Annotated in this window: 57 protein-coding genes and 2 tRNA genes (2 of these 59 running past the window's edge); 23 read left to right on the plus strand and 36 right to left on the minus strand. The window is 72.4% G+C overall.

Going from position 1 to position 56,010, the window contains the following annotated elements; all coding sequences use genetic code 11:
• Positions 1 to 866, minus strand: the 5' portion of a protein-coding gene (locus PKE99_RS00815; protein WP_231498089.1) for an alpha/beta hydrolase family protein. Its footprint begins 250 nt before the window's first position; only the first 866 of its 1,116 coding nucleotides appear in the window; it begins with the start codon at positions 864 to 866; its stop codon lies off the left edge, out of view.
• Positions 867 to 1,128: 262 nt separating this feature from the next.
• Between PKE99_RS00815 and PKE99_RS00820 the strand changes: the two genes are divergently transcribed.
• A complete protein-coding gene (locus PKE99_RS00820) occupies positions 1,129 to 1,701 on the plus strand; it encodes a hypothetical protein (protein ID WP_037042154.1) in 573 nt (190 codons plus the stop codon).
• A 116-nt stretch (positions 1,702 to 1,817) separates the two neighbouring features.
• On the opposite strand, the gene PKE99_RS00825 is transcribed toward PKE99_RS00820, so the two are convergent.
• The gene (locus PKE99_RS00825) at positions 1,818 to 2,465 is read right to left on the minus strand and encodes a metal-dependent transcriptional regulator (RefSeq protein WP_037042152.1); all 648 of its coding nucleotides are present in this window, start codon (positions 2,463 to 2,465) and stop codon (positions 1,818 to 1,820) included.
• An 87-nt stretch (positions 2,466 to 2,552) separates the two neighbouring features.
• Positions 2,553 to 3,038, minus strand: coding sequence for a DUF4188 domain-containing protein (locus PKE99_RS00830; RefSeq protein ID WP_037042151.1), 486 nt, complete (start codon positions 3,036 to 3,038; stop codon positions 2,553 to 2,555).
• Positions 3,039 to 3,204: 166 nt separating this feature from the next.
• Here PKE99_RS00830 and PKE99_RS00835 point away from each other — a divergent pair, with 166 nt between their 5' ends.
• The 4 genes from PKE99_RS00835 (at position 3,205) to PKE99_RS00850 (ending at position 7,720) form a co-directional block, all read left to right on the plus strand.
• Complete coding sequence (locus PKE99_RS00835) at positions 3,205 to 6,393, plus strand: ATP-binding protein (RefSeq protein ID WP_051736973.1); 3,189 nt, start codon at positions 3,205 to 3,207, stop codon at positions 6,391 to 6,393.
• 128 nt (positions 6,394 to 6,521) lie between these two features.
• Entirely contained in the window at positions 6,522 to 6,722 is a 201-nt protein-coding gene (locus PKE99_RS00840) for a heavy-metal-associated domain-containing protein (RefSeq protein ID WP_037042150.1), read from the plus strand.
• A gap of 40 nt (positions 6,723 to 6,762) precedes the next feature.
• Positions 6,763 to 7,185 (plus strand): hypothetical protein, encoded by a 423-nt coding sequence (locus tag PKE99_RS00845; protein ID WP_051736972.1) that lies wholly within the window; start codon positions 6,763 to 6,765, stop codon positions 7,183 to 7,185.
• Positions 7,186 to 7,249: 64 nt separating this feature from the next.
• Positions 7,250 to 7,720: a DUF6010 family protein gene (locus PKE99_RS00850; RefSeq protein WP_051736971.1), complete on the plus strand. Its 471-nt coding sequence runs from the start codon at positions 7,250 to 7,252 to the stop codon at positions 7,718 to 7,720.
• Positions 7,721 to 7,791: 71 nt separating this feature from the next.
• On the opposite strand, the gene PKE99_RS00855 is transcribed toward PKE99_RS00850, so the two are convergent.
• Together PKE99_RS00855 and PKE99_RS00860 are read right to left on the minus strand one after the other, a co-directional pair.
• Positions 7,792 to 8,382, minus strand: a complete 591-nt coding sequence (locus PKE99_RS00855) for a L,D-transpeptidase (protein ID WP_051736970.1) — start codon at positions 8,380 to 8,382, stop codon at positions 7,792 to 7,794.
• A 186-nt stretch (positions 8,383 to 8,568) separates the two neighbouring features.
• Entirely contained in the window at positions 8,569 to 9,327 is a 759-nt protein-coding gene (locus PKE99_RS00860) for a maleylpyruvate isomerase family mycothiol-dependent enzyme (RefSeq protein WP_037042149.1), read from the minus strand.
• Positions 9,328 to 9,433: 106 nt separating this feature from the next.
• On the opposite strand from PKE99_RS00860, the gene PKE99_RS00865 reads away from it, so the two are divergent.
• Positions 9,434 to 10,096 (plus strand): maleylpyruvate isomerase family mycothiol-dependent enzyme, encoded by a 663-nt coding sequence (locus tag PKE99_RS00865; RefSeq protein WP_081923873.1) that lies wholly within the window; start codon positions 9,434 to 9,436, stop codon positions 10,094 to 10,096.
• A 1-nt stretch (position 10,097) separates the two neighbouring features.
• Here the strand turns inward: PKE99_RS00865 and PKE99_RS00870 are convergent, their stop codons facing one another.
• The gene (locus PKE99_RS00870) at positions 10,098 to 10,331 is read right to left on the minus strand and encodes a hypothetical protein (RefSeq protein WP_037042147.1); all 234 of its coding nucleotides are present in this window, start codon (positions 10,329 to 10,331) and stop codon (positions 10,098 to 10,100) included.
• A 256-nt stretch (positions 10,332 to 10,587) separates the two neighbouring features.
• Between PKE99_RS00870 and PKE99_RS00875 the strand changes: the two genes are divergently transcribed.
• The 5 genes from PKE99_RS00875 to PKE99_RS00895 all read left to right on the plus strand — a co-directional run bounded on the left by PKE99_RS00875 (position 10,588) and on the right by PKE99_RS00895 (position 15,073).
• On the plus strand, positions 10,588 to 10,713 hold the full coding sequence (locus PKE99_RS00875; protein ID WP_269322938.1) for a hypothetical protein: 126 nt from the start codon (positions 10,588 to 10,590) through the stop codon (positions 10,711 to 10,713).
• A gap of 55 nt (positions 10,714 to 10,768) precedes the next feature.
• Positions 10,769 to 11,203, plus strand: coding sequence for a Fur family transcriptional regulator (locus PKE99_RS00880; RefSeq protein WP_037042146.1), 435 nt, complete (start codon positions 10,769 to 10,771; stop codon positions 11,201 to 11,203).
• Positions 11,204 to 11,284: 81 nt separating this feature from the next.
• A complete protein-coding gene (gene katG, locus PKE99_RS00885; protein ID WP_037042144.1) occupies positions 11,285 to 13,519 on the plus strand; it encodes a catalase/peroxidase HPI in 2,235 nt (744 codons plus the stop codon).
• A 216-nt stretch (positions 13,520 to 13,735) separates the two neighbouring features.
• Positions 13,736 to 14,611 carry an MEDS domain-containing protein gene (locus PKE99_RS00890; protein ID WP_051736969.1) on the plus strand — a complete coding sequence of 292 codons (876 nt, stop codon included), beginning with the start codon at positions 13,736 to 13,738 and terminating at the stop codon, positions 14,609 to 14,611.
• A gap of 81 nt (positions 14,612 to 14,692) precedes the next feature.
• A complete protein-coding gene (locus PKE99_RS00895; protein WP_197040505.1) occupies positions 14,693 to 15,073 on the plus strand; it encodes an ATP-binding protein in 381 nt (126 codons plus the stop codon).
• Between the two features lie 12 nt (positions 15,074 to 15,085).
• Here PKE99_RS00895 and PKE99_RS00900 read toward each other — a convergent pair whose 3' ends face one another.
• The 3 genes from PKE99_RS00900 to PKE99_RS00910 form a co-directional block, all read right to left on the minus strand.
• A complete protein-coding gene (locus tag PKE99_RS00900; protein ID WP_037042141.1) occupies positions 15,086 to 16,066 on the minus strand; it encodes a helix-turn-helix domain-containing protein in 981 nt (326 codons plus the stop codon).
• 136 nt (positions 16,067 to 16,202) lie between these two features.
• Positions 16,203 to 16,541: a nuclear transport factor 2 family protein gene (locus PKE99_RS00905; protein WP_037042139.1), complete on the minus strand. Its 339-nt coding sequence runs from the start codon at positions 16,539 to 16,541 to the stop codon at positions 16,203 to 16,205.
• Between the two features lie 50 nt (positions 16,542 to 16,591).
• Positions 16,592 to 17,368, minus strand: a complete 777-nt coding sequence (locus PKE99_RS00910) for an SDR family oxidoreductase (protein WP_037042137.1) — start codon at positions 17,366 to 17,368, stop codon at positions 16,592 to 16,594.
• A 69-nt stretch (positions 17,369 to 17,437) separates the two neighbouring features.
• Here PKE99_RS00910 and PKE99_RS00915 point away from each other — a divergent pair, with 69 nt between their 5' ends.
• Positions 17,438 to 17,959: a winged helix-turn-helix transcriptional regulator gene (locus PKE99_RS00915; protein WP_037042135.1), complete on the plus strand. Its 522-nt coding sequence runs from the start codon at positions 17,438 to 17,440 to the stop codon at positions 17,957 to 17,959.
• A gap of 239 nt (positions 17,960 to 18,198) precedes the next feature.
• On the opposite strand, the gene PKE99_RS00920 is transcribed toward PKE99_RS00915, so the two are convergent.
• The 6 genes from PKE99_RS00920 to PKE99_RS00945 all read right to left on the minus strand — a co-directional run bounded on the left by PKE99_RS00920 (position 18,199) and on the right by PKE99_RS00945 (position 23,878).
• A complete protein-coding gene (locus PKE99_RS00920; RefSeq protein WP_037042133.1) occupies positions 18,199 to 18,678 on the minus strand; it encodes a hypothetical protein in 480 nt (159 codons plus the stop codon).
• Between the two features lie 789 nt (positions 18,679 to 19,467).
• The gene (locus PKE99_RS00925) at positions 19,468 to 20,961 is read right to left on the minus strand and encodes a glutamine synthetase family protein (protein ID WP_037042131.1); all 1,494 of its coding nucleotides are present in this window, start codon (positions 20,959 to 20,961) and stop codon (positions 19,468 to 19,470) included.
• 16 nt (positions 20,962 to 20,977) lie between these two features.
• Positions 20,978 to 21,664 carry a type 1 glutamine amidotransferase gene (locus tag PKE99_RS00930; protein ID WP_037042129.1) on the minus strand — a complete coding sequence of 229 codons (687 nt, stop codon included), beginning with the start codon at positions 21,662 to 21,664 and terminating at the stop codon, positions 20,978 to 20,980.
• Entirely contained in the window at positions 21,661 to 21,954 is a 294-nt protein-coding gene (locus PKE99_RS00935; protein WP_037042128.1) for a hypothetical protein, read from the minus strand. The genes PKE99_RS00930 and PKE99_RS00935 overlap by 4 nt, the downstream gene beginning before the upstream one ends.
• A complete protein-coding gene (locus tag PKE99_RS00940; protein ID WP_037042126.1) occupies positions 21,954 to 22,553 on the minus strand; it encodes an aromatic-ring-hydroxylating dioxygenase subunit beta in 600 nt (199 codons plus the stop codon). Before PKE99_RS00940 ends, PKE99_RS00935 begins: the two co-directional genes overlap by 1 nt.
• Complete coding sequence (locus PKE99_RS00945) at positions 22,550 to 23,878, minus strand: aromatic ring-hydroxylating oxygenase subunit alpha (RefSeq protein WP_037042124.1); 1,329 nt, start codon at positions 23,876 to 23,878, stop codon at positions 22,550 to 22,552. The genes PKE99_RS00940 and PKE99_RS00945 overlap by 4 nt, the downstream gene beginning before the upstream one ends.
• Before the next feature lie 279 nt (positions 23,879 to 24,157).
• Between PKE99_RS00945 and PKE99_RS00950 the strand changes: the two genes are divergently transcribed.
• Positions 24,158 to 24,814, plus strand: coding sequence for a GntR family transcriptional regulator (locus tag PKE99_RS00950; RefSeq protein ID WP_156067308.1), 657 nt, complete (start codon positions 24,158 to 24,160; stop codon positions 24,812 to 24,814).
• Between the two features lie 625 nt (positions 24,815 to 25,439).
• Here the strand turns inward: PKE99_RS00950 and PKE99_RS00955 are convergent.
• On the minus strand, positions 25,440 to 26,021 hold the full coding sequence (locus PKE99_RS00955; protein ID WP_037042120.1) for a CGNR zinc finger domain-containing protein: 582 nt from the start codon (positions 26,019 to 26,021) through the stop codon (positions 25,440 to 25,442).
• 84 nt (positions 26,022 to 26,105) lie between these two features.
• Here PKE99_RS00955 and PKE99_RS00960 point away from each other — a divergent pair, with 84 nt between their 5' ends.
• Positions 26,106 to 27,278, plus strand: a complete 1,173-nt coding sequence (locus PKE99_RS00960; protein WP_037042118.1) for an epoxide hydrolase family protein — start codon at positions 26,106 to 26,108, stop codon at positions 27,276 to 27,278.
• 65 nt (positions 27,279 to 27,343) lie between these two features.
• Here the strand turns inward: PKE99_RS00960 and PKE99_RS38780 are convergent, their stop codons facing one another.
• From PKE99_RS38780 to dnaA, 15 genes are all read right to left on the minus strand, one after another.
• Positions 27,344 to 27,649, minus strand: a complete 306-nt coding sequence (locus PKE99_RS38780) for an NUDIX hydrolase (protein ID WP_051736966.1) — start codon at positions 27,647 to 27,649, stop codon at positions 27,344 to 27,346.
• A 517-nt stretch (positions 27,650 to 28,166) separates the two neighbouring features.
• Positions 28,167 to 29,099 (minus strand): cold-shock protein, encoded by a 933-nt coding sequence (locus PKE99_RS39565; protein ID WP_037042116.1) that lies wholly within the window; start codon positions 29,097 to 29,099, stop codon positions 28,167 to 28,169.
• A 217-nt stretch (positions 29,100 to 29,316) separates the two neighbouring features.
• A complete protein-coding gene (locus PKE99_RS00975) occupies positions 29,317 to 29,481 on the minus strand; it encodes a hypothetical protein (protein WP_231498088.1) in 165 nt (54 codons plus the stop codon).
• Positions 29,482 to 29,680: 199 nt separating this feature from the next.
• Positions 29,681 to 29,914, minus strand: coding sequence for a DUF433 domain-containing protein (locus tag PKE99_RS00980; RefSeq protein WP_037042522.1), 234 nt, complete (start codon positions 29,912 to 29,914; stop codon positions 29,681 to 29,683).
• Between the two features lie 225 nt (positions 29,915 to 30,139).
• Positions 30,140 to 30,215, minus strand: a tRNA-Ala gene (locus PKE99_RS00985).
• 42 nt (positions 30,216 to 30,257) lie between these two features.
• A complete protein-coding gene (locus tag PKE99_RS00990) occupies positions 30,258 to 30,365 on the minus strand; it encodes a DLW-39 family protein (protein WP_231498087.1) in 108 nt (35 codons plus the stop codon).
• A gap of 32 nt (positions 30,366 to 30,397) precedes the next feature.
• Positions 30,398 to 30,471, minus strand: a tRNA-Ile gene (locus PKE99_RS00995).
• Between the two features lie 118 nt (positions 30,472 to 30,589).
• Positions 30,590 to 31,603: a DUF3566 domain-containing protein gene (locus PKE99_RS01000; protein ID WP_438865904.1), complete on the minus strand. Its 1,014-nt coding sequence runs from the start codon at positions 31,601 to 31,603 to the stop codon at positions 30,590 to 30,592.
• Positions 31,604 to 31,676: 73 nt separating this feature from the next.
• Positions 31,677 to 34,193 carry a DNA gyrase subunit A gene (gene gyrA / locus PKE99_RS01005; RefSeq protein ID WP_081923872.1) on the minus strand — a complete coding sequence of 839 codons (2,517 nt, stop codon included), beginning with the start codon at positions 34,191 to 34,193 and terminating at the stop codon, positions 31,677 to 31,679.
• A gap of 51 nt (positions 34,194 to 34,244) precedes the next feature.
• Complete coding sequence (gene gyrB, locus PKE99_RS01010) at positions 34,245 to 36,224, minus strand: DNA topoisomerase (ATP-hydrolyzing) subunit B (RefSeq protein WP_037042115.1); 1,980 nt, start codon at positions 36,222 to 36,224, stop codon at positions 34,245 to 34,247.
• 435 nt (positions 36,225 to 36,659) lie between these two features.
• Positions 36,660 to 37,139, minus strand: coding sequence for a DciA family protein (locus PKE99_RS01015; protein ID WP_037042518.1), 480 nt, complete (start codon positions 37,137 to 37,139; stop codon positions 36,660 to 36,662).
• 264 nt (positions 37,140 to 37,403) lie between these two features.
• Positions 37,404 to 38,540 carry a DNA replication/repair protein RecF gene (gene recF, locus PKE99_RS01020; protein ID WP_037042113.1) on the minus strand — a complete coding sequence of 379 codons (1,137 nt, stop codon included), beginning with the start codon at positions 38,538 to 38,540 and terminating at the stop codon, positions 37,404 to 37,406.
• Positions 38,541 to 38,554: 14 nt separating this feature from the next.
• Positions 38,555 to 39,502 (minus strand): phosphogluconate dehydrogenase (NAD(+)-dependent, decarboxylating), encoded by a 948-nt coding sequence (gene gnd / locus PKE99_RS01025; RefSeq protein ID WP_037042112.1) that lies wholly within the window; start codon positions 39,500 to 39,502, stop codon positions 38,555 to 38,557.
• Positions 39,503 to 39,664: 162 nt separating this feature from the next.
• Complete coding sequence (gene dnaN / locus PKE99_RS01030; protein ID WP_037042110.1) at positions 39,665 to 40,819, minus strand: DNA polymerase III subunit beta; 1,155 nt, start codon at positions 40,817 to 40,819, stop codon at positions 39,665 to 39,667.
• Between the two features lie 1,265 nt (positions 40,820 to 42,084).
• The gene (gene dnaA / locus PKE99_RS01035; protein WP_037042108.1) at positions 42,085 to 43,746 is read right to left on the minus strand and encodes a chromosomal replication initiator protein DnaA; all 1,662 of its coding nucleotides are present in this window, start codon (positions 43,744 to 43,746) and stop codon (positions 42,085 to 42,087) included.
• A 537-nt stretch (positions 43,747 to 44,283) separates the two neighbouring features.
• Between dnaA and rpmH the strand changes: the two genes are divergently transcribed.
• The 8 genes from rpmH to PKE99_RS01075 all read left to right on the plus strand — a co-directional run bounded on the left by rpmH (position 44,284) and on the right by PKE99_RS01075 (position 49,573).
• Positions 44,284 to 44,421 (plus strand): 50S ribosomal protein L34, encoded by a 138-nt coding sequence (gene rpmH / locus PKE99_RS01040; RefSeq protein ID WP_037042106.1) that lies wholly within the window; start codon positions 44,284 to 44,286, stop codon positions 44,419 to 44,421.
• A 16-nt stretch (positions 44,422 to 44,437) separates the two neighbouring features.
• On the plus strand, positions 44,438 to 44,815 hold the full coding sequence (gene rnpA / locus PKE99_RS01045) for a ribonuclease P protein component (protein ID WP_037042104.1): 378 nt from the start codon (positions 44,438 to 44,440) through the stop codon (positions 44,813 to 44,815).
• Entirely contained in the window at positions 44,812 to 45,147 is a 336-nt protein-coding gene (gene yidD, locus PKE99_RS01050; protein WP_081923869.1) for a membrane protein insertion efficiency factor YidD, read from the plus strand. Before rnpA ends, yidD begins: the two co-directional genes overlap by 4 nt.
• A complete protein-coding gene (gene yidC, locus PKE99_RS01055) occupies positions 45,141 to 46,256 on the plus strand; it encodes a membrane protein insertase YidC (RefSeq protein WP_037042102.1) in 1,116 nt (371 codons plus the stop codon). The genes yidD and yidC overlap by 7 nt, the downstream gene beginning before the upstream one ends.
• A 136-nt stretch (positions 46,257 to 46,392) precedes the next feature.
• A complete protein-coding gene (locus PKE99_RS01060; protein ID WP_037042101.1) occupies positions 46,393 to 46,884 on the plus strand; it encodes a Jag family protein in 492 nt (163 codons plus the stop codon).
• 111 nt (positions 46,885 to 46,995) lie between these two features.
• The gene (gene rsmG, locus PKE99_RS01065; protein ID WP_037042100.1) at positions 46,996 to 47,658 is read left to right on the plus strand and encodes a 16S rRNA (guanine(527)-N(7))-methyltransferase RsmG; all 663 of its coding nucleotides are present in this window, start codon (positions 46,996 to 46,998) and stop codon (positions 47,656 to 47,658) included.
• Between the two features lie 43 nt (positions 47,659 to 47,701).
• Positions 47,702 to 48,598, plus strand: a complete 897-nt coding sequence (locus PKE99_RS01070; protein ID WP_037042099.1) for a ParA family protein — start codon at positions 47,702 to 47,704, stop codon at positions 48,596 to 48,598.
• The gene (locus PKE99_RS01075; protein ID WP_037042098.1) at positions 48,599 to 49,573 is read left to right on the plus strand and encodes a ParB/RepB/Spo0J family partition protein; all 975 of its coding nucleotides are present in this window, start codon (positions 48,599 to 48,601) and stop codon (positions 49,571 to 49,573) included. It abuts the gene before it with no gap.
• 45 nt (positions 49,574 to 49,618) lie between these two features.
• Here the strand turns inward: PKE99_RS01075 and PKE99_RS01080 are convergent, their stop codons facing one another.
• Together PKE99_RS01080 and PKE99_RS01085 are read right to left on the minus strand one after the other, a co-directional pair.
• A complete protein-coding gene (locus PKE99_RS01080) occupies positions 49,619 to 50,566 on the minus strand; it encodes a D-alanine--D-alanine ligase family protein (protein ID WP_037042514.1) in 948 nt (315 codons plus the stop codon).
• Between the two features lie 296 nt (positions 50,567 to 50,862).
• Complete coding sequence (locus tag PKE99_RS01085) at positions 50,863 to 52,254, minus strand: aminotransferase-like domain-containing protein (protein WP_081923897.1); 1,392 nt, start codon at positions 52,252 to 52,254, stop codon at positions 50,863 to 50,865.
• A gap of 234 nt (positions 52,255 to 52,488) precedes the next feature.
• On the opposite strand from PKE99_RS01085, the gene PKE99_RS01090 reads away from it, so the two are divergent.
• Complete coding sequence (locus PKE99_RS01090) at positions 52,489 to 53,166, plus strand: GNAT family N-acetyltransferase (RefSeq protein ID WP_037042097.1); 678 nt, start codon at positions 52,489 to 52,491, stop codon at positions 53,164 to 53,166.
• Between the two features lie 106 nt (positions 53,167 to 53,272).
• On the opposite strand, the gene PKE99_RS01095 is transcribed toward PKE99_RS01090, so the two are convergent.
• The 3 genes from PKE99_RS01095 to trxB all read right to left on the minus strand — a co-directional run.
• The gene (locus PKE99_RS01095) at positions 53,273 to 54,430 is read right to left on the minus strand and encodes an N-acetylmuramoyl-L-alanine amidase (RefSeq protein WP_037042096.1); all 1,158 of its coding nucleotides are present in this window, start codon (positions 54,428 to 54,430) and stop codon (positions 53,273 to 53,275) included.
• A gap of 280 nt (positions 54,431 to 54,710) precedes the next feature.
• Positions 54,711 to 55,037: a thioredoxin gene (gene trxA / locus PKE99_RS01100; RefSeq protein WP_037042095.1), complete on the minus strand. Its 327-nt coding sequence runs from the start codon at positions 55,035 to 55,037 to the stop codon at positions 54,711 to 54,713.
• Positions 55,038 to 55,099: 62 nt separating this feature from the next.
• Positions 55,100 to 56,010, minus strand: partial view of a thioredoxin-disulfide reductase gene (gene trxB / locus PKE99_RS01105; RefSeq protein WP_037042094.1) — the 3' portion only. It continues 91 nt past the right edge of the window; the window shows 911 of its 1,002 coding nt (coding positions 92-1,002); its start codon lies off the right edge, out of view; it ends in the stop codon at positions 55,100 to 55,102.

Below are 56,010 nucleotides of genomic sequence, written 5' to 3' on the forward strand. Positions count from 1 at the left end.
AAGTCGATGCCGATCCGGCGGCGGGTGACCGCCGTGGCGACCGGGATCAGCTGCGGCGGGAGCAGCCGGTTGCGGGCCTGCCGGCGCAACGTCGCGCGCCAGTCGACCAGCGGCGCGTCCCACACCACCGCGTCGACGAGCTCGGCGGCCGGCGAGCGGTCGAGGAAGGCCCCGCCGATCGCGGCCCCCATCGACCAGCCGACGAGCACGATCCGCCGGGCCCCGCGGCCCTGCGCGTACCGGACCGCCGCCTCCAGGTCCTCCCACTCGGTGTCGCCGAGGTGAAAACGCCCGTCCGGGCTGGGTGGGGCGTCGTCGTCGTTGCGGTAGCTGATCACCAGGGTCGGCAGGCCGAGCCGGTGCAGCACCGGGAGGATCCGCAGCGCCTCGCGCCGCCGGCCGCCCCGGCCGTGCACGGCGACCGCCCAGACGTCCCGCGCGGCGGGCACCTCCCACGCCGGGGCCGGGCCGAGCGGGGTCGCGACCTGCACCTCGGTGAACGCCAGGCCGCGCGCCCCCGGGTCCGGGTCGAACGGCCCGGCGTCGACGACGGCGGGTCCCTCCGGCGGGACCGGACCGGACAGCAGCCGCCTGCGCACGCCGTGCCGGTCGTCGGAGAGCACCCGGCCGACCACGGCGAGGCCCTCCGTCCAGCGCAGGCCCCACACCCCGGGCTGCCGGACGAGCCGGCTGCCGGCGAGCGTCACGGCGTCCGTGTCGGCGCGCAGCACCCGCTCGGGATAGGCGACGACCCGCGAGGGGTCGAGCAGCACGTCGGCGTAGTACCGGCCGACGCCGACCGCGCCGGCACCCACCAGTCCCAGGCCCGTGCCGACGCCGGCGGCGAGCAGTCCGCGAACACCCACGCGTCCGATCATCCCGAGTGGCCCGCGCCCGCGTCGAGGCGCCTCCGCGCGGGCCGGGGGCGAGATGCTCGCAGCGTCAAGCACCGCCGCGCCCCCGACGCGGTGAAACGCGTGTGACCTGCGTCTTTGTCTCCACCGCATCGGGTGAAGCGGGGCCGGAGGGCACAACCAGGTAACGACGGCGTCGTTGGCCCCGCAGATCCACACGCGAGTTGACCGATGTTCGACATCCGGTTTCCCCCGATCGGAAGGACCCCCAGTCATGAGCAGTCTCGCCAGGCGCACGCTCGCCACGACGGCCACCGTCGCCGGTGTCGCCGCCCTCGGCGCCGCCTTCGCGGGCCAGGCGTTCGCCGCCGACCTCCCGTCGCTGCCCGCGGCGCCCGAGCTGCCGACGGGGGCCCCGGCCGCCCCGGCCGAGGCCCCGGCCCTGGAGGCCCCGGCCGCCCCCGAGCTGCCGACGGACTTCGAGTCCTTCTCGGTCCCCGGCGTCGCGAACCTCGAGACCCCGAACGTGTCCTTCGAGAGCGCCGGCAACAGCTCCACCGCGGACATCCCGGCGGCCTCGCACGAGGCGGCACACGAGGCCCCGGCCCTGCCGGCGCTCCCGGACGCCGTCGCGAGCCACCTGCCGACCACGGGCGGCGAGCTCGCCACCCCGCAGGCGACCCTGCCGCTGGCCGGCCCGGAGCTGCCGGCCGCGCCGGCCGCGCCGGAGCTGCCGGCCCTGCCGTCGACCGCGGACCAGGACCTGGACACCCAGGACGTCGCGCTGCCCACCAGTGACCTGGCGGCCCCGAACGTCGCCCAGCAGATCGCTTCCCTCGCGGGCTGAGCGTCCGCTCCCCACGGTGCCCGGAACCCCCGAACCGGGCGCACCCATTCCGACGCGCCGGCCGGCCCCTCCCCAGGGCCGCCGGCGCGTCGGCTTTCGTCGCGAGGACCGGGCCCCTAACGGACGACGCGGCCGTGGATCAGCCCGGTGAGCAGCGGCGCCAGGGCGACCCGCTCCCCGGACACCCGCACCCACCGGGGTCCGCCATAGGGGTCCTGCTCCTCGACCTCGACGACCACGCCCGGCCGCAGCCCGCGCTCGCCGAGGTAGCGCAGGGCGTCGCTGCGCCGGTCCGACACCCGCTCGATCTCGAAGCGGCACCCCTGCGGTGCGACGGCGAGGGGCTGGCCCCAGCTCTCGTCGTGCCGGCCGGCCGCGCCCGGGATGGGATCACCGTGCGGGTCGTGCGTGGGGTGGCCCAGTGCCGCGTCGATCCGGGCCTCCAGCCGGTCGCTCAGCGCGTGCTCGAGCTGCTCGGCCTCCTCGTGCACCTCGTCCCAGGGCATCTCCAGCGCCTTGACCAGGAAGGTCTCGAGCAGCCGGTGCCGCCGGACGACCCGCAGCGCGGCCCGCTCGCCGGCCGCGGTGAGGGTGAGGGTGCGGCCCCGCCGGACCAGCTCGCCGTCGGCCAGCCGTTTGACCATGGCCGACACCGACGGCGAGGACACCTGCAGCTCCTTCGCGAGCGCGCCGGTGGTGACGGCCTCCCCGCGCGTGGACAGCAGGAAGATCGTCTTGAGGTAGTCCTCGACGGCGGGTGTCATGGTCCCCACGCGACGATGTTAGCCGCGCCTGACCTCACCCGGAGCGCACGTTCGGGCCCATCCGGCGGCGCGTGGAGGTCGGACCGGTCAGGCCACGGTCCGGTCGGCCTCGATCCGCTGCCGCGCCGCGTCGGTTCGGGCCGTCACCGGGACGCGGCCGGTCGCCTTCGCCAGCCCCAGCTCGGGCGTGCCGACGTAGACGCTCTCCGCCTGCGCCACCCGGTACGTCTCGTGCCACACCCCGACCACGCCCGGCGCCTTCCGGGCCCGGCGGTTGAACGCGGCCCACGCCGGCCGGTGCGTCGCCGTGCGGTCGCTCGCGTAGGCGTAGAGCTTGTCGACCGAGCTCCAGTACTGCACCACGGTCGGTCCGCCGGCGCCGAGCAGCCCCCGGAACCCCAGCAGTCCCGAGTCCGGGTCCTGCGAGAGCTCCCGCAGCATCGGGCCCATGGCCAGCAGCGTCGGGAGCCACTGGTCGACCCGCCACCAGCGGTTGATCGTCATGCCGATGAGGAAGACCACCAACTCGCCCTCGTGGTCGTGGGTCGTCCGCCGGCCGTCCGTCCGCGCCATCCCGCACCTCCTCAGATAGCAGATAGCGTCGCTCTCCAATAATGGAGAGCGACAGTATCTGTGTCAAGGTGTGAGGCGCCCGGGGCTCGCGTCGGGAAGCAGTCACGTGATTGGTTGACGCCGTGCGCTCCGAGCTGACGGGCCCGCGCCGGGGGCGGCGGACCGGGTGATCGAGGTACGACTCCTCGGCCCGGTCTCGGTCGTGGTCGACGGGAACGGGCGCGACGTGGGCCGGAGCAGCGAGCGGGCCCTGCTGGCCCTGCTGGCACTGCGGACCGGCACCGTCGTGTCGAGCGCCCGGCTGATCGACGACCTGTGGGGCGAGCAGCTCCCGGACGACCCGGCCAACGCGCTGCAGACCAGGGTCTCGAAGCTGCGCCGGGCGCTCGCGGCGGCGGGCGCCGCCGGCGTCGTCGCGACCCGTTCCCCCGGCTACGTGCTCGATCTCGGGTCCGCCCGGGTCGACGCACTCCGGGCGGCCGAGCTGGTGGAGCTGGCCCGCCGCGCCGACCCGGACCGGGCGGAGGCGCTCCACACCGAGGCGCTCGGGCTGTGGCGCGGCGAACCCCTCGCGGAGTTCACCGGTGAGGGCTGGGCGGGTCCCGAGCAGGCCCGGCTGGCGGAGCTGCGGCTCACGGCGGTCGAGGAGCGTGCCCGCCTACGGCTGGCGGCGGGCCGGGACGCCGAGGTCCTCGCCGAGGTGGAGCCGCTGGTGGCCGCCCACCCACTGAGGGAGCGGCTGCGCGCGCACCAGATGACCGCCCTCTACCGCGCGGGACGGCAGGCCGAGGCGCTGGAGGCGTACGCCGACCTCCGCCGTGCCCTGGCCGACGAGCTCGGGCTCGATCCGTCACCCGAGCTGGAGGCGGTGCACGAGGCGGTGCTGCGCCGGCACCCGGACCTCGACCCGCCGGCCGTCGCCCGGCCCCGTCCCCACGCGCCACTGCCCGCGCGGCTGACCGCCGTACTGGGGCGCGGCGAGGAGCTGGAACGGGTGGCGCAGCTGTGCCGGGACCGCCGGCTCGTCACGCTGACCGGCCCGGGCGGGGCGGGGAAGACGACGCTGGCCACCGAGGCCGCGCGCACCGTGACCCACCGCTTCCCCGACGGTGTCGTGCTGGTGGAGCTGGCCGGGGTGGAGGACCCGGCGCGGGTCCCGGCCGCGGTCGTCGACGCGCTGGGGCTGGCCGGCGACGCCGCCGTCGATCCGGCGGAGCGGCTGGTCGGGGCGCTGCGCGGCAGCCGCCTGCTGCTCGTGGTCGACAACTGCGAGCACGTCGTCGACGCCTGCGCGGTGCTGGTCGAACGCCTGCTGGCGGGATGCCCGTCGGTGCACGTGCTGGCCAGCAGTCGGGAGGCGCTGGCGGTGCCCGGCGAGGTGCAGCTCCCGGTGCGTCCGCTGCCGGTGCCGCCGGCCGGCGCGGCCCCGGACGAGCTGGCCGCGAACGACGCGGTCCGGCTGTTCGCCGAGCGGGCGTGGGCGGCCCGTCCCGACTTCGTCCTGGACGACTCGACGCTCGGGCCGGTCGCCGAGATCTGCCGCCGGCTCGACGGGCTGCCCCTGGCGCTCGAGCTCGCTGCGGCCCGGGTCGCCGTGCTGCCCGTGGACCGGATCGCCCAGCGCCTGTCGGACCGCTTCGCGCTGCTCACCGCCGGTCCGCGCACGGCGGCCGCGCGGCACCGGACCCTGCAGGCCACGCTCGACTGGAGCCACACCCTGCTCGACGACGAGGAGCGGGTCCTGTTCCGGCGCCTCGCCGTCTTCCGCGGCAGCTGGACGCTGGAGGAGGCGGAGGCCGCCTGCGCGGGCGACCCGCTGCCCGCAGGGGCGGTGCTCGACGTGCTCGACCGGCTCGTCGCCCGGTCGCTGGTCGTCGACGCCCACGGCGGCGACGGCCGCTTCCGGATGCTGGAGACCGTGCGCGCCTACGCGGGGCGCCGGCTCGACGAGGCCGGCGAGCGGCCCGTGTTCGCCCGCCGGCACGCCGAGGCGGTGCTCGCGGTGGCCGAGGCCGCCGCACCGCTGCTGAGGGGCCGCGACCAGCACACCGCGCTCGCGCGGCTGCGGGCCGAGCGCGACAACGTCGACGCGGCGCTGACCTGGGCGCTCGACCACGTCGCCGACGCCCCGGACGTCGCCCTGCGGCTGGTGGGGGCGCTCGGCTGGTGGTGGTACTTCGGCCGCCACGACGAAGGCCGGCGGGTCGTCGACGCAGTGCTCGGTGCAGCCGAAGGGGTGGTGGGCGGCTCGCCCGCGGCGCGCGCGGTGGCCCACCAGGCGGCATCGCTCGTGTGGCGGCCGGGCGCGTGCGTGGTGCACCCGAGTGCGCGGTGCGCGCAGGAGGCGGCGGTGAGCCTGGCCGCCGCCGAGGAGGCGGGCGCGGTCGGGCCCGCGACCTACGCGCGGATCCTGCTGGCCGTCGAGGGCGTGACCGGAGCCGACCCGGCCGGCGCCGAGGAGCTGTTGACCGCGGCCGAGCAGGCCCTGCACCGGGCCGGGGACGAGTGGGGGCTCGCCCTGACCACCTTCGTCCGCGCCGAGATCGGGTTCCGGACCGGATCCGTCCCGCTCGCCGAGGCCGAGCGGCTCGCCGTCCGGGCGGCGGACGGTTTCGCGGGCCTCGGTGACCGCTGGGGCCACTCCGCGGTGCTGGGTCACCACGGCACCGCGGTGCGCCTGTCCGGGCGTCCCGCCGAGGCCGTGCCGCTGATCGAGCGGTCCGCCCGACTCGCCACCGAGCTCGGGCTGCTGCTGACCCTGCAGTGGATGCAGGCCGAGCTGGCCTACTGCGCCCTGCTCCTCGGCGACCGCGACCGTGCCCTGGAGCGGTGCGCGGAGGCCGAGGACACCGCGCGGCGGCTCGGCGCGGGCCCGGGCGCGGAGTTCGCGGCGCTGGTCCGCGGCATCGACGCCCGCCGCCGCGGCGATCTGGCCGGCGCCCGGTCCGTGCTCACCGCGGCCGTCGACCACCTCGCGGCCGCCGGCATCGGCGGGCTCGCGGCCGCGCTGGCCGTTCAGCTGGGGCACGTGCTCGAGCTGTCCGGCGAGCTCGCCGCCGCGGAGCGCACCCACCACCGGGCGCTCGAGCTCGGCGGCGCCGCCGCACGACCCGCCGCCCTCGAGGGGCTGGCCTGCGTCGCGGTCGCCCGGGGCGACGCCGCCCGGGCCGCCCGGCTGCTGGGAGCGGCCGCGGCCGACCGGGACCGGACCGGGCATCCGGCCGACGCCGTCGAGCAGGAGGCCGCGGACCGCGCCCGGTCCGGCGCGCGCACGGCACTCGGTGAGCAGGCCTTCGCCGAGGCGCTCGCCGACGCGCGCCGCACGGGCCCCGGCCCGCTGACCTGCGGGGACTGACCCGACCGCGGCACCTGTCCCGACCTGGCCGGCCCGGACAGCGCGGGGACAGTGGCCGGACAGCGGCCCCGCCGACCCTTCTCCCAGGCGTCCGAACCGCGGACGCGACCGGAGGAGGGATCGTCGCCGTGGGAGTACTCGAGCTGCGGGTGCCGGACATGACCTGCGAGCACTGCGTCCGCGCCGTCTCCGCCGGGATCGGCGACGTCGTCGGTGTCACCTCCGTCGAGGTCGACCTGCCCGCCCGGACCGTGCGCGTGTCCGGTGCCGCCGCCCCGGAGCGGGTGCGCGCCGCCGTCGCCCGCGCCGGGCACCGCTGCGCGCCCTGACCGCGCCCGTCCCCACCGCCTATCGACATCGGAGACCCTCGTGAAGACGCTGCTCCGCCCCACCACCCCGACCGGCCACCTCGTCCGCCACTACCTGGAGATGGTCGTGGCGATGATCGTCGGCATGGTCGCGCTCGGCCCGCTGTGGTCCCTCGCCGGCGACGCCCTCGGCTGGACCCCGGTGCTCCACGCCACCGAGCCCGCGGTCCTGATCATGGCCACGAACATGTCCGTCGCGATGTGCGCGTGGATGCGGTTCCGCGGCCACGGGTGGCGGGCGACCCTCGAGATGGCCGCCTCGATGTACCTGCCGTTCCTCGTGCTGTTCCCGCCGCTGTGGGCCGGCCTGATCTCCGCAGGCACCGTCATGGTCGGCGGCCACGTGCTGATGCTGCCCGCGATGGCCGCGGCGATGCTGCTCCGTCGCAGGGAGTACACCGGCCACTGCCCGGCGCGGTCCTGACCCCTCCCCTTCCCTCGCCGCCGGGCGCGTCACGCCCGGCCGCCACTCCCGAAAGGAACCGATCATGGTGGTCGAACTGCTCGTCGAGGGTGCCGTCGGCGGCGCCTTCTGGTCGCTCGTCGGCATCGCCCTGTCCCGCTACGTCCGCGACATCGCCGGGCGCATCCTGCTCGCCGCCGTGCTGATCGCCGCAGCCGTGTTCTACGTCGTGTTCGCCGCGCAGGGCGACGCCGGCGGCGCCTGGCTGGCCGCCGAGGTCGTCGGGATCCTGGTCTACGGCGGGATGGCCGTGCTCGGGATCCGGCGCTCGCCGTACTGGCTCGCGGCGGCCTGGGCGCTGCACCCGGTGTGGGACGTCGTGCTGCACAACATCGGTCCTGGCCGCGCCTTCGCGCCCGAGCCGTACACGATCGCCTGTCTGAGCTGGGACCTCGTGGTGGCCGCGGCCATCGCGGTGGCCTACGGAACGGGCTTCGTCGGCGACCGTCGCACGCGCCCCGCACCCGCCGACGCGGTGGCGGTCGACGCCGGCTGATCCCACGGAGCAGCGGACCGGCCCGGAGGGGCCGGGCCGCTGTCGTGTCCGGGCCGCTTCCGTGCCGGGCGCTACTGGTGGGCCGGGGCCGGCTGCGGGTTGCGGGCCGCCATCTCCTCCGACGCCTTGACGACCTGCACCATGTCGCCGATCTGCAGGTAGGTGAACCAGGCCTCGGCGTCGGCGGGCTCCAGGTGGATGCACCCGGCCGACGACCGGTCCGGGCTGCCGGAGTGGAAGGCGATGCCGCCGTCGTTGAAGAACACCGACCACGGCATCGGGGCCGGGTCGCCGTTGGGCAGCCGCGACTCCTGGCTCAGGTGGTCCTTCTCCTTGCGGTAGACGCGCAGGGAGTGGCCGATCGGGGTCTCCTGGCCGTTGCCGCCGGACGAGATGCGGACCGGGCCGCGCGTGACCTTCCCGTCCTGGATCAGCCAGGCCTGCTGGGACTCCAGGTCCACGCAGGCCTTGGCCGAGACCGAGCAGGGTGTGCCCTCCACCAGCGGCTCCGCGTGCGCCCGCTGCGCGGCGGGCGACTCGGCGAATGCGGGGCCGGCGACCAGGGCGCCGCCGAGCCCGATCGCGGCCACGACGGTCGCGAGGACCGCCCTGCGTGTGCCGGTGCGTGTACCGGTGGCTGATGCGAAGCGCCGCGTACCCAAGCCCTGCCGCTCCTCGTGTCGGTGTGGTGGCTTCCGAGAGGAAGACGCCCACACACCCTCCGGGGTTGCTCGGTCACCGTGAGTAGATATCCGTCGAGAACCGAGCATCGGGTCCAACGCCCGCGCACCCACACGGGAAACGCCCGCGCCGCGGCCGGTCACCCGGAGGCGCCGAACGGCGGGTTCTCACCCGAACGCCACGTGGTGCAGCCAGAGGTCGAGCAGCGCGGCGTCGCCCGCGACCTGCAGGCCCGCCCCGTCGTGCCGCCGGTAGATCAGCAGGAGCAGGTCCGTGAGCGGTGCCCGGACCGTCACGGCGGCCTCCCCCGCCCCCCGCCGCCAGGTGATGACCGGGCCGGTGAGGTCGACGAACCACGCGGCGTCGCGGTCGGTGGCCTCCAGCGCGAGCGTGCGGCCGGGGGCGAGCAGGTCCCGCTTCTCCGGACGGAGATCGAAGTGCTGCGGGAGGACGTCGAGCTCCATCCACTCGTCCACGGCGTCGAGCGCCACCTCCGGCTCGACCGCGAACGGGGTGCCCGCGGCGAGGGCGGTGTCGGCCCGGTGCATCAGCGTCTCGTGGGCGAAGCGCCGGGCCCAGAAGGTGGTGCTGCGGAAGTGGAAGGGGCCCCAGACCTCGGCGCCCGGCCCGGCGGCGCGCAGGGTGGCGGCCAGTCCCTGGGCGCCCTCGCGCAGGTCGTCGGCCGGTAGGGGTCCGCTGTCGTCGCCCAGGACGTCCCGCACGATCGTGTCGTCGGGGAACGCCGTCGCGCGGGTCCGGACGATCTGCTCGGCCCACCGGTGCCCGCCGTCGACGTGCCGCGCGAGCGCGCCCAGGGTCCAGCCCGGGCACGACGGCACGGGTGCGCGCAGGTCGGCGCCGCCGGCGTCGCGGACGAGCAGGTCCGTCTGCGTGACGATCTCGGTGCAGTGGCGGTCGAAGTCCATCGGGTCCTCCCCTACGGATGTGGTGTCGGGGAGTGGTCGGAGCCGGTCCGCCGTCCTCGACATCTCCCCCCTCGCGCGTCCTTCGTCCGGGTGGTTGGCTCCCGGCGTGGACCCCATCGACGAGTGGACGCAGGCACAGCAGCGGGTCGTGGCGCTGGTCTCCGCGGCGCCCGACCCCGAGGTGCGGGTGCCGGCCTGCCCGGACTGGACGGTGCGCGACCTCTTCTCGCACATGGTCGGCCTGGGCGCGGACGTCGTCGCCGGCGACGAGCCCGACGACCACAACGAGACGTGGACGGCCGCGCAGGTGGAGAAGCGGCGCGGGCACACCGTCGCCGAGCTCGTCGCCGAGTGGCAGGAGGTCGCCGAGCCGCTTCGCGGGTGGATGCGCGACCACGGCGCCCGGCCGCTCGGCGACGTGATCATCCACGAGCAGGACCTGCGCGGCGCGCTGCACGAGCCCGGAGCCCGCGACACCCCGGGCCTGCAGGCGATCCGGGACCGCTTCGCCGGGCGGCTGGCCGACCGGCTGCCGGACGGGCCGTCGGTCGCCCTCGTCGGCGAGACGTGGCAGTGGACCGCGACCGGCACCGTCGACGAGGCCCCGGTGCTGATCCGTGCCTCGGACTTCGACCTGGCCCGCCTGCTGATGACCCGCCGCTCCGCCGCCCAGCTCGCGCGCTGGACCGAGCGGGGCGACGTCGGCCCCCACCGCTCGGCCTTCGAGTCCCTCGGCGCGCTCCCGGCGCACGACCTGACCGACGGGTAGCTCAGTCGCCGGCGCCGTCGCGCAGGGTCAGGACCACCCGCAGGACGTGCTCGACGGCGGACTCGAACAGGGCGCCGCGCAGCTCGCCGCGGGTCGCGAGGTTCTGCGAGGCGAACTGGAGCATGCGCTCGGGCCCGACCCGGCGCACGACCAGCGCCGCGATCTCCTCGAGGTCCAGCCCGGGGTTGTCCAGGCGGGCGAGCGCGAACTCGACCACCAGCTCCTCCTCGGTCACGCTCCCCTCCTCTCCCCACGCCCATCATCCCCCGGCCCGCTCCCGGGCCGTCCACCACGCGCAGTTCGTGGGGCCGCACCCATCGTGGCTCGTCCGTCCGGCGGCTGTGGCGGTGCCGCGGGTGCCACAGCATGAGGGATCGACGCGTCCCGGTCCCCGGCACTGCCGGTCGGGCGTTCGTGCACCACCACCCGCGAGCCCCTCCAAGCGTCGGAGAAGACCATGCGCCCCGGTGTCGGGCGGTGTCGATCCCTGCGTGGCCGTGCCTCGCTGGCGGCACGGTGAGCAGACGGTGAACGCCCTGATCAGCACGGTGGCCAACCAGATCTACACCCTGCCGCAGCAGGCCGAGCCGCCGGCGCCGCCGACCACGACACGGTGACGGCGCCACTCTTCTGGACTTGATCCAGTCAGCTTTCCGTGGTGGGATCGACGCCGTGCCGAGCCGCGCGCAGATCGAGCGTTCCCTCCGCGAGGCGGCGCTGCGTGTCACCGCGCCACGCAGGGCCGTGTTGTCGGCCGTGCACGAGCACCCGCACGCCGACACCGAGACCCTGCTCGCGGCGGCCCGGGCTCGGCTCGGGTCGGTGTCCCACCAGGCCGTGTACGACGTCCTGCGTGCCCTGACCGACGCCGGACTGGTCCGCCGCATCCAGCCGGCCGGATCGGTGGCCCGTTACGAGGCGCGGGTGGGCGACAACCACCACCACCTCGTGTGCCGCGCCTGCGGCACGGTGCGGGACGTCGACTGCGCCGTCGGGGAGCCGCCCTGCCTGACCGCCGTCGACGACGGAGGCTTCGCGATCGACGAGGCCGAGGTCGTGTACTGGGGCCTCTGCCCCGCCTGCCAGTCCCCGCCCGCGGGCCGCTGAGCGCGCCCACCACCGACCAGACCGCACCCACCACCAGGCCGGCCCTCCGGGACCGGCGTTCCCCGTGAGGAAGGACCTGACGTGACCGACCCGAAGCCACGCGACGACTCCGCGAGCCCGCAGGGCACCGACACCACCGCGAGCCGCAGCGAGAGCGAGAACCCGGCCCTCGCCGGCCCCACTGCGCACGTCGACCAGCGGCCGCGCTCCAACCGTGACTGGTGGCCGAACCAGGTCGACCTGTCCGTGCTGACGAGGACCTCGCGCGAGTCCGACCCGCTCGGCGACGACGACTTCGACTACAAGAAGGCCGTCTCGCAGCTGGACTTCGAGGCCGTCAAGGCCGACATCGTCCAGGTCATGCGCACTTCTCAGGACTGGTGGCCCGCGGACTGGGGCCACTACGGCCCGCTGTTCATCCGCATGTCGTGGCACGCCGCCGGCACCTACCGCCAGCACGACGGCCGCGGCGGCGGCGGTGAGGGCGCCCAGCGCTTCGCCCCGCTCAACAGCTGGCCGGACAACGGCAACCTGGACAAGGCCCGTCGCCTGCTGCTGCCGGTCAAGCAGAAGTACGGCCGCAGCCTGTCCTGGGCCGACCTGCTGGTGCTCGCCGGCAACGTCGCCCACGAGGACATGGGCTTCGAGACCTTCGGCTTCGCCTTCGGCCGCCCGGACGTGTGGCAGCCGGACGAGGTCTTCTGGGGCCCGGAGGACACCTGGCTCGGCGACGAGCGCTACAGCGGCGACGCCCCGCTCGAGCTCGAGGGCGCCCTCGGCGCCGTCACCATGGGCCTCATCTACGTCAACCCGGAGGGTGCGAAGGGCGAGGCGGACCCGCTCGCGACGGCCCACGACATCCGGGTGACCTTCGGCCGGATGGCGATGAACGACGAGGAGACCGTCGCCCTCATCGCCGGTGGCCACACCTTCGGCAAGGCGCACGGCGCCGGCAACCCGGACCTCGTCGGTCCGGAGCCGGAGGGCTGCCCGGTGTTCTCCGGCGGCCTCGGCTGGAAGAACCAGAACGGCACCGGCAAGGGCGCCGACACCGTCACCAGCGGCCTCGAGGGCGCCTGGACCCCGAACCCCACCCAGTGGGACAACGGCTACTGGGACATGCTGTTCGGCTTCGAGTGGGAGCTCACGCAGAGCCCCGCGGGCGCCAAGCAGTGGAAGCCCAAGGAGGCCGAGGGCCAGGAGCTCGTGCCCGACGCGCACATCGAGGGCAAGAAGAACCCGCCGATGATGGCGACGAGCGACCTCTCGCTGCTCGCCGACCCGGAGTACCGCAAGATCTCCGAGCGGTTCCGCGACAACCCCGAGGAGTTCGCGGAGGCCTACCGCCGGGCCTGGTTCAAGCTGCTGCACCGCGACATGGGCCCGGTCTCGCGCTACGTCGGCCCGTGGGTGCCGAGCGAGGTCCAGCTCTGGCAGGACCCGATCCCGGCCGTCGAGCACGAGCTGCTGTCGGACTCCGACGCCGCCGAGCTCAAGAAGCAGATCCTCGCCTCCGGCCTCACGGTGTCGCAGCTCGTGCACACCGCCTGGTCGTCCGCGGCGTCCTTCCGCACCACCGACAAGCGCGGCGGCGCGAACGGCGCCCGGCTGCGCCTGGAGCCGCAGGCGAGCTGGCCGGTCAACGCCGGCACCGCCGAGGTCATCGCGAAGCTCGACGAGGTCCGTCAGGCGTTCGGCAAGCCCGTCTCGCTCGCCGACACGATCGTGCTGGCCGGCGCCGCGGCCGTCGAGAAGGCCGCGGCGGACGCGGGCGTCACGGTCACCGTGCCGTTCGCCCCCGGTCGCACGGACGCGTCGCAGGAGCAGACGGACGTCGACACCTTCCAGTACCTCGAGCCGCGCGCCGACGGGTTCCGCAACTGGATCTCCCCGGACGTGAAGCTGGAGCCGGAGACGCTGCTCGTCGACCGGGCCTACAACCTCGAGCTCTCGGCGAAGGACCTGACCGTGCTGATCGGCGGCCTGCGCGTGCTGGCCGCCAACACCGGCGGCACGCAGCACGGCGTGTTCACCGACCGGCCTGGCGTCCTGTCGCAGGACTTCTTCCGCAACCTGCTCGACCTCGGGGTCGAGTGGAGCACGTCGAAGGACGCCGAGGGCGTCTACGAGGCCCGCGACGCCCAGGGCAACGTGGTGCGCACCGCCACCGCCGTCGACCTGGTCTTCGGCTCGAACTCGATCCTGCGCGGCATCGTCGAGGTCTACGGCGCCGACGACGCCAAGGAGAAGTTCGTCCGTGACTTCGTCAAGGCCTGGGACAAGGTCATGAACCTGGACCGGTTCGACCTGCGCTGACCCGACTTTCCGACGCCCCCGGCCCGCCGCACCCGCGGCGGTCCGGGGCGTCCGTCATGGGCGTGCGACCCGCGTCGTCCCGGGGAGGCGCCTTCGTATTCCGCACAGCCCGGACACGCGGTCGTTCGTCCACGGTGCAGACCGTGCCCGCTGTCGGCGAGGAGACTCGACGGGTTCGAGCGTGGACGCGAACGAGGAACCGCAGGGAGACCTGGTGTGCACCGGACCGCGATCACGATCGGTGATCGGCGCATGATGACGGCCGACACCGGCCGGGGCCCGGCCCCTGCCGTTCGCTGGCTCGAAGGGCCGCACACCGCGCTCGTCCACCGGTCCGGGCACGCCGGGGACGAACGCGTCGGGGCCTGGATGGACCGCGAGTTGAGCCAGGGTAGACAGCTCTTCTACAAGCACACCGAACCCGACCCGGAGGTCCGTCACCGGCTCACCGCGCTGCTCGGCGGTGACGTGCTCGCCTCCGGTCAGGTGAGCCTGATCGAGGCGGCACGCTGTCACGCGGAGACCGCCGGACAGCCCGCAGCGCTGCGCAGCTGGCACCTCGCGCTGATCGAGCAGGCCCGCGACGCCGGCCACCGAGGGGTGGCGATCGTGTGCGACGGCACTGCCCTGCGCACCATCACGCCCGACCCCGCGGCGATGCTGGAACACGAACTCGATCTCACCCGGCTCGCCGCCTCGAACCCGCTCACGGTGCTGTGCTACTACGACACCTCGACGGAGACGCCCACGACCCTGCAGCAGGTGGTGGGGGCGCACACCGCGCTGGACGACATCGGGTTCGCGGCCCGCCGCGACCCCGAGGCGCTCACGATCTCGGGGGAGATCGACATCAGCAACGCCGACCGGTTCGGCGCCGTCCTGCGCGCCGCCATCGACCACGGCACGCGGACGGTCGAGATCAGCGAGGTGCGGCATCTGGCCGCGGCCGGATGCCACGTCGTGCTCGACGCACTGCCACGGTTGCGCGCGGCCGGCCAGACCCTCGTCCTGCTCCGCCCCGGGGACTCCGTGCGGCAGATCCTGGACATCGCCGGGCTGGGCGAGACCGAGAACGTGGTCATCTCTGCATGAGACACCGGTGACGGGTAACTCCGCCCTCGCCCCAATCGGCGAGAGGGGAGGCGGACCGTCGTGCAGCCCCGGGGACGAGTCGTGTCCGTGGAGCTCAGCGACGCCGACCCGTGCATCCTCGCCGACCTGCGGGAGTGGGTGCACGAGCTGCTCACCGACGCCGCGGCTCCCGAACCGGCGATCACGGCGACGCTGAGCATCCTGACCGAGCTGGTGACGAACGCCCTGACCCACGGCGCACCTGCCGGGCAGTGCCGCCTGCGCCTCGTCCCCGGCAGGGTCCTCCGCATGGAGATCGACGACCGGAGCCCGCAGGCGGCCACCGTCGCCGACCGCACGAGGAGACCACCGGGGTCAGGTGGCTTCGGACTTCTGATCGTGCAGAGCCTGGCCAGCGCCTGGGGCCAGGTGCCCCACCCACCCGGGGGCAAGACCGTCTGGGCCGAGATCAGCCTCCGGTAGGGGCCGACGTCCTCACGCCGACGACCGGAACGTCGTGATCATCCCTTCGCGCAGGGTGCGGCTGGGGAGCTCGCCGTAGGCGGTGCGGTACTGCTGCGTGAACCGGGAGTGGGTGAACCCCCACCGTGCGGCGACGGTGGCGACGGTCCGACCGTCGTCGGCGGTGGCAGCGCAGAGCTCGTCGCGGGCGTGGTCGAGGCGGACGCGGCGCAGGTAGCGCATGGGGGTGGTGTCCAGATGGCGCCGGAAGGCGAGTTGCAGGCCGCGGGGGGTGACACAGGCGGCACGGGCGATGTCGGTCAGCGTGAGCTCGAGATCGGGATTGGCGTCGATGAAGGCGACGGCACGGCGCACGGTGGACGGGCTGGCGTCGTGCCGGTCGGTGGTGCTCGGCGTGGACACTGCGGTGGTCGGGAAGGTCTGGAGGACGCGCGCGGCCAGATACTGGCTCGCGGTGGAGACCACCAGCGGCGCCTGGGCCGCGTCGGGGGCGTCCAGCACGCTGTCGCGCACGTAGGCGACGGAGCGTCGCAGCTGCAGCGCTGCCTCTCGGGAGACCGGCCGGTGGTCGAGCACGCGCACCGGGTCTGCCTCGTCCGCCTTCCCGGTCGCCGCCACGCGGGTCAGGAGGGCGGGGTCGATCAGGGTGAACTGCAGGCGGGTGGCGTGTGCGACCCCGGCGTAGGGGAGATCGGGCCGGCTGATCAGGAACTGGTCGCCGGGACCGAACACCTCGAAGCCGCCCTCGCCCTCCCTGCGGATGGTGTTGGAGACGACATCGCAGATGATCATGAGCCCCTGGGGCTCGGCGGAGTAGCCGATGTCGAAGCTGTAGTCGAGATCGTCGAAGCTGATCTCGGGCGCCATCACGCGCCGGGTGATCTGCGCGCGGGTGCGCGCGCCGACCGCGCCGATGCGCATCCGGGAGTACAACCTGCTCACGGTCGCCTCGACCAGGCCGACATCGTTGCTGTCGAAGGTCAACGGTTCCACGGGTCCACTCCTCCCGCCCGTCCGGTGGGAAGGGTACGACCGGACACGCCGTTCTGCTCGCGGTGACCCGGGCCAGGAGGCCGACGGCACGGGTCGTGGAGAACCGGACGGCCGCGCTGCACGGCGAGGTGCGGCGTCATCCGGCCTTCGGACGGATGCGCAACACCTTCACCTGCTCGTCGTCGAACTCCTCGAAGTGGAACTGGAGACCGGCGAACGGGCTGCCCGGGAAGTCGCCGGAGATCGTGCAGGTCACGACCGGTCCGTCCGCGGACTGCTCGACCGCGGTGATCGTGTGGGTGACGAGCGGGACGCCGGAGCGCCAGGCGCGGACAGCGGCGGTGCCGGAGTGCTCCCCGCCTTCGTCCTCCACGAGGGCGTCCTCGGCGAACAACGCCAGGTAGGCCTCGTGGTCCTGGGAGGAGGCGAGCTCGAAGTACTCGCGGACGATCCGGGGGAGGGTGACGGCGGTCATGATTCTCCTTGTCGGGTGACGACCGGGTCGCGGTCGGATCAGGGACGGGATCAGATGGTCGGGACGGTGCCGCCGTCGATGACGTGCTCCGCGCCGGTGATCGCCGAGGCCCGGTCCGAGACCAGGAATGCGACGAGCTCGGCCACCTCGGCGGGCTCGGCGGGTCGGCCCAACGGGATCCCGCCGAGGGAGTCCGTCAGGGTCGCCAGGGCGGCCTCCGCGCCGATGCCCTGCCCCTGGGCGATCCGGTCGATGAGCGCCTCGGCCGCAGTCGTCCTGATCATCCCGGGAGACACGGTGTTGACGCGGATGCCGCGCGGGGCGACCTCGTTGGCCAGGCCCTTGCTGTAGGTCGCCAGCCCGGCCTTGGCGGCGGCGTAGCCCAGGGTCGCGTCGAACAGGGGCATGGTGCGCTGGATCGACGTCACGTGGACGATCGCACCCCTGCCGCGCTCGATCATCCCGGGCAGCAGTCCGCGATCGAGCCGCACGGCACTGAGGAGGTTGAGGTTCAGCTCCTCCCACCAGTGGTCGTCGGTCAAGGCGGCGAACCCTCCGGACGGCGCGTGCGAACCCCCCGCGACGTGCACGAGGATGTCCACTCCCCCGTTCCGCACGACCTGCTCGACAACGGCTCGCACCCCCTCGGGAGTCGTCGCGTCCGCCGCGATGAAGTGGGACCGATCGGTGCAGCCGGCCGGCATGGACCTCGCCGTGACCGTCACGTCCGCGCCGGCTGCGCGCAGCCGCTGCGCGACGGCGGCGCCGGTGCCCTTCGTACCCCCGGTGACCAGTGCGCGTCGTCCGAGGAGATCCTGCTCAGTCATCGGCCCTCGCTACTGCTAGAATAGAAGTCAGTGACTTCGACAGTAGCAGCAACTCGGAGGGAGTCAACCGTGGCAGGCAGGATCCGGCTCGAGGACCGCGAGTGCCCACTGTCGACGGCTCTGGGGTACGTCGGCGAGTGGTGGACGTTGCTGATCCTGCACGACTGCTTCGACGGCTACAGCCGCTTCGACCAGTTCGAGGAGAACCTGCAGATCTCCACCAGCATGCTCACCCGCCGCCTGAAGACCCTCGTCGAGAACGGGCTCCTGGAGAAGCGGCCGTACCAGACCAACCCGGTCCGCCACGAGTACGTCCTCACCGAGCTCGGCCGCTCCCTGCGGCCGGTGATCGTCGCCCTCGCCGCCTGGGGGAACGCGCGGCTCGATCCGGCCGATCGCAGCATGATCCTCGTCGACGCCGCCACCGGGCAGGAGGTCGAGCCCGTGCTCGTCGACGACGCCACCGGACGTCGGGTCGACGGCGACGGGTTCGTCTTCGCCGCCGGTCCGGCGGCCAGCGCCCCCTTCCGCGACCGCTACGCAGACGTCGTCGCTGCGCCGCATGCCTCTGCAGCTGCAGCCGTGGACTGACGGACGCCTCGAGGGTCGTCCGCGCTCGGCGTGCAAGCTGGTCAGCGGTGGTGGAGACGAGGAGAATCGAACCCCTGACCCCCGCCTTGAAGGAAATCGGCGTCGTGACCTGCGTTGCAGTCAGCAGGTCAGCGCCCCTCCAGCCCTGTCCGTGTTGCCTGCGCTGGCTTCGAACGACCCAGGTTCAAATATCCACTGCGGACCGGAGTTCCTGGCCGTAGGCTGCTTTGAGTGCGACGTCAATCGCCTGCCAGCTGCTCAGTGCAGCCCGCGGCCAGGGCTTGATCGATCTTGTCCAGCGCGCCTCTGACCAGCTCGCCGTATGCGCCCTCGCCCAGCGCGCCGACCGTGGCTCGCGCCTTCTCGAGATGCTCATGAGCGCGGTCGGTGTCGCCGAGTCGGCGGTGGTCATCGGCGACGCTCAGGTACAGCGACGGCATGAACCCCCGAACCTGCAGCCTGCGATCGAACTCCTGCGCACGCTCGTCGGTCACACCTTCTACAGCGGCTAGCGCGCGCTCGTCCCACAGCAGCTCGGCCAGGTCATCGTCCTGCAGGTCGGCCAGGAAATGCGCGATCACGCAGCGGTGGAAGTCGTCGCCTCCGCCCCGCTCGACCTCGACCCACATGTTCTCCAGCTGCTGCCGGGCCATCGCTCGCTGGCCGGTCTGACCGCGCTGCACAGCGGCGATCACCCGAGCCATGACGTCGTCGCCCATGAACCTCCTCTACACCGCCGTCAGAGCGACGGGTGATCATGGTTCACGCTCGCGAACGCCACACCCGCTACCCCACATGGGCACCGTCGTCAGCAGGCTGGACGGTCAGCTCGGCTCCTCGGCACCGTCATCCGATTCGCCCTGTTCTTCGACGGGACCTGGAACGCGCCCGTCGCCTGCACCACGATGCACGCCTTGTACCGCCGCACGCCCGAACAAGAGCCCACTGGTCCTCCTGCGGTCGAGAGTGCCCAGGTCGAGGAACACGTCGCGCCATCCTCGGCGCCCGGTCGTCCAGCGGCGCGGCAGTCTACCGCCACCCGTGACTGGCCGGACCGAGGCCGACGCGCTCGAGTTCTTCGACGAATTGATGAACGAAGGCCGTCCGGCTCGACCACGTCGGAGATGCGATCGACGAGGCGACGGGGTCGGCCGGCGTCCCGTTTCCGCGAAGGGTGGACTCCTGGCGCGGCGGCAGTGACAGGTGCCCTCCTCGTGCTTGAGCACCAGCCGACCCCTCGCCTCACGACCGAGGGAACGGGTAGACGCACCGGGTACCAATTGCCCAGGTCACGCCAGACCGACGATGAGGTCCTTCAACGGGGTGGCCGCGTCCGCCGCGGCTCCCGGCGGGATCGTCGCCCCCTTACCCAGTGCGCGCTCAACAGCCATGGCAGGTTGCGCACGCGAGCGCGCCCCCGCACTCGGCGACGATCCCGGGGACCCCGGACCGGGTGCCGGGCCCGGCCGACGGGTGTTCCGTCGGCCGGGCCCAGGGTGGTGCACGGACTAGAACAACTCGAAGTACTCGCGGTGCTCCCAGTCGGTGACGCCGTTGACGTAGGTTTCGGAGTCGGGGTTCTCGGCGACCCAGGCCTCGTACCGGCCGATCTCGCTGCGCTTCATCGTGACCATGTAGTCGACGAAAGTGCTGCCGAACTCGGCGCGGAAGAACCGGTCGTCCTCCAGCACCCGGACCGCGTCGGACAGGCTGGCCGGCAGCTGCTCGACCTCGGCACTGTAGGGGTCCTCGCTCAGCGGCCCGGGGGAGGTCCGGTTGACGATGCCGTCGAGGCCGGCGACCACCTGCGACGCCATGTACAGATAGGGGTTCGCCGACGCCTCACCCACGCGGTTCTCCACGTGCGAGGCCTTGTCGCCCGGGGCGCTGATCACCCGCATCATCGCGGCGCGGTTGTCGTAGGCCCAGGTCAGCCGGTCCGGGGCCAGCGAGTAGGGCCGCCGGCGGCGGTACCCGTTGACGGTCGGGGTGGTGAACACCGACGCCGCGGCGCCGTGCGCGAGCTGCCCACCCACGTAGTGTCGACCCAGCTCGGAGAGGGTCTCGCCCTCGCCGGGGACCATCAGGTTCTCCCCGGTGGTGCTGTCGGCGATGGAGGTGTGCAGGTGCCAGCCGCTGGCGTAGAACCCGGCGATCGCGGGCGTGCACATGAACGAGGCGAGGTACCCGTGCCGCTTCGCGGTCTGCTTGGCGGCCATCTTGAACAGGCTGGCCGCGTCCGCCGCCGCGAGCCCCTCGATCACGTCGAACGTCGTCTCGACCTGGCTGGGGGCCCACTCGTCGTCGAAGGAGCGCAGCGGCAGGCCCATGGCGAGCACCGAGTCGCGGATCGGGGTGAGCGCCTCGTCGATCTCGTCGAGGTGGTCGAGCAGCAGGTAGTTGTACCCGCGGGCGACCGGGGCGACCTGCGGCGGGTCCGCCGGGGATCCCGGCGCGCCGAGCGAGCACCGGCCGAGCAGGTCGTCGACGATGCGGGTGAGGTACCACTCCATCTCGATACCGGCGACGAGGGTGTAGTTCCGCTCGGCGAGCTTGGCCAGGGCGTTCCGTAGGATGGTGCGCGGCGCGAGCGGGAACAGCGACCCGTTGCCCATGAAGAGGTCGGCGAAGACCACCGCGGTCTTCGGCGCCCAGGGCAGCAGCCGGAAGGTCTCCGGGTCCGGAACCATGGTGACGTTCGGGCTGCCGCCCAGGCCCTCGACCGCGAAGCCGCCGTCGGCGCTGAACGGGTTGAGCACGATGGCGTTGGCGGTGTCGAAGAAGAACGGCGCCATGGTGATCTCGTTGCCGGTCTTGAGCGCGCTGAAGTACGCCGTCCGGGTCAGCGCCTTGCCGCGCAGCAGGCCGTGCTGATCCGGCCACACGACGCGGACGAACTCGACATCGTGCTGCTCGACCAGCTTCTTGGTCCGCTCGGCGGCCTCGATCTTCTCGGGTCCGTACAGGTCGTGGCGCTCGATGAACGAGCCGGTGGTGGGCATGGGCTTCTCCTCCGTGTCAGTGTCGGAAGCGGGCGGTTGCGATGTCGTGGAACCAGCGGTCGAGCAGCGCCCGGGAGTCCCGGGCGCCGCAGGCGAAGTACCGCTCGGCATCGGCGCGCACCGCGGCGACATCGACACCGAACCGTTCGAGCTTCGGACCCTCCACGGCGAGCAGGTCCTGCACCCCGTCCAGGGTCATCTCGGGGTGGAACTGGATCGCGAGTGCCGTCCCGAGCGTCCAGGCCTGCACGTAGCGGTCGGACTCGGCGAGGATCTCGGCCCCGGGCGGCGGCGTCATCGTGTCGGAGTGGAAGGAGAAGTACTCCCCCTCCACCCCGGTCCCGGCGGGGGCCGCGGACCGGACCCGGATGACGCCGGCCTCCAGGCCCGCCTCGCCGGGCCGCGCGCAGCCCCCGAGCGCTCGGGCCAGCACCTGCGAGCCGAGGCAGATCGCGAGCACCGGGAGGCCGGCGTGGACGGCGTCGCGCAGGAAGCGCTCCTCCTCGGCCAGGTACGGATGGTCCTCGTAGGCCGCCTGCGGCCCGCCCAGCGCGACCACGGCGCCGATCTCGTCGAGCGCCGGGAAGGCCTCCCCCCGGTAGGGCCGCACCGTCCGGTAGGCGTGCCCGTGCTCGCGGGCGGTCTCCTCGACGAGCCCCCCGACCGCCTCGTCGACGTGGGTGAGAACGGCGACGGTCGTCATGGCTGCGGCCTCGCTTCGATACCGGTGCCCCACGGGTCCCAGTGGTCGATCCCGGCGAGCGCGCCCATCAGTGCCATCGCCTTACCGCGGTCGACCGCCACCCAGGTGTCGTCCGGGGTGACCTGGTAGGGGGTGAAGTCCCAGAAGGACAGGGTCCGCGCCTGCTCCACCAGCGGCCGGGTGCTGCGGACCTGTCGCTCCAGCCGGGCGAGCCGCCGGTGCAGCAACGCGTTCTCGTGGCGCAACGCGTCGACCTGCGCCCGCAGGGTGGCCGGTTCCTCGTCCCCCATCAGAACACCAGGGTGAGGTTCTCGTGGATCTGGTCGGATTCCAGCAGGTTGACCTGCTTGAGCTTGATCCGCCAACCGTCGCCGGTCCGTCTGAGCACGTGGCCGTACCAGCCGGGATAGGTCTTGGTCACCCCGGCCCGGAGCTCGTGCACCACGAAGGTGGAGCGGATGAGCCGCTCGTCGGTCACCGGGTCGACGGTCGTCTCCACGTTGCCGATCAGCCGCCGCGTCCGGGAGGCCGGGATCTGGCTGAACGCCAGCCCAGTGCGCAGCCAGTAGACGCGATCGGTGAGCCGGCGCCGGTCGTCGAAGGCGTGCGAGACCTCGACGGTCGGGTCCCCGGCGCCCGCGGTCACCGGGACCCAGTACAGGCAGTCGTCGGTGAACTGCTCCAGCCAGTCGTTGAACCGGCCCACGTCCACGAGTCTGGCCTCGCGGGCGAGGAACGACTGCGCCTCGACGATCTCGGCGACACCGGCGTCGGGCCAGTCCTCGCGCAGCAGGGCGGACTGGCGCGCCAGCTCCGCATAGAACCGGTCGTCGACGTGGTAGGACCACGAGGAGGTGTCGGCGTACTCGGCCGGGGTCCGACGGCTCATCGCGCGGTGCCCTCGCTCATCATCTCGAGCCATGCGGCGTAGTAGCGGCGCATGTGCAGTTCGTCGGTCGCGGTGCTGGACACGACGCCGTCCGGGCCCACCTCCTGCCACCCCGGCACGTCCAGCCCGCGGTTCATCAGCACCCACTCGGCCTCGGGCGCGGCCAGTCCACGCTGGACCTCCTCGAAGTTGGCCTGGTCGTCGGGCTCGCCGAAGGCCGGGAAGTCCTCCTGGGTGCGCATCCGCATCGTGTTCACCTCCGGTGGCACTCCGCCGATCGTGGTGGCATGCCAGGTGAGCTGCGTGCGGTCCACCCCGAGCGGCTCGATGACCTGGATCTGGTTCCCGATCACCAACAGGTTGGGGAAGATGCTCAGGTTGATCTGCGAGCCGATGGTCAGGTCCAGCAGCCGGTCGGCGTCGGCGCCGTGTTCGGCCCGGATCTTCTCCTCGAACCACTCCCGGCCGGGCTGCGGGCGCTGGTTGGCCCAGAAGCTGCCCGGGCCGTCGTAGTTCGGCCGCTGGTCGATCACGCTGTGTCCGTTGCCGAGCATGTAGGTCCGCATGGGGCCCTCGTCCGGGGAGCGGCCGAAGTAGGCCATGTCCTTCGCATCGCCCATGCGAGAGGCCATCTCGAGCAGCGACCGGTGGGAGAAGGCGGGGTGGTACCCGTCGCCCGCGTTGTCGTAGGCGAGCTTCCAGTTGCCGCGGTAACCCATCCGGTGCGCGGCACTGCGGACGACGACCTCGCCACCGGGGGCGCGGTCGACCCAGTAGTCGAGCCAGCCGGCCGCCGGGCCCAGCCAGTCCACCACCGACGGGGCGGACTCGTTCAGCGTCCCGAAGACGAAGCCGCGGTAGGACTCCACTCGGGCGACCTTGTGCAGGCCGTGCTCGGACTTGTCGAACGACGGCCCGAAGCCCTTCGGCCACGGGGTCCCGACGAGCTCGCCGGTGTTGCGGAAGGTCCAGCCGTGGTACGGACACTGGAAGCTCTTCGCGGTGCCGGACTCCTCGCGGCACAGCGTGGCGGCCCGGTGGCTGCACCGGTTGAACACCGCGTGCAGGTCGCCCCTGCGGTCCCGCGTGACGATCACCGGGCGCAGACCCATCCGGACGGACCGAAAGGAGTTCGGCTCCGGCAGCTGTGACTCGTGGGCCAGGTAGACCCACGAGCGGCCGCCGAAGACCTTGACCATCTCCTCGTCGAAGATGTGCTGCTCGGTGTAGACGGACCGGTGCACTCGATCCTCGCGCACCAGCGCCGCGTAGTCGGTGCGACCTGGCGCCGGCGCGACGGCCGGCAAGTCGCGGGAAACTGTCATCGCTGCCTCCGCGAGGGGTGTGTGGGGACGGTCGGCGGTGCGCGTCGGGAACGAACGACTACGGATTCGTGTTCCGTGTTTCGTATACGATGAGAGTATGGCGGCTCGCTGTTGATCACGCAAGCACTAGGATCGGTTCGGGTGAGGCGATGCGCTCGACCGGGCACTCCGGCCGAGCCCGCCGCACCCGGAGGACCCGCGCCTGCCGGCCGGCAACGCGCGGGGCTGCGGACGGCGGAACCGCACAGCGGGACCGTGGACAGCGACGGGGAGGTCGGCATGGTGCTCCAGCCCATCGGGCGGGTGGGGACGCCCCTGGCGGACGAGGCCTACCGTCGGATCAGCGAGGCGATGCTGGCCGGGGACCTGCCCCCGGGCTCGCGGCTGGTCATGGACGCGATCGCCGAGCGGCTCGGGATCAGCCGGACCCCGGTGCGGGACGCCCTGCGCCGCCTGGAGCGGGAGGGGCTCGTCGAGCCGACCGGCCGCAAGGGGTACACCGTCCGCGCCATCGCCGCCGCCGATCTGGCCCACCTCTACGACTCCCGTATCGCGGTCGAGGCCTACTCTGCGCGCCGGGTGGCCGAGCTCGGCGAGCCCGCGATCCGCACCATCGAGGCCGTCATCGAGACCGCTGTCGAGAAGGGGGCGGAGACCGCGGCCGAGGCCTACCACCTGAATCGGCTGGTCCATCGGTCCGTCGTCGAGGCCGCCGCGAACCCCATCCTCGTCGAGCTGTTCGACAGCGTGTGGGACCGCGCCAAGGCCCTGCAGATCTTCGAGCAGTTCCACACCTTCGCCCACGACGGGGGAGGCGAGCAGCTCTCCGAGCACTACGATCTCACCGCGGCGATGCGGGTCGGGCCGGATCAGGCCTTCGCAGTGATGGAGCGCCACATCGTCGACGGGTTCGGGGCGCACCGCAACGGGCGCTGACGCCCCGCGTTCGAGGCCGGCGCCGGGAAGCCCCGCCGCCCGAACCCTGTCAGTTCTTGGCGGCGTGGGCCGAGCCCCAGGTGACGTTGCCGCGTCGGTGGTCTCCTGTGCAGTCGCTGGCTCGTCGCCCCGGGCAGCTTTCAGATGCGCTCGGCGAGGATGGCGAGCTGCTGCACGCGGCTGCGTGGCTTCACGATGTCGGCTACGCCCGGAGCTGGCGACGACCGGGTTCCATCCCCTCGACGGGGCTCGGTACCTCGTCAGCGCGGACGTCCTGGAGCGCCTCGTCGGCCTGGTCGCGATGCACTCGTCCGCGGCCGCGGAGGCGGAGCTGTTCGGGGTGGCGGACCAGCTCGCGGAGTTTTCCGACGAGCGGACGCTGACGCGGGATTTCCTGTGGTGGTGCGACAGGACCATCGGCCCGGATGGACAGCGCATGACCTTCGCTGAGCGAATGGACGATGTGCGGGCCGCCACGCCCGGATCACTACGTCACTCAAGCCCTCGACCGCGGAATGGCTGAGCGGGTGGGAGCGGTCGAGCGCGCCGAGGCCTGGATCGCGTCGATAGGGCTGACCGGTCAGATTGAGAAGGGCTCCAGAACTCCCGGAATCCCGCCGATGCGCTAGGTATCGCTCTGCTGTTCTGGGCTATTGCGGTGGCTGGCCCTGAAGCGCGCCTTCTTCTGACGGTTCCCGCACGTGTTCATCTCACACCACCTGCGAGTGCGACTTCGGCTGGTGTCGAAGAAGGCCGCTCGGCAGGTCGGTGAGGCACACAACGCCAATCTTCCGTCGCGCTCGCCCGAGATGATGCTGATCGCGTCTGCGGCGATCACGCCAAGGGCGTCCTCCAGCCCGGACGTCGAGCCGAGCTGCCAGCGGCGCTCGCCCCCCGGTGTCAAGATTGCCGTCGCATGCCCCTGAGCGCTGCGGTCGTTGATGATCTGTACGGCCGACGCCGGGAGTGGGTCCTGGGTCGCGGCGGCGGTCGCGGCGGCGTGGATCGCCTCTCTCAGCTCCCGAGCACGGTCGAGCTGGACGTCGGTGCAGGACTCGACCACGAGGCCGTACACCGCCAACCAGTCGATGAGTCGGCTCGGCGTGGGGATGCGCTCCACGGCTTCGCCCCGGCGCTCCGACAGGGTCCCCGTGAAGCTCGTCGCCAGCACCGCGCCGAGCCGGAACTCGGGAAGCTGCGCGGACATGGAACCAGCATAGCCGGTTGCTCTCCGGTCTTGGCGCCTGCTAGAACCGTCTTTGCTGGTTCCAACGACACTCAGGAGGTCCTCGTGAACCGATCGACCAGTGACGTATGCGTCTTCGACGCCCCTGCGACAGACGCGGACCTTGCCGACCTCCGCGCACGACTGGCCGCCGCACGTCTGCCGGAGCCCGAGACGGTCCAGCGGGGCGCGCGCGGACCCGACCGTTGGCAGCAGGGCGTGCCTCTCGACGACCTGGTCGACGTCGTGGAGTACTGGCGGACCGGCTACGACTGGCGGTCGTTCGAGACACGTCTCGATCAGATCGGCCAGTTCCACACGACCATCGACGGCCTCGGAATCCACTTCCTGCACCGCAGATCCACACGCCCGGACGCCACTCCGCTCATCGTCACGCACGGTTGGCCGGGCAGCGTCGCCGAGTTCGTCGACATCGTGGACGAACTGGCCGACCCGGGGTCCGCGGACGCGCCGGCGTTCCACGTCGTCGTCCCCTCGCTTCCGGGGTTCGGCTACAGCGACAAACCAACCGCCACCGGATGGGGAACGGAGAAGATCGCGGCCACCTGGGTGGAGCTGATGGGGAGACTCGGCTACCACGAGTTCCTCGCCCACGGCGGCGACTGGGGCGGCGTGATCACCACGATCCTCGCCGGCAGGTTCCCGGACCACGTCCTGGGCATCCACACGACGACAGCCCAGGCACCACCCGGGTTGGCGACGGACGGACTGACCGCGACCGAACTCGCATGGACCGAGGAGACCCGCGACTTCTGGCGCCACCGCGCGGCGTACGCGAAGCAACAAGCGACCCGCCCGCAGACCATCGGCTACTCGCTCGTCGACTCACCGGTCGGGCTACTGGCCTGGATCCTCGACAAGTTCGCCGAGTGGACGGACACCGAGGACACCCCGTTCGAGACCATCTCCCGCGACCGGATCCTCGACGACGTCACCCTGTACTGGCTGACACGGACCGGCGCCTCGGCCGCCCGCATCTACTCCGAGAGCCACAACTCGCTCGACCCCGACCTGCGCGTCGACGTCCCCTCCGCTATCAGCGTCTACCCGCGCGACATCGAGAAGTGCCCGCGCCCCTGGGCGCAGGAACGGTACCGACAGATCGTGCGATGGAGGTCGCCCGAGCGCGGAGGACACTTCCCCTCACTGGAGGCTCCCAAACCCTTCGTCAAGGATGTGCAGGCGGGCCTTGCAGCAGTGCTGGCTGCGACTCGATGAGCGAACTGACGAACTGACGCAGTCGAGCGGGCAGCGGCGTGGATCGCCTCGGTGGGGCTGGCCGGTCAGGTGTAGGACGGCTCGGCCCGCTCCTGGGGTCCGTGGTCGATGCGGAGCCGGACGGAGGGGTGAATGTCCAGCTCGTCGAGCTGGGCTGGGTCGACCCAGCGGACTTCGGAGGACTCGTCGCTCATGCGCGGCTCGCCGCTGACGGACTCGCAGAGCTCGATCAGCTGCGGAACGTGTCGACGCGCGTTGCGCAGCGATGCCTCCGGCTCCAACGCCAGGATCCAGGCGAACCGCTCAGGCTGCGCGACGATCGGAGTGGCTTCCAGCGACGAAGCAATCTCGCGACTCTTCGAGTTCGTCAACGTGGTGATCTCAAGCGCGCGGGCGCGCCGGGGTAGTCGATGCGGTAGTCGAGGCTACCGTCCTGACCTGGGAGATCGAGCCGCGAACAAGTCACCTGCTCGATGCATTCGAGGCAGAGCCGCGCGAACTACTCGTCGCCGCTCTCCGCGCTCGCCGACATGTCCGCCTCCTCTGCATATCCGGGCAGACTGCGATCCCCGGCTGGCCTCACTCACCACCGGTGTGGCACGTGTGCGGCACGACCTCCGCCAAGGACGTCCCAGCGGGGGTCGTTTTGCCTGGTGGAGACGAGGGGAATCGAACCCCTAACCCCCGCCTTGCAAAGGAAACCAGCGATGTGAGCTGCATTGCATTCTGCAGGTCAGCGGGGCATCGCCGTTGCATGGGCTGTCCTGAGTGATGTGAGACGGCGGTGGTTCATTGCCATCGTCAGTGCCATTTCGTCCATAATGGACATTCGGGGATGAACGAGCACTCTCGTCGGGAAGTGATCAGCCATCGGTGGGGCCCGCCCCTTCAGAGGCGTTCGACGCGGTCCGCCTGCGGGCCCCGGTCGCTCTGACGCACCGCGTACCGGACCCGGTCACCCTTCTGCAGCGGCTCCGACCCCAGGACCACGGACACGTGGGCGAAGAGATCGTCGCCGCCTGCGTCCGGGGTGATGAAGCCGAAGCCGCGGTCGCCGTCGTAGCGCGCGACGACGCCCTCGCCGCCTCGCACGGGCACGTCCCGCGCCGCCGGCCCTCCGGGTGCCGACCGCTGCGGCGCCGTCCGGGGTTCCCGGACCAGGTGCACGTCGCGGGCCTGCGGACCCTTGTCCCCACTGGCCACCTCGTAGGCGACGCGGTCGCCCTCCGCGAGCCACGTCAGCCCCTCGGCCAGACCCCGGGCGTGAACGAAGACGTCCCCGGCGCCGGAGTCGGGGTTGATGAAGCCGAAGCCCTTGTCCTCGTCGTACCAGGCAACCGTGCCGTCGGCACCGTCCGCGATGCCGCCCGCAGCGGATGGGCCGGCCACCGCTCCCAGCGGGATCACATGCTCGGCCTGCGGGCCGCGCTCGCCTTCGACGATCAGGAAGGCCACCCGCTGCCCCTCGGTGACCACGCCGCCGGTCACGATGGCGGAGCTGTGCACGAAGATGTCGGCGCCGCCGCCGTCCGGCGATACGAAGCCGTACCCCTTGCCCGGCTCGTACCAGTTGACGGTGCCGAGCAGGCCCACGGCGCTGCCGGTGGCCGCATCGGCGGTGACGCGAACGCGCAGCGCCTGGGGCCCGCGGTCGTTCTCGCCGACCTCGAACACGACGGCCTGACCCTCGCGGAGCACCTTCGCGCCGCCGTCCCCGACGATCTCGGAGGCGTGCACGAACACGTCCGGCGAGCCGTCCTCGGGCGCGAGGAAGCCGAAACCCCGGTCGGCGTCGAACCAACGGACGGTCCCCTGCGGCATCAAAGGCTCCAAGTCGAGACGGCGGGCACTGCCCCCCAGTCTCTCTGACAGACCTCGCGTCCGTCGGGCCGGGCCCACAGGCGGGCGGTGCAGAGCCAGGGGGCGGGGCGTTGGTCCACCTCGTGCCTCGTCGCAGGAGGTTGACGTCGTAACCCTCGAGGACTGTCGTGAGCGTCGCGAGGTCGACGTGCCGCTCCGGCTGCCCGGCAGCCCGGTGTCACGAGGAGCGGTCCGGACCGTCCTCGCGCGGGCGGTGCAGGACGAGCGCTTCCGGCCCGATCGCGACGAACGCGACCTCGTCCAGCGCAGCGACGATCGCGTCGAGGTTCGCGGCGAACGACGCCAACAGCGCCGCGTTGGTGATGTTGCCGGTCGCGACCAACGAGTAGCCGGCGGGGCGACCCGGACAGCAGATGTCCGTCTCGGAAGTCGCGGTCCTTCGTGACGACCACCCAGAGCGGCGATCTGCGCGTCCGTCGTCCGGTTACCGTCCGGCAGATCGGTCGTGTGCAGCGCTTGGTGGCCGGCGTCGGCCAAGGCCCGCGCCAGTCGCGCAGGCAGCTGCGCGTCGACGAGGAACCTCACGCGGCGCCGAGCGGGACCACCCGACGGCGACCTGACGCCAACGCGCCGAACTCCAAAGCCGCGAGCAGATCGTCACGTTCGAGGTCGGGGTAGTCCTCGAGCACCTCGTCGATGCTCATGCCTGCCGACAACAGTTCGAGCAGGCTCTCGACGGTGTAGCGCAGACCCCGCACCGTCGGCTGGCCGTGGCACACCGCCGGATCCGAGGTGATGCGGTCCAGACGCGTCATGAGCACAGCGTACCGACGCGAAGGGGCCGGTACCGAGCTGATCCAGCTGGGCTGGCGCCCAGGCTGCACTCCGACGGCACCATTCCGGGCTGGGCACCTGTGGAAGGTCCGACCTCTACGAGCACACCGACCGGCCACAAGCAGGGTAGGAGGACACCGTTCCCGTCGAGTCAGTGCCAGATGATCATTATGTGATCTTGCAGCAGGCGTCACTGCAGTTCAGAGTGGTGGAGACGAGGGGAATCGAACCCCTAACCCCCGCCTTGCAAAGGCGGTGCTCTGCCAATTGAGCTACGTCCCCGTGGGGCCCACGCTACCGCGTGCGGCCCGCGGTGCGGGCGTCCTACTTCGTGGCCTCGTGCCAGGGGTCCTCGGCGGGACGGCTCTTGACCTTGAGGAGGACCAGGATCGCGGCGCCGGCTGCGGCGACGAGAGCGAGGATCTTCTTCACGTCGATCACCTTCGGAGCCGGTGCCAGAGGAGTGGGCCTAGCTGGATTTGAACCAGCGACCTCATCGTTATCAGCGATGCGCTCTAACCAACTGAGCTATAGGCCCCTGCGGCAGGAACGACTGTACATGAGCCCCCGCAGGCCTCCCGCACCGGCCCCTCGAACCGGGGCGGGAGGCGAACCCGCAGGTCGGCGGCCCGTCTGGGGCCGCCGCGGGGCGGACCTCAGTCGCGCTCGGAGAGCGTGACCTCGATCCCACCGACGAGGTCGGCGGAGACGTTGTAGACGAACGCGCCCACGGTGAGGGCCACCGCGAACAGCAGGCTGTTGATCGCGCCGATGATCGCCGCGAAGCCGAAGACGCTGCCGGCGCTGATGAGCGAGCCGCCGCCGCTCTCGCCGCCGCCGGAGACCAGGTCGGCGTAGGTGCCGTTGAGCCGGTCCCAGACGCCCATGCCGTCGAGCACGCCGTACAGCACACCGACCGCCACGAGCCAGATGAAGAACAGCACCACGGCGAGGACCAGCGCCAGCTTCAGCACCGACCACGGGTCGAACCGCTTGACCTGCAGCAGCGCCTGCCGCGGCGCCCGGCCGGCCACGTTCGGCACCTCGGCGTGCACCTCGGCCTGGGACCCGCCCGGGAGGGTCGCGGGCCCGGCCGCGGCAGCGGCACCCGCGGCCCCCTCGGCGCCGGGCGACCCGCTCCGGTCGATGTAGGCCGTGGGCGCCTCGCTGAGCAGCGAGTCCACCGCGGGCGAGCGCTGCGGGGCCGGACGGGGCGTGCGCACCGTCTCCGCGCCCTCCGCGCCCTCCTCGCCCTGCGCCCGCCGCCACGGCGGAGGCGTCGGCACCGTGCCCGGGTGGACCTCCTGGGTCTCCCCCGCCGCCGCGGCCTCGGACCCCGCCGCGGCGGAACCCGATGCGGCCGCGGGGCGCGGGCTCGGCACCGGCCGCGCCGAGGCGCCGTCGGCACTCGCCGGCTCGGCCGCGGTGGCGGCGGCCGATCCGGACCCATTGGACGACCCGTTGGTAGAGGTCGCGGAACCCACGGCCCCGTTCCCGGCCGGCCCCGCCTCCGCGGCCGCGGGCGTGGTCCGGTCCTCGGCCGTGTCGGCCTCGACCGGCGCCGCCGCGGCCCCGTCGGCGGGCAGCTGGGGCGAGTCGGGGCTGTCCGTGGCGACCCGCCCCTCGTCCTTGGCGCCCGGCGGCGTCGCAGGCTCTTCGTTCTCGCTCACGAGGTGGAGCACTCCTCGTCGGTCGGCGTGCAGGACATCGTGCGGGACAGCGGGGTCACCCGGTGGGCCGGCCTCAGCCGGTCACCTCGGTGGCGTCCGCATCGTCCTCCGCGTTGCGCGCGACCGCCAGCAGCGTGGCGTTCTCGCCGAGGTTCATGAGGCGCACCCCCTTCGTCTGCCGGCCGGCCTTCCGCACCTCGCGGGCCGAGGTCCGGATGACACCGCCGGTCGACGTGATCGCGTACAGCTCGTCGTCGATCCCGACGATGAGCGCGCCGACCAGCGTGCCACGGCGGCGGTCGTACTGGAGGGTCAACACTCCCTTGCCGCCGCGTCCCTGGACCGGGTAGTCCTCGATCGGGGTGCGCTTCGCGTACCCGCCCGCGGTGGCGACCAGGACGAAGCGGTCCGGCACGACCACGCCGATCGACAGCAGCCGGTCGCCGTCGTTGAAGCGCATGCCCAGCACACCGGACGTGGCCCGGCCCATCGGGCGCAGCACCTCGTCGCTGGCCGTGAACCGGATCGACTGGCCCTCGGCGGAGACGAGCAGCAGGTCGTCGTCCGCGGCGCAGAGCACCGCACCGATCAGCTCGTCCTCGTCCCGCAGGTTGATGCCGATCAGGCCGCCCGAGCGGTTGGAGTCGAAGTCCTCGAGGCGGGACTTCTTCACCAGGCCGTTTCTCGTCGCGAGGACGAGATACGGCGCGGCCTGGTAGTCCTTGATCTGCATGACCTGGGCGATGTGCTCGTCCGGCTGGAAGGCCAACAGGTTGGCGACGTGCTGGCCGCGGGCGTTGCGGTTCGCCTCGGGGAGCTCGTAGGCCTTGAGCCGGTACACGCGGCCCTTGTTCGTGAAGAACAGGATCCAGTCGTGCGTGGAGCACACGAAGAAGTGGGCGACGATGTCGTCCTGCTTCAGCGTGGCGCCCTGCACGCCCTTGCCGCCGCGCTTCTGCGCGCGGTACAGGTCCGTCTTGGTGCGCTTCGCGTAGCCGGTCTCGGTGATCGTGACGACCACGTCCTCGACGGCGATGAGGTCCTCGTTGGTGACGTCGCCGTCGTCGGCGACGAGGCGGGTGCGCCGCTCGTCGCCGTGCTTGTCGACGATCTCCATGAGCTCGTCGCGGACGATCTGCCGCTGCCGCTCGGGCCGGGCGAGGATGTCCTCGTAGTCGGCGATCTCGAGCTCGATCTCGGCCAGCTCGTCGACGATCTTCTGCCGCTCCAGGGCGGCCAGGCGGCGCAGCTGCATGTCCAGGATCGCCTGGGCCTGGACCTCGTCGACCTCGAGCAGGTCGATGAGGCCCTGCCGGGCGACGTCGACCGTCTCCGACGCCCGGATCAGCGCGATGACCTCGTCGAGCGCGTCGAGCGCCTTGACCAGACCACGCAGGATGTGGGCCCGCTCCTCGGCCTTGCGCAGCCGGTAGCGGGTGCGCCGGACGATGACCTCGATCTGGTGCCGGATGTAGTTCCGGACGACCTGGTCCAGCCGCAGCGTGCGGGGCACGCCGTCGACGATCGCCAGCATGTTGACGCCGAAGCTGTACTGCAGCTGGCTGTGCTTGTAGAGGTTGTTCAGCACGACCTTGGCCACGGCGTCGCGCTTCAGTGTGAAGACGATCCGCATGCCGACGCGGTCGGAGGACTCGTCGTTGATCTCGGAGATCCCGGTGAGCTTGCCGTCCCGGATCATCGAGGCGATCGACTCGACGAGGTTGTCCGGGTTGACCTGGTACGGCAGCTCGGTGACGACGAGGGTGGTGCGCCCCTTGGCGTCCTCCTCGACCTCGACGACCGCGCGCATCCGCACCGAGCCGCGGCCGGTGCGGTAGGCGGACTCGATGCCGTCCCGCCCCACGATCAGGCCGGCCGTCGGGAAGTCCGGGCCCTTGATGCGGGCCATGAGCGCCTCGAGGAGCTCCTCGTCCGACGCCTCGTGGTTGTCCAGCGCCCAGACGACGCCCTCGCCCACCTCGCGCAGGTTGTGCGGCGGGATGTTCGTGGCCATGCCGACGGCGATGCCGACGGAGCCGTTGATCAGCAGGTTGGGCACCCGCGACGGCAGGACGACGGGCTCCTGCGTCTTGCCGTCGTAGTTGTCGATCAGGTCGACGGTGTCCTCGTTGATGTCCTGCAACATCGCGAGGGCGAGCGGCGAGAGGCGGCACTCCGTGTACCGCATGGCCGCCGCGGGGTCGTTGCCCCGGGAGCCGAAGTTGCCCTGCCCGTCGATCAGCGGGTAGCGCATCGACCACGGCTGCGCGAGCCGGACCAGCGCGTCGTAGATCGCCGAGTCGCCGTGCGGGTGGTAGTTACCCATCACCTCGCCGACGACGCGGGCGCACTTGACGTAGGAGCGGTCCGGCCGGAAGCCGTTCTCCCCCATCGAGTAGAGGACGCGCCGGTGCACCGGCTTGAGGCCGTCCTCGACCAGCGGCAGCGCGCGCCCCACGATCACGCTCATCGCGTAGTCGATGTACGAGCGCTGCATCTCGTGCTGGATGTCGACCGGCTCGATCCGGTCGCCACCGCCGCCGTCGGCGGGCCCGGTCGGTGGGAGCGTGGGGTCCAGGGTGTCGGTCATCGTCCTTCTCTCACGTGCGATCCGTACGTGCGTCTAGAACAGGCGTGTGATCTAGACGTCCAGGAAGCGCACGTCCTTCGCGTTGCGGGTGATGAAGGAACGCCGCGACTCCACGTCCTCGCCCATCAGGACGGAGAACAGCTCGTCCGCCGTGGCGGCGTCGTCGAGCGTGACACGCAGCAGGACCCGGTGCGCCGGGTCCATCGTCGTCTCCCAGAGCTCCTTGGCGTTCATCTCGCCGAGACCCTTGTAGCGCTGCACGCCCTCGTCCTTGGGCAGCTTCTTGCCGGCCTCGCGACCGGCCGCGATCAGCCCGTCCCGCTCCGCATCGGAGTAGGCGAACTCCGGCTCGGCGCCGCGCCCGCTCCACTTGATCTTGTAGAGCGGCGGCTGCGCGAGGAACACGTGACCGGCCTCGACCAGCGGGCGCATGAACCGGAACAGCAGCGTGAGCAGCAGCGTGCGGATGTGCTGGCCGTCGACGTCCGCGTCGGCCATCAGCACGATCTTGTGGTACCGCAGCTTCGCGAGGTCGAACTCCTCGTGGATGCCGGTGCCCAGCGCCGTGATGATCGACTGGACCTCGGTGTTCTTGAGGACGCGGTCGATCCGGGCCTTCTCGACGTTGATGATCTTGCCGCGGATCGGCAGGATCGCCTGGTACATCGAGTCCCGGCCGGACTTGGCCGAGCCGCCCGCGGAGTCGCCCTCCACGATGTAGACCTCGGACTTGGTCGGGTCGGTGGAGCGGCAGTCCGCCAGCTTGCCCGGCAGCCCGCCGATGTCGCCCGCGCTCTTGCGCCTGACCAGCTCGCGGGCCTTGCGGGCCGCCAGCCGGGCCTGCGCCGACGACACCGCCTTGTTCACGATGATCTTGGCCTCGGCCGGGTTGCGCTCGAACCAGTCCGAGAGCCACTCGTTGCTGATCTTCTGCACGAACGACTTGACCTCGGTGTTGCCGAGCTTGGTCTTGGTCTGGCCCTCGAACTGCGGCTCGGCGACCTTGACCGACACGATCGCGGCGAGGCCCTCGCGGATGTCGTCCCCGGACAGGGCCGGGTCCTTCTCCTTGAGCAGCTTCTTGTCCCGCGCGTACCGGTTGACCGTGGTGGTCAGCGCGGAGCGGAAGCCCTCCTCGTGGGTGCCGCCCTCGTGCGTGTTGATCGTGTTCGCGAACGTGTAGACGGACTCGGAGTAGCCCGAGTTCCACTGCATCGCGACCTCGATCTGGTGCCCGGGGCCCTCGCCGGTGTAGCCGATGACCTTCCGGTGGATCGGGTCCTTGCTCTTGTTGAGGTGGGCGACGAAGTCCTCGAGACCGCCCGGGTAGTGGAAGGTCTGCTCCTTGACCTTGGCCACGAAGCCCTCGGCGTCGGGCTCCTCGGCCTCCTCCGACTCCCCGTTGCGCTCGTCACGCAGGACGATGGTGAGCCCCTTGTTGAGGAACGCCATCTCCTGCAGCCGGCGCTGGATGGTCTCGAGGTTGTAGGTCGTGGTCTCGAAGATCGTGGGGTCGGCCCAGAAGGTGATCGAGGTGCCGGTGCGCTTCGTGGCCTCGCCCTTGTGCAGGACGCCGGGGACCGAGTGGTCGTAGCGCTGGGTCCAGACGTGGCCGCCGACGTTGATCTCGACGTCCAGCCGGCTCGACAGCGCGTTCACGACCGAGACGCCGACGCCGTGCAGGCCGCCGGACACCGCGTAGGACTTGCCGTCGAACTTGCCGCCGGCGTGCAGCACGGTGAGCACGACCTCGACGGCCGGCTTCTTCTCCACCGGGTGCATGTCGACCGGGATGCCGCGGCCGTCGTCCACCACGCGGACACCGCCGTCGGCGGTCAGGGTCACCTCGACGCGCGTCGCGTACCCGGCCATCGCCTCGTCGACCGCGTTGTCCACGACCTCCCAGATGAGGTGGTGCAGACCGCGCTCGCCGGTGGAGCCGATGTACATGCCGGGGCGCTTGCGGACGGCCTCCAGGCCCTCGAGGACCGTGATCGACGACGCGCTGTAGCCGCTCTTCTTCTCCGCCACGGGCTGTTGGTCTCCTCGCCACGAGAGCCGGCCCGGGGACGCGCGGGACACGCGCCGGTACCGGCGAGGACCGGGCGGGGCACGGGGACCCGCACGGCACTACTGATGATTCTACCGGTCCGGCCCGACAGGAATGCGGCTAGGACACGTCCAGAATCGTCACAGCGGCGCGATCGTGGGCCGAAACGGGTCCGGACGGCGGGAACGGGGGTCGAACGGCGCTGCTGCGGCGTCATGTGGCGCTGAGCGGGCCCCTGGCGGACGCGAACGGTCGTCCCCGGCCCGGCACCGCCGGGATGAACGAACGGCACCTTCGCCCCATCCTCGTGAGCCGGAGCGCCGTTCGTGCTGGTCGCGGAGGTGCGTCGGGGGCGGGTCACCCGTCCGTGTCCCGACGGTCCCCGGACCGCCGCCCGGTCAGCACTCCCTGGCCTGTCAGCCGTACGTGTCCCGGGGGCCGCGGCCGCGGACGTGGCGGGGGCCGTGCCGCCAGCTCGGCCCGCTCGGCCCGACCACGCGGATCCGGCGCACGACGTCCGGCCCCACCGCCCCGGCGAGCCGCTGCAGCAGCTGGCGCTGCAACGTCCGGAGCTGCGTGGCCCACGCGGTCGACTCCGCCTGCAGGGTCAGCTCGCCGTCCCGCAGCGAGACCGGCGTGCAGTGGTCGGCGATGTCCGGCCCGACGAGCGTGGGCCAGCGGCCCAGCACCGTCGCGTCGGTCAGCCGCGAGGACCAGCCGCGGTCCATCGCCACCCGGGACACCACCCGGCCGAACGGCTGCGGGTCGCGGTTGTCCGGGCCGGGGCCGGACCAGCGCCGGCGGCGACCGCGGCCGAAGCCCTTCGGCCGCACGCCCCGCTGCTCGGCCTCCCGCTCCTGCCGCTTCTGGGCGTTGGCCTCCCGGGCGGCCGCCAGCGCATCCCGGGCGAGGTCCGCACCGCGTCGCTCACCGTCGCCGACCGGTTCCTCCCCGTCGCGCCGAGCGGTACGAGCGGTCTCGTCCCCAGGGGTGTGGACAGGGTTGTGGGCTACCGGTCGGTCCGACGGTCGATCGTTCGCGGCGGGCGGTGTGTTGTGACGGGAGTCACGAGAGGAGCGGGAGTTATCCACAGTATCCACAACCTTGTCCCCAGGAGCGCCCGCCCGGAGGGCGCTCGACGTCTTCCGTTCCGTCGCACGTCAGGTGGTGTTCGGCGGTGGTGTGTCCGGTTCGACCCGTACCGCCGATCCACCGCCCACCGCATAGCGCGTCCCCAGCAGCTCCGCCGGGACGTCCTCCGCGACCGCCGCGGTCACGACGACCTGCTCCGCCTCCGCGGCGACCGCGGACAACGCGCGCCGCCGTTGCGCGTCCAGCTCGGCGAACACGTCGTCGAGGATGAGGACGGGCTCGACGTCGTCGGCCTTCAGCAGCCGGTACGAGGCCAGCCGAAGCGCGAGCGCGATCGCCCACGACTCGCCGTGGCTCGCGTAGCCCTTCGCCGGCCCCTCGCCGAGGTTGAGCAGCAGGTCGTCCCGGTGCGGGCCGACCAGGCACACCCCGCGCTCGATCTCCTGCCGGCGCACCTGGGCGAGCTCGTCGAGGAGGAGCGCCTCGAGCTCTTGTGGTGAGGGGGGCAGCTCGCCGGGGATCGAGCACCGGTAGGCCAGCGTCAAGGGATCCGACGACGGCGCCACCTCGGCGAAGGCCTTCTCGGCGTGCGGCGCGATGCCCTCGACCAGGTCGAGCCGGCCGGCCAGCAGCGCGGCACCGTGCCGGGCGAGGTGCCCGTCCCAGACCTCGAGGGTGGAGAGGTCGGCGTGGCGGTTGCGTGCGGTCTTGAGCAGCGCGGACCGCTGCCGCAGCACACGCTCGTAGTCGCTGCGCACGCCGGCGTAGCGCGGGTAGCGGGCCACGAGCAGCTCGTCGAGGAACCGCCGGCGCTCGCCGGGGTCGCCGCGGACGAGGGCGAGGTCCTCCGGCGCGAACAGGACGCTGCGCAGGATGCCGAGGATCTCGCGCGGGCGCGCCACCGGCGCACGGTTGACCCGCGCCCGGTTGGCCTTGCCGGCGGTGATCTCCAGCTCGACGTTCAGCTCGCGGCCCTGGTGCACGACCTGGCCGCGGACGATGGCGCGCTGGGCGCCGCGCCGGATCAGCGGGGCGTCCGTGGCGACCCGGTGCGAGCCGAGCGTGGCGAGGTACCCGATCGCCTCGACCAGGTTCGTCTTGCCGACGCCGTTGGACCCGACCAGGACGGTGACGCCCGGTTCCAGGAGGAGCTCCGCGCGTTCCCAGGAGCGGAAGTCCTCGACCGCGAGCCGACGGAGATGCACCTCGCAGGTCTACCTCAGCCGTGGGTGGAGCCGGTGCCCGAGCTGGGTCCCGCGACGTCACCGGGGGCGCCGGCCGGGCCGGCGGCCTTCTTCACCGCGTGCCCGCCGAACTGGTTGCGCAGCGCCGCGACCGCCTTCATCGCGGGCGACTCGTCCTGCCGGGAGGCGAAGCGCGCGAAAAGCGCCGCGGAGATCACCGGAAGCGGAACTGCGTGCTGGATGGCCTCCTCGATCGTCCACCGGCCCTCGCCGGAGTCGTCGACGTAGCCCTCGAGGTCGGCCAGGTGCGGGTCGTCGGACAGCGCGTTGACCAGCAGGTCCAGCAACCAGGACCGGACGACGGTGCCGCGCGACCACGCCTGGATCACCCCGGGCACGTCCTCGACCAGCGGCGAGGCCTCCATCAGCTCGAAGCCCTCGGCGTAGGCCTGCATCAGGCCGTACTCGATGCCGTTGTGCACCATCTTCGAGAAGTGGCCGGCACCGACCGGGCCGGCGTGGGCGAAGCCCTCCTCGCGCGGGCCCTCCGGCCGCAGCGCGTCGAAGATCGGCATGGCGAGCTCGATGTGCTCCGGGGCGCCGCCCGCCATCAGGCCGTAGCCGTTGTCCTTGCCCCAGATGCCGCCGGACACACCACAGTCGACGTAGCCGATCCCCCTGCCGTGCAACAGCTCCGCGTTCGGGGCGTCGTCGGTGTAGCGGGAGTTGCCGCCGTCGATCACCAGGTCGCCGGGCTCGAGGATGTCGGCCAGCGCGCGGACCGTGGAGCGGGTCGGCTCGCCGGAGGGCACCATCACCCAGACCACCCGCGGCGCGGACAGCGCCTTCGCGAGGTCCTCGAGCGACGGCACGTCGGTCACCTCGGGCCGCGGGTCGAACCCGACGACCTCGTGGCCCGCCGCGCGCACCCGGTCCCGCATGTTGCCGCCCATGCGGCCCAGGCCGATCAGTCCGAGTTGCACGTCCCGCTCCCTACAGCTCGCTCGTGGGTCCCCGCGCCGGCCGGCGCCGGACCCATCGTGCCGCATCGGACGGCGCGACGATCAGTCGGAGCACGGCGCTCGGACGCCGATACTCGCTTCGCGAGCTCCGCTCAGCGCTGATGTTCGCTCCGCGAGCTCCGCTCAGCCCGGCAGGCGGACCGGCATCAGCAGGTGGAGGTACCCCGGAACGGCGGGGGCGTCACCCGCGTCCTCACCGTCGGCCGGCGGGACGACCGGGCGCACCAGGGCGGGCCGGTTCGGCGTGGTGAACGTGAGCTGCGCCTTCTCGGTGTGCAGCGCGCCGAGGGCGTCGAGCAGGTAGCCGGGGTTGAACGCGATGGTGAGCGCGGTGCCGTCGAGCGCGCAGGGCAGCTCCTCCTCGGCGCTCCCGACGTCCTCGCCGCCGGCCGCGAGCCGCAGGCCCTCCTCGCCGAACTCCAGCCGGATCTGCGCGACGCGGTCCGCGACCAGCGACACGCGCTTGATCGCCTCGACGAGCGCGGCGACCTCGAGCTCGGCCGCGGTGGTGTGCTCGGCGGGGATCAGCTGCCGGAAGCGCGGGAACTCGGCGTCGAGCAGGCGGGTGGTGGCGCGGCGGCCGCCACCGGTCATGCCGAGCATCCCGTCGCCCGCGGAGAGCGCGATCTCGACGGTGCCGGCGCCGGCGAGCGTCTTCGCCACGTCCGAGAGCGTCTTCGCCGGGATGAGCACGGCGGTGGACACGCCGGCGTCCTCGGGCTGCCAGTCGAGCTCGCGGACCGCGAGCCGGAACCGGTCCGTGGCGGCCAGGGTCAGCCGGGAGCCCTCGATCTCCAGCCGGACGCCGGTGAGCATCGGCAGCGTGTCGTCCCGGCCCGCGGCGACGGCCACCTGGGCGACCGCCCCGGCCAGCTCCGCGGCGTCGACCGCGCCGGCGCGCTGCGGCATCGCCGGCAGCTGCGGGTAGTCCTCCACCGGCATGATCGGCAGCGAGAACCGGCTGTTCCCGCAGTTGATCGTGGCCCGGGCGCCGTCGACCACGAGGTCGACCGGCTTGTTCGGCAGGGCGCGGGTGATGTCCGCGAGCAGCCGGCCGGAGACGAGCACCTGGCCTGGGTCGCCGATCGTCGCGTCGAGCTCCACGCGGGCCGAGGTCTCGTAGTCGAACCCGGAGACCGTGAGCCGGTCGCCGCCCTCCCCCGAGGCGGCGTCGATCAGGACACCACCGAGGACCGGAACCGGCGGCCGCGCGGGCAGGCTGCGTGCCACCCAGGCGGCAGCGTCGGCGAGGACGTCGCGTTCGACCCGGAACTTCATGGCGAGGGAGACCTTTCACCGGTGGTCACTGGGTGTGACCGGGAGGCGGGCACACGGGACGGGCTGTGAGGAGCCCGGACGAGGTGGGTCCCCGACGGGGTCCGGCGGCTCGGCCGTGAACGGCTCCCCGGGATCCCGCCGACGACCCGGCGGTCCGGGATCGGCCGACTCACCGTAGAGCCTCCCGCGTCCGGGTGTCACGTCGCCCGGTCGCCGTCCGGCGAGCGGTCGGCGGAGATCGGCTCGTGCCCCGTCCGTGTCCTCCATCCACCCCCTTCTTTCTCTTGTAGTTCCTCGAAGAGAGAACTCCAGAAGCAGAGACAGGGCCTGTGCACAGTGTGGATGGCCGTCGTCGTCGCAGGTCGCGCGGTGCGGCGTCCTGGGGACCGAGCCTCGGGACCGAGTCGGGACGGACGCGGCGGGCCGTGGATGGCCGGCGTTCTCGCGAGGTTGTCCGACGCCCATCCCCGTCCCGGTGGGGAGTTGTCCACTGTTCTCGGGGCGTCCGTCCACGGGCTGCGGCACGACAATCCACAGAGTTGTCCCCAGATGTGGGTGAAGCGTGGCCGTGCGTCCACGCTGTGCGACCGGTCGGCGTCCTCGCGGCAACCCGGTGGCGACGGGCGGCACCCTCAGAAGTCCCGCCCTGCACACGTTCCGCAACTGACCGTGAGCGGATCGGTCACGCCGCGAGCCCGGCGCTGGGCCGGCCGTGCGCCGAACGCCCCCTACCGGACGACGAGCGGTGAGGGCGGGAGCGACACGCGGGCGATTTCGATCTCTACCGGATGGAGATCGCGGTCGGGAGGTGTGGGAGGCGGCGAAGCGGAAGTGGATCTCCACGGCGGTCGTTCCGCGTGCTGCGGAGAGGCGCTGAGACGGCCGCAGAGGCCCGTTCGCGATGAGCCGTGTGGGTGCAGGTGGTCCGGTGCAGCCGGTGACGGTGCGAGATCGGGCGGCTCGTGCTGCGGCGGGCTCCTCCCGGCCGGAGAGCTTGGGGATGGCTGGGGACAACTCGCGATCTTCGCTGCTCGCGCGCCCGCGAGTCGGAGGCTCCGGTGGCGCGAGTCGGGAGATGTGGAGCGCCGCGAGGCCGGTGGGGCGTCCGTGATCGTCGGCTCGGGCGCAGATCGGTCGCCCGTGGCGTCGAGCGGTCCCGGACGACGATCACGTCGGTGAGCGCGCCGCCGTAGGGCGCCGAGCCGGCGCACACCGATTCGCACGCTGCCCGAGGCTGCCCTCCGGCCACCGGAGGGCAGCCGCCCTCAGTGCCGGGCGCGCTGCTTGATGCGGGCGGTGAGCTCCTGCACCTGCTCGAAGGTCTTACGACGCAGCGAGATCTCGTTGCGGATCTTCTTGTCCGCGTGCATGACCGTGGTGTGGTCGCGGCCGCCGAAGGTCTGCCCGATGCGCGGCAGCGAGAGGTCGGTGAGCTCGCGGCACAGGTACATGGAGATCTGGCGGGCCTGGGCGAGGGCCTTCGTCTTCCCCGGCCCGCAGAGCTCCTCCATCGTCACGTCGAAGAACTCGGCGGTGACCGCCATGATCGTCGGCGCGGTGATCTCGGAGGCGGCCGAGTCGGGGATGAGGTCGCGCAGCACGATCTCGGCGAGCTGCGTGTCGACCGGCTGCCGGTTGAGCGAGGCGAAGGCCGTCACGCGGATCAGCGCGCCCTCGAGCTCACGGATGTTCCGCTCGATGCGCTCGGCGATGAACTCCAGCACGTCCCCGGGCACGGCGAGCCGGTCCTGCGCGGCCTTCTTCCGGAGGATCGCGATGCGCGTCTCCAGCTCGGGCGGCTGGATGTCGGTGATCAGGCCCCACTCGAACCGGGTGCGCATGCGGTCCTCGAGGGTCTCGAGACGCTTCGGCGGCCGGTCGGAGGAGACGACGATCTGCTTGTTCGCGTTGTGGAGGGTGTTGAAGGTGTGGAAGAACTCCTCCTGGGTCCCCTCCTTCCCCTCCAGGAACTGGATGTCGTCGACCAGCAGGACGTCGACGTCCCGGTAGCGGCGCTGGAAGGCGACCTTGCGGTCGTCGCGCAGGGAGTTGATGAAGTCGTTCGTGAACTCCTCGGTACTGACGTACCGCACCCGCATCCCCGGGAAGAGCCGCTGGGCGTAGTGCCCCACCGCGTGCAGCAGGTGGGTCTTGCCCAGCCCGGACTCGCCCCAGATGAAGAGCGGGTTGTAGGCGCGCGCCGGCGCCTCGGCCACCGCCACCGCCGCGGCGTGCGAGAAGCGGTTCGACGCCCCGATGACGAAGGTGTCGAAGGTGTACTTCTCGTTCAGCCGGGTCTGCGAGCGCGGTGCGACCGGGTCGCCCGCCTGCGGGGCCGAGTAGGTCGGCCACACCTCGGGACGGCCGGGGGTGAGCGGGCCGGCCTCGCCGGGGACCGGCGGCTCGGCGCGGTCGACCCCGGCGGGCTCGGGGAGCGCCGCGGCCGCGGCCGGGTCCACCGGGATGCCCGACGGCGGGGTGGGCGCGTCGTGCACCGTGCCGTCCGCCCCGTTCGATGCCGGGGGCGCCATGCCGGGCAGGGGTGCCGCCGCGACCGGGCTCCGACCGTCGGCGATCTCGCCGAGCGACGGGGCACCGGGCCGCACGCGCGACGGCGGGTCCGGGACGTCCGTCCCGCCGGAGGCGGCGTTGGCGTCGACCACCACCGCGAGGTTCACCTGCACGCCCATGTGCCGGCCGATGGCATCGCTGATCGGGCGCCGGAGAATGCGCTCGATCGCGTCCTTCGCGAACTCGCTGGGCGCGGCGAGCAGGGCCGTGCCGTCGAGGAGCCCGAGCGGGCGGGTCAGCCGCAGGAAGGCGCGCTGCTGCGCGGACAGTCCGGGCGAGCCCGGATCCGTCGCGGGTCCGGCGAGGTCGGCGATGACCAGGCTCCACACCTGGGCGAGGTCACCGGGTTCGGCCACCGCTCGGCCCCTCTCCGCGTGCCGACCGTGGGGAGCGGTGGGCACGACCTCGTTCGTCGTCTCGTCGGTGTGGGCTGGGCATCCCCAGACTTATCCACACATGTGCGTAGACCGTACGCAGGGGAGTACGGCGGGCCGCGACCACCCTCCTGTCGGGCGCGCGCCCGCAGCGTCCGTCGTGTGACAGTCGGAGAAGCCCCGATCCCCCCGGATGGAACTGCGAAGCCCGCACGCTAACAACGACCGGCCCGAGGTCACAAGATGCGCAGGTCGGGAGCCTGTACGGACCCGTCCGACGCCCCCGTCCCAACCTGCGGCGATCACGCAGCGCACCCTCGTCGTCACCGGGATCGGGGCCGCCGCGGGGGTGGTTTGCACCGCTCGGAAGCGGCTGCGTACCCTGGTCTGCAGGCGCGGTCCCGTCGCCGGCACGTCCGCGTGCCCCGACACGGCAGATGCTGCCACCGCGCACGACCGAGATCAGAAGCTACCGACGGCCCGAGCACCCCGCGGCGCCGTCGACCGGGAGAGTCGACCGTGAGCAAGCGCACCTTTCAGCCGAACAACCGCCGCCGGGCCAAGACGCACGGCTTCCGGCTTCGGATGCGCACGCGCGCCGGGCGCGCGATCATCTCCGCGCGCCGCCGCAAGGGCCGCTCGCAGCTCTCGGCCTGATCCCCGCACCGTCGGAGTGCTGCCCGCCGGCGCCCGGCTGACCCGTCGGGACGAGTTCGCCTCGACGATCCGCCACGGCCGCCGTGCGGGCCGCTCCCGGCTCGTCGTACATCTGGACATGGCGTCCACCACCGACCCGGCCTCGCAGGCTCCGCCGCGGGCCGGGTTCGTCGTGAGCAAGGCCGTCGGGAACGCGGTGGTCCGCCACCGCGTGGCCCGGCGGTTGCGTCATCTCGTCGCGGCCCGGCTCGGCATCCTGCCGACCGGGTCGTCGCTCGTCGTGCGGGCGCTCCCGCCCGCCGCCGCGGCGACCTCCGCCGAGCTCGGCGCGGACCTGGACTCCGCGCTGCGCTCCGCGTCGAAGAAGCTGCGGGGCCGGGAGCCCGCCCGGTGAGCCCCTCCCCCGCGGCCCGCGTCCTGGTCGGCGCGGTGCGCGTCTACCAGCGCTGGATCTCCCCCGCGCTGCCCCCGACCTGCCGCTTCTACCCGAGCTGCAGCGCCTACGCGCTCGAGGCCGTGCAGGTGCACGGCGCGGCGCGCGGCACGTGGCTGGCCGTGCGACGGCTGCTGCGCTGCCACCCGTGGCACCCTGGCGGGGTGGACCCGGTACCACCCCGGGCCCCGGATCAGGACCCGGAGCCCGAGGAACCCGATCGCCCCGCCCGCCCCGACGACCGTCGAGCCGCCGACTGCACTGAGAAGTGCGAGGAGCAAGCGCCGTGCTGAACTTCATCTACTACCCCGTGTCGTTCATCATGTGGGTCTGGCACAAGGCGTTCGGCTTCGTGTTCGGCGCGGACTCGGGCATCTCCTGGGTGCTCGCGGTGATCTTCCTGGTCTTCACCCTGCGCGCCATCCTGTACAAGCCCTTCGTCGGGCAGGTCCGCTCCATGCGGAAGATGCAGGAGATGGCGCCGGAGATGCAGAAGCTCCGGAAGAAGTACGCCAACGACAAGCAGAAGCTCGCCGCGGAGATGCAGAAGCTCCAGTCGGAGAACGGGGCGAACCCGCTCGGCGGCTGTCTGCCGGTCCTGGTGCAGGTCCCGGTGTTCATCGGCCTGTTCCACGTCCTGCGCGAGTTCAAGCCGGGCAAGACCGAGAACTACTTCTTCGGCGCCGACGAGGTGCGCTCCTTCGTCGACTCGGACTTCTTCGGCGCCAAGCTGGGCGCCTCGGTCGTCAACACCCAGTACTCGACGACCAGCCTCGCCGAGCTCGGCGGCAACCTGACCAGCCAGCTGATCGTCATGATCCCGCTGATGATCATCGCGGGCATCTTCACGCACATCACCGCGCGGCACTCGGTGGCCCGCCAGGCGGCCAACCCCGCGGCCATGGCGAACTCGCAGACCGCGATCATGAACAAGCTGATGCTGTACGTGTTCCCGATCGGTGTCGTGGTCGGTGGCCCGTTCCTCCCGCTCGCCATCCTGTTCTACTGGGTCTCCAACAACCTCTGGACCCTCGGCCAGCAGTACGTCGTCTACAAGAGGATCGACGCCGAGGAGGCCGAGAAGAAGGAGAAGGCGTCCGCGCAGCGCAACTCCCTCGCCCCGAAGCCGGGCCAGAAGCCGCAGCGCGACGTCCGCGGCGTGACCGACGGGGCCACCAACGGTGCGGCGCCGGCCGACGAGGTGGAGATCGACTCCAACGGCAGCGGCGACGGCGACCCGTCGGCCGCGCCCGCGAAGAAGCCGGGCGCCAAGCCCGTGAACAAGCCGAAGCCGGGAGCGAAGCCCGTGGGCGGGAAGCCGGCGAACCGGCCGGCCGGCCAGGGCGGGCGCCCCGGCGGCGGCAACCGGACGCAGGCCCGGAAGGGCAAGAAGCGCCGGTGACACGAGGTCGGCGGGCGCGGCGACGCGACCCCGACCTCGACGGACCTTCGAGCGGGCGGCCGGGCGGCGCCGCCCGCTCACCTCGTCCGACCCGCCCGGGCGGAGCGGACGAGCGCAACGTGGAGAGGAGACACACGTGCCGAAGACCGCGGAGAGCGGGTCCGAGGACCAGCTGATCAAAGAGGGGGACATCGCGGGCGACTACCTCGAGCGCCTGCTCGACATCCTCGACTACGACGGCGACATCGACCTCGACGTCGAGGCCGGTCGGGCCATCGTCAGCATCGACGGCGGCGAGGACCTCGTGAAGCTCGTGGGCGACCGGGGCCAGGCGCTGGAGTCGCTGCAGGAGCTGACCCGGCTCGCCGTGCAGCAGGCGTCGGGCAACCGCAGCCGGCTGATGCTGGACATCGCCGGCTGGCGGCAGAGCCGCCGGGACGAGCTCACCGAGCTCGGCACCCGGACCGCGCAGGAGGTCAAGGACTCGGGCCAGTCCGTGCGGCTCCGCCCGATGACCCCGTTCGAGCGCAAGGTCGTGCACGACGCCGTCGCCGCGGTGAAGGGCGTCTCCAGCGAGAGCGAGGGCGAGGAGCCGCGCCGGCAGGTCGTCGTCTTCCGCGACAAGTGAGGCCGGGTCCCCCCGGGACCCGCACCCCAGCACCCGCCCGCGCCCTCCGTGTCCGCATCGGACCGGAGGGCGCGGGCGTGTCCGGCCCCTCCAGAATCTGGACGGTTTCACGTGGAACATCCCCCCGCCCCGGCGGAGAAGGTCTTCGGCGACCGCCTCGACCTCGCCGCCCGGTACGTCGAGCACCTCGCGACGTCCGGTGTCGAGCGCGGCCTCATCGGCCCGCGCGAGACCGACCGCCTGTGGGACCGGCACGTCCTGAACTGTGCCGTCGTCGCGGAACTCGTGCCGGACGGCGCGAAGGTCGTCGACGTGGGTTCGGGAGCGGGCCTTCCCGGGATACCGTTGGCGCTGGCTCGCCCGGATCTTCGGATCGTGCTCGTGGAGCCGCTCGCCCGCCGGGTGGAGTGGCTCAGCGAGATCATCGACGATCTGGGCCTGTCGCTCACCGTGGAGCGGGGGCGGGCCGAGGAGAATGCGATCCGGCGGCGATGGGAGGGGGCGGACGTGGTGACCGCTCGTGCCGTCGCGCCGCTCGCCCGGCTCGCCGGCTGGTCGATCCCGCTGCTCCGGGTCGGTGGCAGGCTGCTCGCCGTAAAGGGTGCCTCGGCACCCGACGAGATCGCCCGGGACGCCGACGAGGTCCGCAGGCTCGGCGGCGGCACCCCGGTGATCGAGCGGTGCGGGGCCGGCGTCGTCGACCCGCCGAGCACCGTCGTCTCGGTCGAACGGGAGAGTCGGACCGCCGGCAGGCCGCGGAGGAGGCGCTCGTGATCCCGCCGTTCCACGTGACACGTCGTCAGGAAGGCCCCGCACGATGAGCATCGGCTGGACCCCCATCGCCGAGGAGGCGGAGCGTGCCGCCCGCCTGCGGCACCCCGACCGGCACTCGATGCCGAAGCCGGCGCACCGGCGGATCCTCACCGTCGCCAACCAGAAGGGCGGCGTCGGGAAGACCACGAGCACCGTCAACATCGCGGCCGCGCTCGCGATGCACGGCCTGCGGGTGCTCGTGGTGGACCTCGACCCCCAGGGCAACGCGAGCACGGCCCTCGGCGTCGAGCACCGCGCCGGCACGCCGTCGATCTACGAGGCGCTGCTCGGCGAGATCGGGATCGTCGAGGCCACGGCGGTGAGCACGGCGTCGGACAACCTGCTGTGCGTGCCCGCCACGATCGACCTGGCCGGCGCCGAGATCGAACTGGTCAGCATGGTCGCCCGCGAGTCCCGGCTGCGGCAGGCGCTGTCCGACGAGGTGCTCGACGAGCTCGCCGTCGACTACGTCCTGATCGACTGCCCGCCCTCGCTGGGCCTGCTGACGGTCAACGCGCTCGTCGCGGCCGCCGAGGTGCTGATCCCGATCCAGTGCGAGTACTACGCGCTGGAGGGGCTCGGCCAGCTGCTGAGCAACATCGACCTCGTGCGGTCGCACCTCAACACCGCGCTGCACGTGTCGACGATCCTGCTGACCATGTACGACGGCCGCACCAAGCTCGCCGACCAGGTCACCTCGGAGGTGCGCCAGCACTTCGGCGGCACCGTGCTGCGGACGGTCATCCCACGCAGCGTGAAGGTCTCCGAGGCCCCGGGCTACAGCCAGACGGTGCTCGCCTACGACCCCGGGTCACGCGGCGCGATGAGCTACGTCGACGCCGCCCGGGAGATCGCGCAGTACGGCTCGCGGATGGGCGGGCCGGAGACGAACGGGGCGTAGATGGCCGAGCGCAAGGGCGGGCTGGGCCGCGGCCTGGCCGCGCTGATCCCCACGGCGCCTCCGGGCGAGCCTTCGACCCGCCCCTCTCCCCCGACGCCGTCGGCGCACGTGCCGGAGTCGTGGGACCGGGGCGCGCCGACGGACGGGTTCGCGCCGGCCGGGGCCGTCGCCGAGGCGGGCGCGGTCTACCGGGAGATCCCGGTCGCGGCGATCCGGCCCAACCCGAAGCAGCCGCGCAGCCAGTTCGACGAGGAGCACCTCGCCGAGCTGGCGCACTCGATCCGCGAGTTCGGGCTGCTGCAGCCCATCGTGGTTCGCGAGAAGGGCTCCGGGAGCTACGAGCTCGTCATGGGCGAGCGGCGGTGGCGGGCCTCGCAGCAGGCCGGCCTCGAGGTACTGCCGGCGATCGTCCGGCGCACCGGCAACGACGAGATGCTGCGGGACGCGCTGCTGGAGAACATCCACCGCGTGCAGCTGAACCCGCTCGAGGAGGCGGCCGCCTACGAGCAGCTCCTCGCGGAGTTCGGCGTGACCCAGACCGAGCTGGCCGACCGCATCGGCCGCAGCCGGCCGGTGGTCACCAACATGATCCGGCTGCTGCGCCTTCCGGTGGCCGTCCAGCGTCGGGTCGCCGCGGGCGTGCTGTCCGCCGGTCACGCCCGCGCCCTCCTCGGGCTCGACGACGCCGAGGCCCAGGAGGAGCTGGCCGCGCGGATCGTCGCCGAGGGCATGTCGGTGCGCGCGACCGAGGAAGCGGTCGTGCTCGCGCGCAACGAGCGGTCGCCGGGCAGGCAGCGGCAGTCCCGCTCCCGCCCCGCGCCGACCGAGGGGATGACCGAGCTCGCCACGCGCCTCTCCGACCGCTTCGACACCACGGTCAAGGTGGAGATGGGCGCGCGGAAGGGACGGCTCGTCGTCGAGTTCGGGTCGGCGGAGGACCTCGAGCGCATCGCCGGGTTGATCGAGCGGGGCTGAGCCCCTCCCACGGGGATCGGCGCGGGTGCCGTTCCCCGTGAAACGTCATCCCCGCTCGACGGCGCGCTCCACGAGGGCCGCGAAGACGGTGCCCAGGTCGCTCCCCTCGGCCGCGACGGCGGTGGGGAGCAACGACGTGTCGGTGAGCCCGGGCGACACGTTCACCTCGAGGATCTGGACGCGGCCGTCGGCGTCGACGACGGCGTCCATGCGGGAGACGTCGCGGAGCCCGAGCAGGGCGTGCGCCTCGAGGGCGGTCTCGCGGAGGCGGTCCAGGACGTCGTCGGGCAGCCGGGCCGGGCAGTGGAAGCTCGCGGCCCCCTGCGTGTAGCGGGCCGTGTAGTCGTAGACGCCGCCGGGGACGTCGACCTCGACCGGCGGCAACGCGCGCGGCTCGGCGCCGTCGTGCACCACGGACACGGCGACCTCGGTGCCGATGACGAACCGCTCGGCGAGGACCGTGTCGGCGTAGGCGAGGCAGCTGACCATCGCCGACGGCAGCTCGGCGGCCGAGCGGACCACCTGGGCCCCGAGGGCGGAGCCGCCCTGGTCCGGCTTGAGCATCAGCGGCAGCCCGAGCCGGTCCACCATCGCGTCGAGGACGGCCTGGGCGCCCAGCTCGCGGAAGGTCGTGTGCGGCAGGGCGACCCAGTCCGGGGTGTCCAGGCCGGAGCGCGCGAGCTCGGCCTTCGCGGTCGGCTTGTCCCAGGCGCGCCGGCATGCCGCGGACGCGGTGCCCACGAACGGCACCCCGAGGAGCTCCAGGACGGCCTGCACCGCCCCGTTCTCGCCCTCTCCCCCGTGCAGCGCGACGATCGCGGCGTCGGGGCGCTCGGTGCGCAGGCGCTCGATCAGCGCGGCGTCGGCGTCCCACTCGCGGACCTCCAGCCCGCTGGCGCGCAGGGCGCCGGCCAACCGGCGCCCGGATCGCAGGGACACCTCACGCTCGTGGGAGAGCCCACCCGCCAGCACGGCCACGCTTCGATCGCTCACCGGGGCATTCTGCGCCACGGCCCCGCCGGGTCCGGCGTCCGGTCCGAGGTGTTCCACGTGAAACAGCGGCCCGCGGGACGGCCGACCGGCACCCGGAGCGGGGGAAGTTCGGCCCTGTCACGACACGGCCGTTCCGGGGAGGGTGACGCGATGCTCCTCTCGCACCCGGCCCTCACCGTGCGCATCGTCGAGCCCTCCTGCGGAACGGAGTGAGCGCGCCCGTGTTTCACGTGAAACGGGCCGGGAACGAGGAACGCCCCGCGGTGCGCACCGCGGGGCGTTCGGAAGACCGGGGATCAGGCCGTGTCGGGGCTCGGGGTGTGCGACCCCCTCCGGAGTTCGGGCGCCGGCGCGGCGGGGAGGCCGAAGGTGCGTCGCACCTCCAGCTCGGCCTCGATCACCCCGGCGAGGCGACGGACGCCCTCGGTGATGCGCTCCGGCGTCGGGTAGCAGTACGAGAGCCGCAGCTGGCGGCTGCCGAGCCCGTCGGCGTAGAACCCGGTGCCCGACGCGTACGCCACGCGGGCGGTGACGGCGCGCGGCAGCATCGCCTTGGCGTCGACGCCCTCCGGCAGCGTGACCCAGACGTAGAAGCCACCGTCGGGCACGGTCCAGGTGCAGCCCTCCGGCAGGTACGTGTCGAGCGCGGACAGCATCGCGTCCCGCCGCTCGCGGTACTGCTCGGTGTAGGCCTTCACCTGCGCGCGCCAGTCGTGCTTCTCCAGGTACCGGGACACGACCATCTGCGTGAAGCTCGGCGGGCACAGCGTGGCGGACTCCGCGGCCAGCACCAGCCGGTCCCGCACCGCCGGCGGCACGAGCGCCCACCCGACCCGCAGACCGGAGGCGAACGTCTTGGAGAACGACCCGAGGTAGATGACCGAGCGGTCCAGCGACCGCAGCGCCGGGTAGCGGGTGCTGCTGAAGCCGAGCAGCCCGTACGGGTTGTCCTCGACGACGCCCACCCCGTACTCCGCGCACAGGTCCAACACCCGCTGCCGCCGCTCGACGGCCATGGTCACACCGGCGGGGTTGTGGAAGTTCGGGATCGTGTAGAGGAACTTCGGGGTGACACCGCGCGCGGTGAGCGAGCGCAGCGCCTCCTCGAGCAGCTCCGGGACGAGCCCGTGCTCGTCCATCGCCACGTGGACCACGCGCGCCTGGTAGGCGGCGAAGCTGCCCAGGGCGCCGACGTACGAGGGCCCCTCGGCGAGGACCACGTCGCCCGGGTCGCAGAACAGCCGGGTGACGAGGTCGAGGGCCATCTGCGACCCGACGGTCACGACGACGTCGTTCGGGTCGGCCTCGATCCCCTCCTCCCGCATGACGTCGCAGATCTGGGCGCGCAGCGCCGGCACGCCCTGGGCGGAGCCGTACTGCAGCGCGACCTGGCCCTCGCGGGCGACGAGGTCGCCGATCTCGCCGGACAGCTCGTCGAGCGGGAGGGCGGCGAGGTTGGGCATGCCGCCCGCGAGCGAGACGACCTCGGGGCGGCTGGCGACGGCGAAGAGGGCGCGGATCTCGGAGGCGACCATCCCGGAGGTCCGTGCTGCGAACCGCTCCGTGGGAGGGACCGGCGCGGCTGCCGCCGCCCGCTCGACGGAGACGTCGGGCTGCTGCGGGGACGGCGGGATCGTCACGGTGGATCCTCCAGGTCGACGGCTGAGCGGAGCTCGCGGAGCGAACATCGGCGCCGATCGCCGCCCGGCGGCCACGCGCGCGCAGCCTCGGGGAGCGAAAGTGGCACCTGAGTGTAACCGGGACGGGTGTACGCCCTGCCCTTCGGCGAGGCTGAGACACCGGTCGCAGCAGCCGGGGTGTCGCAGGGGCCCGTATCGACCTACCATCGAACGGCCTCGTGATCACACGGGGGCTCTCGACCACGCGGAACCCGATCGGGTCGGCCGCCCGGAGGTAGCACGTTGTCCTGGCACGTCGCCGCGGTCAACCTCGACAACCTGGGAGACCTCCCCAAGCGTTGTCGCTCCTGCGTCTTCTGGGAGCTCGCACCGCACCTGGCCAAACAGGCCGAGGAGTTCGGCACCACCGATCTCGAGAAGGAGGCCTGGGTCTCGGAGATCCTGCTCGAGTGGGGCTCGTGCGGGAAGATCGTCTACGTCCGCGGGGCGCCCGCCGGCTACGTCATGTACGCGCCGCCCTCCGCGGTCCCCCGCGCCACCGAGATGCCCACCGGTCCCGTGAGTGCCGACGCGGTGCTGCTCACGACCCTTCAGGTCATGCCGGAGTACGCCGGCGAGGGCCTCGGCCGCATGCTCGCCCAGTCCGTGGTGAAGGACCTCACCCGCCGTGGCGTGAAGGCCGTCGAGGCCTTCGGCGAGGCGCGGCCGGGCTCCGAGCCCGGCTGCATCATCCCGGCCGACTTCCTGCGCAGCGTCGGGTTCAAGACGGTCCGGCCGCACCCGCGCTGGCCCCGGTTGCGAATGGAGCTCCGCTCGGGGATCACGTGGAAGGAGGACGTCGAGCACGCGCTCGAGCAACTCCTCGGGACCGTCACGATCCCGATGCAGGCCGCGGCGCCCGTCGGGCAGCCCGGGTACCAGGTACCCGCCCCGGCCGGTGCGCGCGTACGCGCGATCTGAGGGCGCGCTGTACGGCCCGCTGAGCGACCGAATTACACGAGTGTGACCCAGGGCCCCGGGAACAGGTGATTGGCCGTTCCCGGCCCTGAGATCGATTCTCCCGGCCTCAGATGGCCTGGGCCTGGTTCCGGTTGATCTCGTGGGCCAACACGTCCGAGAACGTGAACGTGCCCGTCGGCTGGTCGTTCTGACCGAGCAGGTACAGCCGCTTGACGGCCACGAGGATGCCCTCGGCCACCACGTCGCGGAAGCCGGGGTCGAGCAGCTTGGTCCGGTCGCCGATGTGCGTGAGGTAGCCGAGCTCCACGCGGACGGCCGGCATCTGCGTCAGCCGCAGGAGCTCCCACGTGCGGGCCTGGCTGCCGCAGTCGAGCATCGCGGTGCGGGTGAGCAGCTCGCGCTGGATCAGCCCGGCGAGCGCCTCTCCCACGGTGGAGGTGGCGCCCGAGCCGTTGCCGAAGTGGAAGGTGGCGAGGCCCTGCGCGTACATGCTCCGGTTCGCGTCGGCGTGCAGGGAGAGCACGAGGTCGGCGTTCGCCTCGTTCGCGAACGCGGCGCGCTCGGCCTCGGCCGGGCAGGTGTCCTCCCGGCGGGAGAGCAGCGCCTCCATGCCGGTGGCGGACATGCGCCCGACGAGCCGGCGGGCGAGGTCCCACATCAGGTCGGCCTCGCACACCCCGGCGACCTGGACGCCGCGGTCGAGGCCGCCGTGCCCGGGGTCGACGACGATCCGCTTGCCGCGCATCCGCGGGCCGGCGCGCCGGAGCAGCTCCTGCTCGCGCAGCAGGCCGGGACGCCCGCCGACGACCTTCCGGCCGAGCTGGCGAAGGGCACGCAGGGTGCCGGGGCCGCACACACCGTCCGCGGCGAGCCCGTAGTCCCGCTGGAAGCCGCGCAGGGCCTGCTCGGTGCGCTCGTCGAACACGCCGGAGGGGCGGCCGGGGTCGTAGCCGAGCTCGAGGAGGCGGGTCTGGAGCTGACCGACGTCGTCCCCGCTCATGGGCGCGGACACCATCAGCGCCAGCATCCGGTCGCCGAGCTTCCAGCCGGCCTCACGCAGCGCGCGGTAGGTGTCCGGGCCGACGATCCCGTCGGTGATCAGCCCGCGGCGCTGCTGGAACGCCTGGACGGCCCGCTCGACGGCACCGTCGAACACGTCGTCGGAACCCGGGGCCGGGGCGGCGGCCAGGAGGCCGAACCGCCGCAGCGTGGTCCTGATCTCGACGACCGCCGGGCCGCGGTCCCCGCGGCGGAGCAGCTGCATGCACCCCTCGCTCGATCTCCGTCGCGCCGAACCGACGGCGCGTCTCGATGGTCCGGGCCCGCACGCCGGCACGCGGCGCACTCCGGCATGTCGGCCCGGTTCTCGGCCGCCGACCATTCTGCCCTGCGGTGCCACGTCCGGGGGACAGCGGGGCGTGCACGGGCGTGTCCGCGCAGTCAGCGGACGAGAAGGGCGCCGAACGGCCGAACGGCCCGTCGACCGATCGCCGGGTGTACCGGGCGATCGGCGACAGGCCGTGTCGGATCGGTTGCGGACCGACCTACAGGTAGTCGGACAGGTCGTTCAGCAGGGCGGCCTTCGGCTTGGCGCCGACGATGGTCTTCACCGGCTGGCCGTCCTTGAACAGGATCATGGTCGGGATCGACATGACCTGGTACTGCTGGGCGGTCTTGCCGTTGGCGTCGATGTCGAGCTTCGCGACGGTCAGGTTGTCCTTGTGCTCGCCGGCGATCTCGTCGAGCACCGGGGCGACCATCTTGCACGGCCCGCACCAGGTCGCCCAGAAGTCGACCAGCACGGTCTTGCCGCTCTTGAGGACGTCCTGCTCGAACGTGGCGTCGGTGACGTCCACGGTGTTGTTGCCCATCGCGTTGCTCTCCTCGTTCGGTACTGCGCCAGGAAGAAGGGTGCCAGGAAGTACGGGGACGGTCAGTGGACCGCGGCCGCGACGTCCTCCGCGTCGCTGCCGTAGCCGCCGCCGGCCATCTCGGGGTCGATCGGCTCCTCGGCCAGCCAGCGCTCGGCGTCGATCGCCGCGGAGCAGCCCGACCCGGCGGCGGTGATCGCCTGCCGGTAGGTGTGGTCGACCAGGTCACCACAGGCGAACACGCCCGGGATGTTGGTGTGCGTCGACGGGGCCGTGGTCTTGACGTAGCCCTCGTCGTCGAGCTCGACCTGGCCGCGGACCAGCTCGCTGCGCGGGTCGTGCCCGATCGCCACGAACATCCCCGAGACCTCGAGGGTGGACTCCTCGCCGGTCACCGTGTCCTTGAGCTTGAGCGCGGACACGCCGTTGTCGCCGACGACCTCGGTGACGGCCTTGTTCAGCTCCCAGCGCATCTTCGGGTCGTTCTGCGCGCGCTCCAGCATGATCTTCGAGGCGCGGAACTCGTCGCGGCGGTGCACCACCGTGACGCTCGACCCGAACCGGGTGAGGAAGGTGGCCTCCTCCATCGCCGAGTCGCCGCCGCCGATCACGGCGATCGGCTTGTCCCGGAAGAAGAACCCGTCACAGGTGGCACAGGCCGACACCCCGCGCCCGAGCAGCTCCTGCTCCCCCGGCACACCGAGGTAGCGGGCCGCGGCCCCCATGGCGAGGATGACCGCGCGGGACCGGTAGGTCACGCCGTTGGCGGTGACCTCCTTGACCGCGCCCTCGAGCTGCACCGACTCGACGTCCTCGGCCCGCAGGTCGGCGCCGAAGCGCTTGGCCTGCCCGCGCATCTGCTCCATCAGCTCCGGGCCCATGATGCCGTCGGTGAAGCCGGGGAAGTTCTCGACCTCGGTCGTGGTCATCAGGGCGCCGCCGAACTGGGTCCCCTCGAACACCAGGGGCGCGA

This window comes from Pseudonocardia halophobica (genome assembly GCF_027922425.1).
In the GTDB taxonomy this organism is placed as follows: domain Bacteria; phylum Actinomycetota; class Actinomycetes; order Mycobacteriales; family Pseudonocardiaceae; genus Pseudonocardia; species Pseudonocardia halophobica.

What these genes read in the sequence shown, in the direction of transcription:
- PKE99_RS00820 (WP_037042154.1), top strand. Translation starts at nt 1,129, where the DNA reads ATGAGCAGTCTCGCCAGGCGCACGCTCGCCACGACGGCCACCGTCGCC.
- PKE99_RS00825 (WP_037042152.1), bottom strand. Translation starts at nt 2,465, where the DNA reads ATGACACCCGCCGTCGAGGACTACCTCAAGACGATCTTCCTGCTGTCC.
- PKE99_RS00830 (WP_037042151.1), bottom strand. Translation starts at nt 3,038, where the DNA reads ATGGCGCGGACGGACGGCCGGCGGACGACCCACGACCACGAGGGCGAG.
- PKE99_RS00850 (WP_051736971.1), top strand. Translation starts at nt 7,250, where the DNA reads ATGGTGGTCGAACTGCTCGTCGAGGGTGCCGTCGGCGGCGCCTTCTGG.
- PKE99_RS00860 (WP_037042149.1), bottom strand. Translation starts at nt 9,327, where the DNA reads ATGGACTTCGACCGCCACTGCACCGAGATCGTCACGCAGACGGACCTG.
- PKE99_RS00905 (WP_037042139.1), bottom strand. Translation starts at nt 16,541, where the DNA reads ATGACCGCCGTCACCCTCCCCCGGATCGTCCGCGAGTACTTCGAGCTC.
- PKE99_RS00910 (WP_037042137.1), bottom strand. Translation starts at nt 17,368, where the DNA reads ATGACTGAGCAGGATCTCCTCGGACGACGCGCACTGGTCACCGGGGGT.
- PKE99_RS00920 (WP_037042133.1), bottom strand. Translation starts at nt 18,678, where the DNA reads ATGGGCGACGACGTCATGGCTCGGGTGATCGCCGCTGTGCAGCGCGGT.
- PKE99_RS00925 (WP_037042131.1), bottom strand. Translation starts at nt 20,961, where the DNA reads ATGCCCACCACCGGCTCGTTCATCGAGCGCCACGACCTGTACGGACCC.
- PKE99_RS00930 (WP_037042129.1), bottom strand. Translation starts at nt 21,664, where the DNA reads ATGACGACCGTCGCCGTTCTCACCCACGTCGACGAGGCGGTCGGGGGG.
- PKE99_RS00935 (WP_037042128.1), bottom strand. Translation starts at nt 21,954, where the DNA reads ATGGGGGACGAGGAACCGGCCACCCTGCGGGCGCAGGTCGACGCGTTG.
- PKE99_RS00940 (WP_037042126.1), bottom strand. Translation starts at nt 22,553, where the DNA reads ATGAGCCGTCGGACCCCGGCCGAGTACGCCGACACCTCCTCGTGGTCC.
- PKE99_RS00945 (WP_037042124.1), bottom strand. Translation starts at nt 23,878, where the DNA reads ATGACAGTTTCCCGCGACTTGCCGGCCGTCGCGCCGGCGCCAGGTCGC.
- PKE99_RS00950 (WP_156067308.1), top strand. Translation starts at nt 24,158, where the DNA reads ATGGTGCTCCAGCCCATCGGGCGGGTGGGGACGCCCCTGGCGGACGAG.
- PKE99_RS00955 (WP_037042120.1), bottom strand. Translation starts at nt 26,021, where the DNA reads ATGTCCGCGCAGCTTCCCGAGTTCCGGCTCGGCGCGGTGCTGGCGACG.
- PKE99_RS39565 (WP_037042116.1), bottom strand. Translation starts at nt 29,099, where the DNA reads ATGCCGCAGGGGACCGTCCGTTGGTTCGACGCCGACCGGGGTTTCGGC.
- PKE99_RS00980 (WP_037042522.1), bottom strand. Translation starts at nt 29,914, where the DNA reads ATGACGCGTCTGGACCGCATCACCTCGGATCCGGCGGTGTGCCACGGC.
- gyrA (WP_081923872.1), bottom strand. Translation starts at nt 34,193, where the DNA reads ATGACCGACACCCTGGACCCCACGCTCCCACCGACCGGGCCCGCCGAC.
- dnaN (WP_037042110.1), bottom strand. Translation starts at nt 40,819, where the DNA reads ATGAAGTTCCGGGTCGAACGCGACGTCCTCGCCGACGCTGCCGCCTGG.
- PKE99_RS01070 (WP_037042099.1), top strand. Translation starts at nt 47,702, where the DNA reads ATGAGCATCGGCTGGACCCCCATCGCCGAGGAGGCGGAGCGTGCCGCC.
- PKE99_RS01075 (WP_037042098.1), top strand. Translation starts at nt 48,599, where the DNA reads ATGGCCGAGCGCAAGGGCGGGCTGGGCCGCGGCCTGGCCGCGCTGATC.
- PKE99_RS01085 (WP_081923897.1), bottom strand. Translation starts at nt 52,254, where the DNA reads ATGTTCGCTCCGCGAGCTCCGCTCAGCCGTCGACCTGGAGGATCCACC.
- PKE99_RS01095 (WP_037042096.1), bottom strand. Translation starts at nt 54,430, where the DNA reads ATGCAGCTGCTCCGCCGCGGGGACCGCGGCCCGGCGGTCGTCGAGATC.
- trxA (WP_037042095.1), bottom strand. Translation starts at nt 55,037, where the DNA reads ATGGGCAACAACACCGTGGACGTCACCGACGCCACGTTCGAGCAGGAC.